The organism is Providencia sp. PROV076, from assembly GCF_028483405.1.
Taxonomy (GTDB): domain Bacteria; phylum Pseudomonadota; class Gammaproteobacteria; order Enterobacterales; family Enterobacteriaceae; genus Providencia; species Providencia huaxiensis.
The window spans coordinates 1-57,671 of sequence record NZ_JAMPRR010000032.1 but is presented as its reverse complement, the minus strand read 5'-3'; the positions used below and the strand labels follow the sequence as shown (position 1 = coordinate 57,671).

The following is a 57,671-nucleotide window of genomic DNA, read 5'->3' as shown; positions in this document are numbered from 1 at the left end:
AATCCATCAATATCCTTTTCGAGCTCTTTATACATATTCACTAATGATGGGGGTGGCTTAATTCCAGGAAGTACGGAAAAAGAGAGACCATGGGCTTGCCCTGGTCCATGATAAGGGTCTTGTCCTAGGATAACCACTTTAATATCGGAAAGCTCGGTATACTTAAATGCATTAAAAACGTCGTCTTGAGCAGGGTAGATAACCTTACCATTTTTACGTTGCTCTGCGACATACGCCAATGTTTCTTTGAAATAAGATTTTGATTTTTCAGGGCCAATAACATCGTGCCACGTAATGGAGTTTGACATGAAATATTCCATAACAATGAATTTATGAAGGAACAATTATATGAACCAGTTGATAGCTATAAGCTTACTGGTTCATGAGGGAGAGATAAAGCCCTGATATTGACGATTAATTTAAAAAAAATTGAAATTTTATAAAAATAGTTAAAAAAACAAATTATGAATTTTGATTTAAATCATAAAGTTGAGCTGAGTAAATTAGTTGCTAAGTGGAATAATTGATAAATATCAAAGAAAAAAGGGGTTCTAGCTGGTATAAAATACCTATATACATTGGTTAGACCAAATATCCAATTGCAAGTTTTCATAAGATTAATGGTTAATGTAGCTTCGATTTATTAAGCAAATCGAATGCAATCTAGCTCGAACGTGGAGGTCGACATGATTACAGGTATTCAAATTACAAAAACTGATAATGCAGCATTGTTGAATTCGTTCTGGTTACTCGATGACGAAAAAAATGAAGCTCGTTGTGTTTGTGCGAAAGCCGATTATAACGAAGGGCAAATCGTTGCTAAAGACGAATTAGGTGCTTTTGAGTATCGTGAAGTTCCTTTAGAAATGAAACCAACTGTACGCGTTGAAGGTGGTCAGCACTTAAATGTTAACGTATTGAGCCGTGAAACATTAGAAGATGCAGTCAAAAATCCAGAAAAATATCCACAATTAACAATTCGTGTTTCTGGTTATGCTGTGCGTTTTAATTCATTAACACCAGAACAACAGCGTGATGTTATTACTCGTACTTTCACTGAAAGCTTGTAATAAATATTAAATATAATTACATCTAGTAATGTATATTAAATTCTAAAGCCATTGTTATCAATGGCTTTTTATTTGTTACTAATAAAGTTGATTATTTCCCTCCTTGGTTATTTGTATTTCAATATTCTTCCAACAAATACACTTGTTAGGGAGAATTCATGTTATTATCTACACAACAAACACTATCAAAAAAAGATGAATATGTTTTTGTTAGAGAAAATTTAAATATTTATTTACGGCAAGAACACCAAGAGATTAAACCTTGCATAACAGAACAATGGCCTAAAAATATATTAAGAGAGGATTTTTTAGGAGGGCATGCTCAACAAAACGATTATATTTTAGCTTTACTATCGCAGGGGGCCTATCATAAAGATTGGCGGAATATACAAGGAGTTGAAAGATTAAATAATAAAGAGATTTATGATCTTGGAATTAACGCTGAATTATTAAATGACGATCAAACAGGATTTCAAGCTAATATCTGTCGATTTAATGATTTATATATTCTTTGTTTTGCTGGTACTAATGATATTATCGATTTTTACAGTAATATTCGTCAAGGCCTTGGTTTTTATGAGTTTCAATATTATCAAGCTGTTAACTTGATGAATATTTTATTCAATGCAGTAAATGGAAATACGATTTGCACGGGACATTCATTAGGAGGAGGACTAGCTTCAATTGCGGCGTTAGCGAGTCAATCCCCCTGTATTGCATTCAGTCCTGCAGGGTTGGCAAAAAACACTATTAATAATATTGGGATTGATTATCACATTGCTGAAAAAATGGCACAAGAAGGGTTGATACGCTATTACACGGTGCAATATGACTGGCTCGATAGATTACAAAACTCTTTACCGATCCCTTCTGCGTTGGGAAATTGTATTAAAATGGCTTATAGCGAACATAGTTCTTGGAAAGATTGGTTACCGACCCGTTTATTGACAAGAAGTTTTATTGCTCATTCAATGCTTAAAATTATTAGGGTTATGTGCAAGTATAAACCATGGAATAATTGGAATGCAATTACAGGTGAATATAATAAGGTAAAAGAAATACCATTAGAAACGTTTCCAATTAAAGAAGAAAAACAGGAAATGAGTTGGCAAGAGTGTTGTGAAAGTGCAATAAGAAAAGGGAATATAACTGAGTTTTCAGCACTTTTATCATTAGGCCATAAACCTTGTGACATTAATTTTCTGGCTCAACACTCAGTTAGAACGGCTAATGGGCAATTTATGAAAATTTTAATTGAATCCCGATATGGTCAAACAATTAAAATGTTTCAATCAAGAGAACAAAAAAGTATTCTACATTTAGCGGCGCAAAATGGCTGTTTTGTACAATCACAACTTTTATTAAAAAATGGGTTAGCAGTTAATATTAGAGATAATTTTGGGAATACTCCTTTACATGATGCCTTAAATAGCCATGCTCTCGATGTTGCTGCATTATTATTAGAGAATGGGGCTGATTGGCGAATCAAAAATAATAAAGGGTTAGACTGTAAGGATATACTTGGTAACCACATTATTAAATATGATTTATTAACGCCTGAAGGTAAACAAATGCGAGATAAAGCTTTTCAAATGATGAGCTAAATAAAAAACGGGCCTAAACCCGTTTTTAGTGACTAGCTTTTGTCGTTATCTGTTGATACGGAAGGGCTAGCAGGAGTACGACGTTTCCCAATATTTTTCTTGTCGCGATGGCGTACTTTTTCTTTTTTCTTGGCTTGTTCTTCTTTTTTCTTTTCTTTACGCTTAGCAAGTACTTTCTTCGATGGTTTTGGTTTATTTAACATCGCTTCTGAAGGGGCTTTAGTTGTTGGACGTAAAGAATCCACAACACGGATCTTGATAGGCTCTTCAATATAACGAGTAATTTTACCAAATAAAGGGAAATCATGCGCTTCGACTAAGGAAATTGCCGTTCCTTTACGGCCCGCTCGACCAGTACGACCAATACGGTGCAAGTACACATCAGCAGTTCTCGGTAAGTCAAAGTTAAATACATGGCTAACGTTTTCGATATCTAAACCACGAGAAGCCACATCTGTTGCAACGAGTACCTTAACTTGGCCATCAACTAGGCGGCGTACAGCTTCATTGCGTTTAGCTTGTGGCATTTCACCTTCGAGATAGCAAGGCTCGATACCGGCCTCACGTAACCATTGAACTAATTCGCGTAAACGCTCACGCTTACGCACGAAAACGATGGCTTTGGTGACTTCGTCTTGTTTTAATAAATGGCACAGTAAGGCTGTTTTATGCTCTAGCGTGTCAGCTCGGTAATGAAATTGCTGAATTTTTTTACGTTCACGACGAGAAGGGTCTGCATCAATTTCAATTGGGTCTTCTAATAAGCGCTCAGCAAAATCACGAATCGCTTCGCCTTCAAGAGTGGCAGAAAACAGCATGGTTTGCTTACGCCAGCGTGTTTCACCTGCGATTGTTTCTATGTCATTTGCAAACCCCATGTCGAGCATGCGGTCAGCTTCATCAAGGATCAAAATTTCAACGGCACGGCAGTCAAAGTTTTCTTCCTTAATATATTGGAGTAGACGGCCTGTTGTTGCGACGACAATGTCTTGATTTTCGCTGAAAACTTCAGCGTGATTCATATAAGCAACACCACCCGTGATTGTAGCGATATCTAAGTGATTATGGGCGCATAATTCTTTTGCTTGGTCAGCAACCTGCATGGCTAATTCACGCGTTGGCGTGACAACTAGAACGCGAGGCGGACCTGATTTCTTTCTAGGGAAATCAAGTAAATGTTGGATCGCAGGCAGTAAAAACGCGGCGGTTTTACCTGTTCCTGTAGGGGCTGAACCTAATACATCGCGGCCATCCATTGCAGCAGGAATGGCTGCCGCTTGAATAGCGGTCGGACGTTGATAGCCTTTGTCTGAAAGCGCATCTATTAGGCTTTCATCAAGTTCAAGTTCAGTAAAAGTGGATGCAGTCATGATATACCTCTATTTGGGGCGCTGATTATAAACAGGTTAGCAAAATTGTTCACCTGAAAAAATCAGCTTTGCTCAAGTGTAACTGTTTTCATTACGGACAGGGAGCGATATATCGATACATATGAATGAAATACAGGGAAGATAAATAATTGAAGGAGGAGAAAGCTCCTCCTTCATCATGCTTAGCTAAGTATATTAATTAACCATGTATGATAAGGAATACCAACTAAGTCAATGAGCACCGCACCACTGAGTGGCACAATCATGAAAGCTTTCATTGATACTTGTTTGTAACGTTCACATACAGAGGACATATTTGCCATTGCATTTGGCGTTGCGCCTAAACCATGCCCCATTAAGCCAGCACACATTACCGCGGCATCGTAGTTTTTGCCTAATAAGCGGAAAATGACAAAGACAACTAATAGAATTAAAATAATGACTTGTGCCAATAATATGGTGAATAGTGGCAAAGCAACAGCTTTTAGTTCCCATATTTTCAGTGACATCATAGCCATAGTTAAAAATAGGCCAAGTGAAACTTCAGAGATAAGGTCAACCGATTTTTGGTTAATACGGAATAATTCTACTTGGTCATTAACATTGCGAATTACGATTGCAATGATCATCGCCCCAACATAGCTGGGTAATGAAAACCCGGTTGCTTTAGTAAATTGCGCTGAAGCGAATTGGCCGATGACCATAATCCCTAGGACGAGCGCCAGCATTTTTAGAAAAGCATGAGCATCGATAGATTCAATTTTCCCTGCGATAGTTTCAGGAACTTGAACTCGCTCAACGTTTTCATCTGCTTTAATCTGCACATTAAATTTCTTAATTAAGAATGTTGCAATAGGGCCACCGAGTAAACTTCCTGTAATTAGGCCAAAAGTTGCCGCGGCAATTGCTGCAACTGTTGCAGATTGCACACCAAGGCCTTCAGCCATTCCACCAAAGGCAGCCGCACCGCCATGGCCCCCAGTAAGTGAAACACCACCAGCCATGATACCAATAACAGGGTCAACACCGAGTAAATGCGCAAGGCCTGCACCAAAGGTGTCTTGGAAGATAACCACAAACCAGCAGATAAACAGGTAGATAAAGAGTAACCGGCCGCCACTTTTTAAGATGCGGAAGCTGCCATCAATACCAATAGTTGTAAAGAAGGCGACCATTAAGAAGGTTTGTAAACTGGTATCAAAGTTGATTTCGGCTAGGTTAAATGATTTAAGCCCCCAAATGATCAAACTAACGAGAAAACCACCAATGACGGGAGAAGGGATACAGAAGCGTTGTAGCCATTCGATGCGTTTTTTTAAGTGGATCCCCATGAGTAGGCAGATCACCGTTAGGAAGAGGGTGGAGAGTGTGTCGAGGTGTAGAATCATATTTTTCCCTTTTTAACTGTTGTCTTTCACGCTACAGCGTTGTTGGCCGCGCTCCGTTACCCTAGTCACATACTTTTGTATGCTCCTAGGGATAACGTCACTTGCCGCCTAGCTGTAACGCGAAATTCAATAGTTAAAAACCATTAAGTTATTGCGCTACGGCTAGTTTGATAATCAACTTCAAAGCTATTTTTATTGTGGTGTTTGAAAATTAATTATCTTAACAGCGTGAGAAACAGTGTATTTATCAGTCGAGTTGTTGTGTTGTTTTATTAGAATAAGTATTGGTAAATCAAATAAGCCGCGAGTTTGGCAGTATGGTTGTCAATATCAAATTCAGGGTTGCATTCTGCGATATCAAAAACAGCAATTTTTTGGCTGTGCTTGATAATGGCAAATAGTTCATCAAAAATTTCAGTGGAAATGCCTTTCGGTGCAGGCGCACTCACACCCGGTGCGATAGCTGCAGAAAATACATCTAAATCAACGGTGACATATAAATAGTCTACAGCGTCAATGAAGTTTTTAATTTTTTCAATAGCTTGAGGTAGCTTGGAATAAGCTAACTCTTTATCGCGGATATATTGGCAACCCAATTTATCTGCGGTATCGAATAGAACTTTTGTATTGCCATGATCAGCGATGCCTAAACATAAATACTGGAAAGGACGTTGGTGTTGCTGACACAGCATGGCGGACTGTAAAAATGGGGTGCCAGATGTGGCGACAGGGGCTTCGCGTAAATCAAAATGTGCATCAAAGTTGATAATGCCAATCGTTTTACCTGTTTGATACTGTTCAACATAGTCAAACAAACCTTGGAAGCTTGCAAATGCAACTTCATGACCACCGCCAAGGACAATCGGCTTTTGGTTATCAGCGAGGAGAGCAATAAGTTGGTCGGATAAGCAGCGCTGTGCTGCTTCTAAATTGCCATCATCACAGCGAATTGTACCAACGTCTTTGATCGCAAGTGGTTGATGAATAGGCAACCCTGCCAGCTGGTGACGAATTGCATCAGGGCCTGCTTTAGCGCCTTGGCGGCCTTTATTACGTCGGACGCCTTCATCAGAGGCAAAACCAATTAATGCAAATTTGGCGGGTGTGTGTTTGTTCATGACTTGGTGGATGCGCAAGTGTTCTTGTGTTTCACCATCTGTGCGCCCTTGCCATTGGAAAGGTTGTGTCATAGTTACTCCAAGTTAATTAGTTTAGTGATGTTATGCGCGGCTTGGCAGGTGTGCGTGATAAATTCATCCACACGATGTGTAGAACGAAATTCAGGTGCCATAACTGAAACGACCGCTAATACATCATTCCCTTTGAAAATGGGGGCAGAGACACCCAGTACGCCTTCATCGATTTCACTTACAGACATGCCGTAACCTTGTTGGCGTATTTGTTGTAAATCTTGTTGTAGCTTTATTTTTTGTTGTTCAGTGGTTAATTGCTTTGTATGAGCTTCAACCACTTGTTTTTGATAGAGTTCATGGCGAAAAGCTAACAATGTTTTCGCACTGGCGCCTTTAATTAAGGTATTACCACGACCAATAATAAAGGAACAGCGCAGTGCTTGTTCACTCTCAATCATGTCGACACAAATGGTTTCTCGTAGATTTGAGGTGATAATCGCCACGGTTTCTTGGGTTTTTTTCGCTAAAGTTTGTAGCTCTTGTTTAGAGGCGCTCATCAATAAACTGTGGTGATAGTATTTTTCTTGATTTTTGATACTCTGCGAACCGACGCAATATGTACCGTATTGTTTTGCGTGAGATACAAATTCCCAATCTATGAGAATTGTCAGTAACCGATAAACGGTTGATAATGGGATATCTAGCGCTGACGAAATAGACTGTGGTGTCACCGGAGAGGCGCAAGTTGTAATGTAAGACAAGATGTCTAAGGTTCTATTTATACTGTTCATGGCATCTCCTTTTTTTCGAACTTATCAGTAAATTTTTTCCGTCTCAAATATAATTCCCGTAATATGAGAATTATATTGTAGCAAATAGGTTAAATTATCACTTTTATTTGCTTAAAATGAGAATGATCGAATAAGTATTAACCAATTAGAGTGCCTGAATGTGTAAGCAACAAAAGAATTACCGCAAAGGCGGTTTTACGTTTAAACAGTTTTTTGTGGCTCATGACCGATGTGCGATGAAAGTGGGAACGGATGGTGTGCTATTGGGTGCTTGGGCCCCTGTAGAGGGTATCCTGTCTGCTTTAGATATTGGGAGTGGTAGTGGGTTAATCGCGTTGATGCTAGCACAGAGAAATACAATATTACGTGTTGATGCCGTTGAGTTAGATAGTGATGCAGCAGCGCAAGCGCAAGAAAACTTTATTGGGTCACCATGGGCTGAGCGTTTACAGGTTATCAACCAGGACATTGTAAGTTACAGCCAGTCGTCTCCCGCGCAATATGATTTAATTGTCAGTAACCCACCTTACTTCGAGCCTGCGGTTGCATGTCGAGATGAAAAACGAGACCAAGCAAGATATACATCAACGTTAACACATGATGTTTTACTTGAAAGTGCGAAAGCTTGCCTTGCTGCTCATGGACTATTTTGCTTAGTGCTACCACATGACGCAGGGGAAAAATTACAGAAGATGGCCGAAGATTCTGGCTGGTTTACTGCTTTTCGCATCAATGTGAGTGATAAAAGGGTAACACCTTATCATCGGATGTTGTTAGGTTTACGATTACAGAATATTGAAACTAAGGTGACATCATTAGCGCTCAAGGAAGAAAATGGGGAATATACCGATGAATTTCGTAAACTAATCCAACCATTTTATGTGAAATACTAAATTAGGTAAATACTAAAGCCGGCACTAAGGGCCGGCTAAAGTTTTGGTTATTCAGGCTGTAAAATAGTGGGGCCTGAATTAGGACGTGGCTCTGGGTAATCTAAGGTGTAATGTAACCCACGGCTCTCTTTGCGTTCTAATGCACAACGAACCATTAATTCAGCGACTTGAACTAAGTTACGTAATTCAAGTAAGTTATTTGAAATACGGAAATTTGCATAGTAGTCATGAATTTCTTGCTGCAATAGATGGATGCGACGCAGTGCGCGTTCAAGGCGCTTTGTGGTTCTTACAATCCCCATATAATCCCACATGAATAGACGTAATTCATGCCAGTTATGTTGAATAACAACCTGTTCATCTGAATTATGTACTCTGCTTTCATCCCATTCAGATAAATAGGGGATTTCATCGATCTGTTTGATCGTTTTATTAATGTTTTCTGCCGCAGCCCAGCCGTATACCAAGCATTCTAATAGCGAATTGGAAGCCATACGGTTTGCACCGTGCAAGCCTGTGTAGCTAACTTCGCCAATAGCATAGAGATTCGAGATATCAGTCATACCGGCTTCATCTACAATAACACCACCGCAGGTATAATGGGCTGCAGGAACGATAGGGATAGGCTCTTTGGTCAGGTCTAGCCCTAAAGTCATCAATTTCGCATAAATAGTTGGAAAATGATTTTTAACAAAATCGTTAGGCTTATGGCTGATGTCTAAATACATGCAATCAGCCCCAAGACGCTTCATTTCATGGTCAATAGCACGCGCAACAACATCACGAGGGGCAAGTTCACCACGATCGTCGTGATCAGGCATAAACCGGCTTCCATCAGGGCGCTTGAGGTAAGCCCCTTCACCACGTAATGCTTCAGTTAATAAAAAATTACGTGCTTGTGGGTGAAACAAACAAGTCGGATGGAATTGATTAAATTCAAGGTTAGCAACACGGCAGCCAGCTCGCCATGCCATTGCGATGCCATCACCAGAAGAAATATCTGGGTTTGTGGTATATTGATAAACTTTAGCCGCTCCACCTGTGGCGAGAACAATCGTTTTCGCTCGAATGGTTTCAACTTGTTCTTTTTGGCGGTTCCATACGTAAGCGCCTAGAATTCGTGGTGATTCAACCTCATTAGAAAGGATAAGGTCGACGGCATTATAACGTTCTTTAATATGAATATTTGGATGGGCAAAAGCGAGGTCGACTAAGGTGGTTTCAACTTCTTTTCCTGTCGCATCTGCATGATGTAGGATCCGACGATGGCTGTGACCACCTTCACGTGTTAAATGATACTGTGTTTCACCGTTCTCGGTAATTTCAGTATCGAATAAAACACCTTGGTCTATAAGCCATTGAACACAATGTTTCGCATTGGAGGCAATAAACTCAACCGCTTCTTTCTGGCAGATACCAGCACCCGCAATTAGCGTGTCTTCTACATGAGATTCGATGCTGTCAGTGTCATCAAAAACAGCGGCAATACCGCCTTGTGCGTAATAAGATGCCCCTTCACTGAGGCTACTTTTACTGAGAATGGTCACTTGATGAAAAGGGGCGAGCCGTAAGGCAGCTGAAAGTCCTGCGACACCACTCCCAATGATTAAAATATCAGTGTAATGCTGTGTGGATCCGTTCATAAGTGTTTGCATGTATATAATAGTATGTATTGAGTTTTTTATGTTAGCCTATCGAGTGCCCTATTGCTATTAGTGGATGGCTGTTAAGACACAGTATATTGACCTAGCGCTATTTACGTATTCAAATGGTTTTACTGTGATAGCTATCGCATTCGTATTTAAAATCTGTATGCTGTCATATGAGTCTGCAAGATTATTATAGGCAGTTGTTTTAATAAGGATCTTTAAGATCATCTAAGTAATTTTTTTATCAGTTTTGTAAATTTTTGACTATTTTTTTAGATTAAATTGAACTTCAACGAATTCTACTACTCAAAGTAGTGCTTGCTTTAGGAAGGGAGAACATGATCAAGTTAACATATTATCGGCCTGAATTCGGGAGATATTTCCTGGAATGAGCGAGCAACTGACCGACCAGATTTTGGTTGAAAAGGTACAGAAAGGCGATCAACAAGCTTTCAACTTATTGGTGATAAAATATCAGCATAAAGTCGCGAGCCTAGTATCCCGCTATGTACCGCAAGCAGATGTGCCTGACGTTGCGCAGGAGTCATTTATAAAAGCCTATCGTGCCATTGGTTCGTTTCGTGGTGACAGCGCGTTTTATACTTGGCTTTATCGGATTGCGGTAAATACAGCTAAAAATTATTTAGTTGCCCAAGATAGACGCCCACCTGCGTCGGACTTGGAAGCGAGTGATGCAGAAAACTTTGAAACCGCAGGTGCCTTAAAAGAAATTTCGAACCCAGAGAACTTAATGTTGTCTGATGAATTAAAGAAAGTTGTTTTCCGAACCATCGAATCGCTGCCTGAAGATCTTAGAATGGCAATTACGCTTCGCGAGTTAGATGGATTGAGCTACGAAGAAATCGCAGAAATAATGGATTGCCCAGTTGGCACCGTACGTTCTCGAATTTTTAGGGCAAGGGAAGCAATTGACAATAAAGTTCAGCCACTGATTCAACAATATTGATATGTTAAATCAGTCAATTAAATATAATTGTGATGCAATTAACTGAAGGTAATTGGGCATGCAAAGAGAGAAACTTTCCGCAATGATGGATGGCGAAGTACTAGACTTAGAACTGGTCAACGCTATTTCACGTGATTCAACGTTAAAACAACGTTGGGAGAGCTATCATCTTATTCGTGATACTCTGCGTAACGATACTAGTGAAGTCATGCACTTTGATATTGCAAGTAAAGTTGCGGCAGCATTAGAGAATGAAGCTGTGCGTATTAATCCTCAGGTAGTTGTCGAATCGCAGCCAGAACCTGCGACTTGGGGGGCTTTCCCATTCTGGGGCAAAATTCGTCCTTGGGCGAGCCAGTTAACTCAAATTGGTGTTGCAGCTTGTGTATCTTTGGCCGTGATTGTTGGTGTTCAACAATATAACCAAAGTAGTGCTGTTGACTCTCCTGTTGACGAGCCAATGTTCAACACGATCCCTGTTGGTAGTGGGGCGCCAGTTAGCTTGAATATCTCAGATAACCAATTATTTGGTAATGAGCAGCAAATTCAACAAGTTGAACAACAAAATCAACGTATTAATGCGATGCTTCAACAATATGAAATTGAAAGACGCTCGATGCTTAACCAGCAATATCAAGAGTCTGCACAACCTGCGTCTTCAGCAGGAGTTAAATTGCAATAATGAACAAATGGTTATCCGTCATCTGCCTGACGGGCAGCCTGATTATTTCTAATCAAGCTTCGGCATCTGAACTAGATGCCGATGTTCTTTTTAAAGAAATGGGAAATGCTGCCCAGAACCTTTCTTACGAAATGTCTTATATGACATTCAGTCCGCAATCAATAACACCAGTACGTTACCGCCACGCAATCATTAATGGTGAGCCTGTTTCACAAATGATCCAAATGGACTCATCGCGTCGTGAAATTGTTCAAAAAGGCAATAGTATCAGTTACTTTGAACCTGGTTTTGATGCATTTAGCTTAAGTGGTAAATATATAGTTGATAATTTACCATCAGTAGTTTTTGCCAATTATCAACAGATTAAACCTTATTATAATTTTATTGATGCTGGGCGTACCCACATTGGCGATAGGCCAGCATTAGTAATTCGCATAATATCGAAAGACAATTCTCGGTTTAACTATGTAGTATTGATCGACGAAGAAACGAAATTGCCATTACGTATCGACCTTCTCGATAATAATAGCCAAACATTAGAACAATTTCGTGTGATCTCGACGGTGCTAGATAGCCAAACAGTTAAGGATTCATTACTTGCGTTAAGTAAGGTAAATATGCCGCCATTATTGATTTCCCCTAAAAATGGAAATCCTTCCTTTAAGTGGCAAGTTGGCATGTTACCACCTGGTTTTGAAGAAATATCCCGCTCTTCGCGAAAATTAGCTGAAGATGACGTGGTAGAAACCGCAATGTTTAGTGATGGTTTATTTACCTTTTCTGTAAATGTGACAAAATCGACTAAAGGCCCGTTACTTGACCAACCGCTTCAAAATGGGCGTCGGACTATTTACACCATGACGCAAAAGCAAAATGTCATCACTATCATCGGTGAATTACCGTTAGCAACAGCACAAGTGGTCGCAGGTAGTATTCAGTTTCGGGAGTAAATTATGGTAAAAGAGTGGGCAACAGTAGTCCGTTGGCAAAACGGTAGGGCTTTATTGCGCTATGGTTCTTCGTCCGGGTGTGGCAGTTGTGGTGCTCGTAAAACCTGTGGTTCTTATGCTTTAAGCAAAATAGGGCCAAATACGGAACATGAATTAGAAATTGCGATTGAACAACCGTTAGTTGAAGGACAAAAAATTGAAGTCGGTATTCCTGAAGGAAGTTTGATTCGTTCAGCGCTATTAGTTTATCTAACGCCTATTTTGGGGTTATTTATTTTTGCTGGCTTAGCGCAGGCGTTTGATTTTGAACAGTTCTGGATAGCGATTTCAGGTGTAATTGGTGGTATTATTGGTTTTTATGTCGCGCGTAGGCTTGCATCAAATTGGCGTGATGATGAAGCTTTTCAACCCGTCGTTTTACAGATTGGGTTACCTCCAAACGAGCTTTCAGTGCAAATTAATTGCTAAATTTCAATATGTTGAGTTAGAAGGTTAATTTGATATTATCAATAGAAGGGGAACATATGTTTCCCTTTTTTGTGGATGAGAGTTAGTTAGCAGGCAAATAGTATTATGACAGATATAGTATTATGACAAATCAAGTCATTAACATATTTTGTCAGTTTTGAGTTAGAAATTACAATAGATTGATTATGGCTATAAAAGTGGTTGATGTGGGTCGTATCAATGATGAATTACGGCAACTAACCTATTAACCTGATGCAGGTTTACAGTTGTTTTACATTGAATCTTTGTGTTAGCGGGTTCTTATATGTAAAATGCAGCTAATTAACAATCTTGTGATAATCATAGCATTTTAGTTTTGTTGCGATATTTGCACAAAACTGATTTTGTAAGGCAATTTAAAAGAAGATATTACCTTGAAAATCAATAATATAAGAAACTTTTCCATCATTGCTCATATCGACCACGGTAAGTCGACCTTGTCAGACCGCATTATTCAAATTTGTGGTGGTTTAACCGACCGCGAAATGGCGGCACAAGTTTTAGACTCGATGGACTTAGAGCGTGAGCGTGGGATCACCATTAAAGCACAGAGCGTGACGCTTGATTATAAAGCTTCAGATGGTGAAACTTACCAATTAAACTTCATTGATACACCGGGTCACGTTGACTTCTCTTATGAAGTATCTCGTTCATTAGCAGCCTGTGAAGGTGCTTTGCTGGTGGTTGATGCAGGGCAAGGTGTTGAAGCTCAAACCTTGGCAAACTGCTATACCGCTATCGAAATGGACTTAGAAGTTGTTCCGGTTTTAAATAAAATTGATTTACCCGCTGCCGATCCTGAGCGTGTTGCCGATGAGATAGAAGATATTGTTGGTCTTGACGCACATGATGCAGTTCGCTGCTCTGCAAAAACAGGTATTGGTGTTCAAGATGTGATTGAGCGCCTCGTTAAAGAGATCCCACCGCCTATTGGGGATGTGGATGCACCTTTACAAGCACTGATTATTGACTCATGGTTTGATAACTATTTAGGCGTTGTTTCATTGATCCGTATTAAGAACGGAACATTGAAAAAAGGCGACAAAATTAAAGTCATGAGCACAGGGCAAGTGTATAACGCAGACCGTCTTGGTATTTTCACACCGAAGCAAATTGACCGTGATGCTTTGAGTTGCGGTGAGGTGGGCTGGTTAGTTTGTGCGATTAAAGATATCACCGGCGCCCCAGTTGGGGATACGTTAACTGGCGCTCGTAATCCAGCAGATAAAGCATTACCTGGTTTTAAAAAGGTTAAACCACAGGTTTATGCGGGTTTATTCCCCGTAAGTTCTGATGATTATGAATCATTTCGTGATGCATTAGGTAAGTTAAGTCTAAATGACGCCTCTTTATTCTATGAACCGGAAACCTCGACAGCGCTAGGCTTCGGTTTCCGTTGTGGTTTCCTTGGCTTACTGCACATGGAAATCATTCAAGAGCGTTTAGAACGTGAATATGACCTTGATTTGATTACCACTGCACCGACTGTAGTATATGAAGTGCAGCAGACCAACGGTGATATTGTGTATGTTGATAGCCCATCTAAGCTACCAGCATTGAACAATATTGAAGAATTACGCGAACCAATCGCAGAGTGCCACATGCTGATGCCTAAAGAATATTTAGGTAACGTTATTACACTTTGTATTGAGAAACGTGGCGTTCAGACCAATATGGTCTATCATGGTAATCAAGTATCGCTGACTTACGAAATCCCAATGGCAGAAGTGGTATTGGATTTCTTTGATCGCTTAAAATCAACATCTCGTGGGTATGCATCTTTAGATTATGCATTTAAACGCTTCCAGACATCAGACATGGTGCGTGTTGATGTTCTTATTAACAATGAGCGTGTAGATGCTTTGGCCTTGATCACTCACCGTGCGAATTCTCAATATCGCGGCCGTGAACTGGTTGAAAAAATGAAAGAGTTGATCCCGCGTCAGCAGTTCGATATTGCGATCCAAGCAGCGATTGGTAACCACATTATTGCTCGTTCTACAGTTAAACAATTGCGTAAAAACGTACTCGCCAAGTGTTATGGTGGTGACGTTAGCCGTAAGAAAAAACTGTTGCAGAAGCAAAAGGATGGTAAGAAACGTATGAAGCAAGTTGGTAACGTTGAGCTACCACAAGAAGCGTTCCTTGCTATATTGCACGTTGGTAAAGACTAAGTTTACAAGGAGCCTCAATGGCGAACACCTTTGCCTTGATCCTAACACTGGCAACATTAATCACAGGGATTATATGGTGTTTAGACAAGTTTAAATTTGCACCTGCGCGTAAAGCAAAACTCAAGCAGTTACAGGATGCAGCGAATGGCGCAGTGAGTGAAGCGGATGTGGCAAATGCTGTCCGCCGTCCATCTTGGCTTGAAACAGGGTCGTCTATTTTCCCTGTGTTAGCGATTGTATTGATTGTGCGCTCATTTATTTATGAGCCATTTCAAATACCTTCAGGGTCAATGATGCCAACATTGCTAGTTGGTGACTTTATGTTGGTTGAGAAATTTGCTTATGGGCTAAAAGATCCAATTACCCAAACGACACTAGTCGAAACGGGTAAGCCAAAGCGTGGTGATATCGCGGTATTTAAATATCCGAAAGATACTAACGTGGATTTCGTGAAGCGTGTTATTGGTCTACCGGGAGATAAAATTGTTTATAACCCGGATGCTAAAGAGCTAACAATTTACCCTAATTGTGCTGACAACAAGTGCACAGAGAAACTGCCAATTGTTTATGGCCCTCTAGCCCCGAGTGAGTGGACAATGTTCCTTGATATCGGTTCTGTTGTTGATAACCAAAAAGGGAATTATGAAGTTCCGTTAGATCAAGCATTGCCAAGAAATGCACTACGTCAGTATGAGCGCAGCGAAAAATTAGATACCGTAGAGCATCAAATTCTTATTATTCGCCAAGCGATTACTGAAGCAAAATATTTGCAACCAGGCATGCCGAAGAATGAATGGATTGTTCCTGAAAAGCACTACTTTATGATGGGTGATAACAGAGATAATAGCTCTGACAGCCGCATGTGGGGCTTTGTACCGGAAGAAAATTTAGTTGGTCGTGCGGTATTTATTTGGTTAAGTTTAGATAAGCAAGAAAACGAATGGCCGACGGGTGTACGCTTTAGTCGAATTGGTCCACTATAATTTGATTAGTCGGTTAGCTAAATATTGAAAATGCGGGTTTTCGTTTGAAAATCCGCATTATCCGAAGCATTATTGTTTTACCCAGTGTACAATATAAATTAATTAATATTATTGGCTCCTCAATTATTAACTCACCTATTTTAATTTATTGTAACTAATGGTTTTTTATAATTAGTTCCACTGAGCTGCAAAAAATGTGGGAAAATAAGGTGTCAGTGCAAACGCAACAGTTTTGTAAAATGGGACATTTTACAGGTCTGTTGCGTGTGCTTTTTTATCAAATAAAAATGGTTGGGCGCACATGAACCCCTCTTTATTAGAAAGATTACAGCGTAAGCTTGGTTATCAATTCAAACAGAACGAATTATTAATCCAAGCATTGACACATAGAAGTGCAAGCAGCAAACATAATGAGCGTCTAGAATTTTTAGGTGACTCGATTTTAAGTTTTGTGATTGCAAATGACTTATACCATCGTTTTCCAAAGGTAGACGAGGGGGATATGAGTCGTATGCGAGCAACGCTTGTACGCGGAAATACATTAGCAGAAATCGCACGTGAATTTGAACTCGGTGAATGTTTACGTTTAGGGCCGGGGGAATTAAAAAGCGGTGGTTTTCGTCGCGAATCTATCCTTGCTGATACTGTTGAAGCACTGATCGGTGGTATTTTTTTAGATAGTGATATCCAAACGATCGAAAGAATTATTTTAGATTGGTATCAAAGTAGACTGGTTGAGATCAGTCCGGGTGATAAACAAAAAGACCCGAAAACAAGGTTACAAGAATATCTGCAAGGGCGCCATTTACCACTACCTAATTATTTGGTTGTTCAGGTTAAGGGTGAAGCTCACGATCAAGAATTTACGATCCACTGTCAAGTCAGTGGTATTGACCAACCGATTAATGGCGTTGGCTCAAGCCGTCGTAAAGCGGAGCAAGCAGCAGCAGAACAAGCATTGAAAATTTTGGAGCTTGAATGAGTGAATTACAATCCCACTGTGGTTTCGTCGCCATAGTTGGACGGCCAAATGTCGGTAAATCGACATTATTGAATCAATTACTGGGGCAAAAAGTTTCGATTACATCGAGAAAGCCACAGACGACTCGCCATCGTATTATGGGGATCCATACAGAAGATAATTACCAAATTATTTATGTTGATACCCCAGGACTTCATATTGAAGAAAAACGTGCAATTAACCGTTTAATGAACCGCGCTGCATCCAGTTCAATCGGCGATGTTGAGTTAGTTATTTTTGTTGTTGAAGGGACTAATTGGACCGCTGATGATGAGATGGTACTGACCAAGCTATCTAGCTTACGCTGCCCTGTGATCTTAGCGATTAATAAGATTGACAACGTCACTGATAAAACGGTTTTACTTCCTCATATTGGTATGATCAGCCAGAAAATGAATTTCTTGGATGTTGTTCCTATCAGTGCAGAAAAAGGTGTAGGTGTTGATACCATTGCTAAGATTGTAAAACAGCATATCCCTGAAGCAGTGCACCATTTTCCAGAAGACTATATTACTGACCGTTCGCAGCGTTTTATGGCATCAGAAATTATCCGAGAAAAGCTCATGCGTTTCTTAGGTGACGAACTGCCATACTCAGTTACAGTTGAAATTGAACAATTTAAAGTAACAGATGCCGGTATTTACCATATCAATGGCTTAATTCTTGTTGAGCGTGAAGGCCAAAAGAAAATGGTTATTGGTAACAAAGGTAGCAAACTGAAAACTATTGGTACCGAAGCGCGTATCGATATGGAAAGAATGTTTGATAACAAGGTTCACCTTGAGCTTTGGGTTAAGGTTAAATCTGGTTGGGCTGATGACGAAAGAGCATTACGCAGCCTAGGTTATGTTGACGACCTAAAATAGTAGGTGGCAAAGTGAGTGGTTGGCAGCGTGCGTTTGTACTCCATTCAAGGCCTTACAGTGAGACGAGTTTACTGCTCGATTTTTTTACTGAAGGTGAAGGAAAAATACGTTTACTTGCAAAAGGCGCTCGCCGTAATCGCTCACCATTGAGGGGCTGTTTACAGCCCTTTACACCTTTGCTTATCCGTTGGGGTGGCAAAGGTGAAATCAAAACCTTAATTAATGCTGATCCCGTATCTTTAGCCCTCCCTTTAACAGGTACCGTTCTATATAGCGGTTTATACCTTAATGAATTAACCGCGCGTGTATTAGAGTTTGGTACACCATATTCCGCACTATTTTTTGATTACCTCTCCTGCTTACAAATTCTGGCTGCAAGTGAGCACACTCCCGAGTTTGCATTGCGTCGATTTGAACTAGCTTTGCTTTCTTACCTTGGTTATGGTGTTGATTTTTTACATTGTGCTGGTAGCGGGGAACCTGTTTCTGACACAATGACTTACCGGTATAGAGAAGAAAAGGGGTTTATTGGCAGTCTAGTTGTTGACCAACTTAGTTTTACGGGGAAACAACTGAAAGCATTGGCGAGTCGAGAATTCCCTGACACAGATACGCTTAAAGCAGCAAAACGTTTTACCCGGTTGGCATTAAAACCCTATCTTGGTGGTAAGCCATTAAAAAGCCGAGAATTATTTCGTCAGTTTACTTATTCACCCGTTGAACATAACAAACAGAGTTAAAACTGTTTTTAATTTTATTTTTATCTAATTTGTCACGCCGTTATTACTACCATACATCCTTTTCTCATGTGTCTTTTTAGCTGAATTAGCGTAATCAGACAACGCAAATTTTTTGCCGATATAAAATCTTACGAAGCGCTTCGCAAAAATAAAGTTCAAATACTGAAACAGAGCGTGCGGATTGGAATTTGCTTCGAATGGTGAGAGATTTATTCCCTCAACAGAGAAAATTACAGTAGGATAGTGGGTAGATAAGTTTATTAGCGTTTATTAATGGGGAATAAAAAATGGCAGAGCTTTTGTTAGGCGTAAATATCGACCATATTGCAACGGTTAGAAATGCAAGAGGAACTCAATATCCAGACCCTGTACAAGCTGCATTTGTTGCGGAGCAAGCCGGAGCTGACGGTATTACAGTGCACTTACGCGAGGACCGTCGCCATATTACAGATAGAGACATCGCTTTGTTGAATGAAACTATTCAAACGCGTATGAATCTTGAAATGGCAGTAACTGAGGAAATGGTTGAAATTGCATGCCGTATCAAACCAACTTTTTGCTGTTTAGTGCCAGAAAAGCGTGAAGAAGTCACTACTGAAGGTGGTTTAGATGTTGCGGGCCAAAAGCAAAAAGTGGCTGATGCTGTAAAACGTCTAACTGATGCGGGTATTCTTGTTTCATTATTCATTGATGCGGATCATCAACAAATTGATGCTGCTCAAGCGTGTGGCGCACCATTTATTGAAATTCACACTGGAGCTTATGCTGATGCGAAGTCAGAACAAGAGCAAGAGTTAGAATTTCGTCGTATTCGTGATGGCGTCGTGTACGCAGCAAGTAAAGGCATTAAAGTCAATGCAGGTCACGGCTTAACATACCATAACGTTCAACGCATTGCGCAGTTGCCTGAAATTTATGAGCTTAATATTGGCCATGCAATTATTGGTCGAGCTTTATTTAGTGGGTTGGCTCAAGCCGTTGCTGACATGAAAAAAATCTTATTAGAAGCACGCAAATAATGGCAATTGTTGGATTGGGAACGGATATTGTTGAAATTGCACGTATTGAGTCTGTTCTTGAACGAACGGGTGATAGCTTAGCAAAAAGGATCTTAACGGAGACTGAGTTAGTTCAATATCAACAACAGTCAAAGCCAGCTCGCTTTTTAGCCAAACGGTTTGCAGTGAAAGAAGCAGCAGCTAAAGCATTAGGCACTGGGATCCGTAATGGCTTAGCATTTAACCAATTTGAAGTCAGCAATGATAAATTGGGGAAACCATTACTAAGCCTAACAGGAGAAGCATTGGCACTAGCAAATCGGTTAAGAGTCACGCATTGCCATGTTTCTATTACCGATGAGCGGCACTATGCATCTGCGACAGTTATCATAGAAAGTAATTCTTAAACCGATGTCATATTGAGCTGCCAGTAAGAGTTACTGGCAGCATTTAGGGGCAACTAGGCGAATAATTGAAAACAAAGTGAAGTTAAGCCTAAATTTTATCCGCATGGTGAATGGCGACAAACTTATCCCAAAGCTGTTCTTCAGTTTCGATATGTTGCGGATCAGTGATGATCGTATTAGTAATTGGGCATACGGACTGGCAAGTAGGTTTGTCGTAATGGCCTACACATTCAGTACATAGAGTTGAGTCAATTTCATAAATTTCATCGCCCATAAAAATTGCATCATTTGGGCACTCAGGTTCGCACATATCGCAATTGATACAGCGTTTTGTAATTAATAAAGACATATCAGTGATTTACATTGTATTAAGTTAAAAACTAGTAACTTATACCTTGCACCTATTCGTTACTTTCGTTTGGTTTTTATATTTTTATGCCGTGTATTTTACCTTTAAAGTTCGAAAAAAGTAACAACAAATCATAATGTAGATGCTTTATATCATTTAAACGATAAATTTATGTTTTTTGCGTTCAATTTTTGTTACATCAAGATGTTGGCAGTCTTTTCTGTTATTTGAGTGATATCTGGATAGTTACCTTCTGATTTTACAATAATCAGTAAATTAGAATATAATAATAATGTAAGCTTAGATGAGGATATAACTAGACTTGTACTAAAAAATTGAATTTAGATGTGTGAAATAAAATTTATTATTTTAAATTAATTACTCATGATAGAGTTTTTTACGCTGATAAATTTATATTGTTATGATTAATATTTTTATTTATTTTTTATAAAAACATAATTTAAAATTAGTTATTTTAAATAAGGGGCATAGTGCCCCTTGGAAACTAATTTAAATTTTCATAAAATATAAGGCTGATATTATATGATACTATAGCTATGAGTTCTCCAGCTTTTATCTTTTTCAGCTTGACTAAATATATGAATAAGCCCATTAGCGATAAACAGAGTTGCTGATTGAATCGTACTTCCAACAGTAAATTCATCAACATAGAGTAGTTTTATACCTGCTTTATCGTCGATTTCATATAACTCGACAATTTTTTCACTTAAATTATATCCATATAAATATTGTTTATTCTCTACCGTATCATAGAATGCTTGAATGTTACCAAGGTAGGATCTTAATTTTCCTTTTTGTGCTGGAGCATTTGGGTCAATTTTACCATTTTCAGCCATAGAATATACAACGTAAGTTTTATCTTTTGAGTGACCTAAAAAATAATTACGCTTTGCAGCACTGAACGTCATTGTTGTTGGGTAAAATTCTTCAAATGAACCATCTTGTACTAATCGTCTAATGATAGCCATATATTTATTCCTTCTAATGTTAATAATGAATAATAATGTGATTGCCTAGTTATCATAAATAAATAAGTTATATTTAAAATAATCTTTATTATTAGTTCATTTCATATATCTAATTAATAGAATAAACATTCACAAAGATTGAAAGTTATGATAGAAATAATAAAAAAGATAAAGGGTTAAAAATATGTTCGAAAATCTTGGCGTTCTTAACTTCTGGACTTATTTGGCAGGGCTTGTACTAATCATTATCGTACCAGGGCCTAATTCATTATATGTATTAAAAACAAGTACATCGAGCGGCACACGGTTTGGTTATCGGGCTGCGCTAGGGGTATTTACTGGAGATGCGATATTAATTTTCCTATCATTTATCGGTGTCGCGTCAGTGATAAAAGCATCTCCAACGCTATTTATGATAGTGCGCTATTTAGGTGCGGCTTATCTGCTATATTTAGGCGGTAAGATTTTATATAGCACCTTTATGCGTAAAAAATCGAGTCAAGACGGCATTGACGTTATCTCAATTAAAACAGAAAAACATTTTACTCGTGCCCTTGTACTTAGCTTAACAAATCCGAAAGCTATTTTATTTTATATCTCTTTCTTCATTCAATTTGTCGATTTTAATTACTCTCATGCATGGGTGCCTTACCTTGTACTCGCGACGATCTTAGAATTAGTTAGTTTTTTGTACTTAAGCTTATTAATCTTTAGTGGTTACTTGATAGCGCGTTTTTTACGTGAAAAACAACTCCTTGCAAAGCTTGGAAATTGTACGGTAGGTGCTTTCTTTATGGGTTTTGCCGCTAAATTAGCGATTTTTAGTAATTAAAATTAGGCTGTTATTATAGAGGCAAAAGCATTTTAATTGCGGTCACTCTAACATTTAAGGATAATTACGTGTAAACGCATTGGCCAGAGGTAAGAGTGACGCAAATAGAAATTGATGAATATTGGATGCAACAAGCCATTGAACTTGCGCTAAAAGCACAAGATCTCGGAGAAATTCCTGTTGGTGCGGTTTTAGTTAAAGATAACCACTTAATTGCTTCGGGTTGGAACCGCTCTATTATTGATCACAATCCGACAGCACATGCTGAGATCATAGCTTTGCAACATGCAGGGCAAGCGCTATCAAATTATCGGCTATTAGATACCACGCTATATGTCACGTTAGAGCCTTGTATTATGTGTGCAGGTGCAATGATCCACAGCCGCATTAGCCGTGTAGTTTATGGCGCGAAGGACTTTAAAACAGGAGCTTGTGGTTCTTACCTAAATATCATGGGGCAAGCTGGGCTAAATCATTATGTTGATGTTACTGGTGGTGTTCTAGAAAAAGAGTGTTCTTCAATGCTGAGTGCTTTTTTTAAACTGCGTAGAGCCCAAAAAAAAGAACAAAAGCGCTAACACAATAAAATTTAGCGCTTTTATTTTTTATTTCAACACAACTTATAGTGGGTTTTCAGGTGCTTTTGGTGGAGAGACAGCGGTATCACCATCGGCCTCATCGGTATTTTGCGATGGGTGCAGTGAAAGCAAATATTTTCCTAATGGCAGTCTTTTTTCTTCAAGAGTTTTAGGAGGTTGCGTCGTAGAGCGCATTTTCTCTAAGTGCGAAATACTCACTTTTTCAGGAACAGGGGACTGGTTTTGAATCGTTTGAGCCCCTGCTGGGGTAAGATCTTCTGGAGAAATTAAATAAATAAGTGATTTTTGCGCAATATCAAGCGCATGTTGCTTTCTTTCTTGGCTTTGTAGGTAACCAACTAGGCTTTGATGATAACGACGAATGTTTTCAACGTAACGATAAGCTTCATGGCCACGAGCATAGCCATAAGTGAGTTGTGAGTAATATTTTTTCTGCGTTAATAAGGGTAAACGGGCTTTTACGTCTAACCACCTGTTAGGGTCTCCACCTAACATTTCAGTTAATTTACGCACATCCTGCATATGCCCATATCCCATATTATAGGCAGAGAGGGCGAACCAGATACGGTCATCCTCTTCGATGGTTTCAGGTAAACGTTCCATAATATAAGCAATATACGCAGCCCCACCCTTGATACTTTCTTCAGGGTCTAACCTGTCCACAATACCCATTGTTGTTGCTGTTGGCTTGGTTAGCATCATCAAACCGCGTACCCCTGTAGGCGAAGTTGCTAAAGGATCCCAATGGGACTCTTGCCATGCGATAGCCGCTAACAGTTTCCAGTCAATGACTTGAGCGTATTTTTCAAAAAGTGGTTGATATTCAGGGAGTTTGCTATCAATTGCTTTTATAAATGCCATTGTGTCGAAATAATCGAAAGACTCTACATGGCTAAAATATTTTTCATTAAGACGTGCGAGTAATTCGGTTTCATGGCTGAGATTGAAGAAATCAAGCAATGCAGCGTCTAAACTGTTTTCTTTGCTACGACGCATGTACCAAGTGACAGCATGTTCATCCAAGAGATCAAAAGCAACGGCAATTTGAGGGTGAATGCGTTGCTGTAGTGCAACAGCGATAGAGTCTTCTAATGTGTAGTCAACCTCACCATCGGCAACCATTTCAAGGATTTGATTGGTATTGTATTTTGAGGTTTCTTCCCATTTTAGGTTTGGGTATTCTTTGGCCAGTTCTTTCAGTGTACTTGCATGAGCCGTACCTGCTGTAACTAACAATTTACCATTAATTTCATTGAAATTTTTAGGTCGATTGGTCCCTTTGCGATAGACAAGCTGTTGAGTGACATTAAGATAACTTGGACCTGTTTTCGTTTTGGCTAAACGATCTTTGTTATACAGCAAACCCGCGACTGCGATATCAGCATCACCATTTTCAAGGTCATCGAATATTTGCTCGAATGTTGGGCGGATGGTTATTTTAAGCTTAACTCCTAGGTATGAGGCAAAGCCTTGAGCCAGCTCGTAGTCAAACCCACGCAGCTGTTTTTGCTCATCAATATAGATAAGTGGTGAGCTAACGGCACTAATACGTAATTCACCTTGAGAAATAATTTTATTAATTTGTGAATCTTGCGTATTGGGCCAACGGACGTTAAAACCGATGACCATAGTAGCCAGTAGCGCGATGACCACGACAATTAAATAGTTAACTTTTAAGTTATTCAAATAATAGTTTCTCGTGCATTGACTGGTGTTGTATGTCCATAAAAGAGTATGGCTAAGTAATGGTTATAATTCCAGTGGTCGGCTATTTTGCTCAACATTTAGGAACGGTGCAACCTATATTATCGTATTTAGCACAGAATAATATTTAACTAATCGCTTTATTTTTAATCACGCAAACGGTTTCGTATTGATGAACATTGCTCTATAATGTGTTCCGGTTTCCCTGCTTTCATGTTCAGGGCTGGCGTTTAAAAGAGAGAAATTAAGACGATGGAAATTTTGCGTGGTTCACCTGCTCTATCAGCATTTCGTATTACCCGCCTTTTGGCGCTGTTTGCAGAAAAACAGCTTCCTGTCACGGATATCTATGCTGAATATATGCACTTTGCTGAATTATCAGCGCCGTTGAGTGATAGCGAGCAAGGCAAACTAAGCAGTTTGTTAAAGTATGGTCCTTCTCTAGCAGAGCACGACCCATTCGGTAAGCTTATTTTAGTCACCCCTCGTCCGGGTACTATCTCTCCATGGTCTTCAAAAGCAACGGATATTGCCCATAACTGTGGCCTTAGCCAAGTAAAGCGTATTGAGCGTGGGATTGCTTATTATATTCAAGGTGATGAACTGACCCAAGAACAGTGGCATGAAGTGATCGCGGCTTTACACGATCGCATGATGGAAAGCATTTTCTCTTCTTTTGAACAAGCGAGCGCATTATTTGTGCAGCAGCAGCCGGCACCAATGAAATCCATAGATGTGATTACGGGCGGCCGCCTTGCATTGGAAACAGCAAATAGGGAAATGGGTCTAGCGTTAGCTGATGACGAAATTGATTACTTGCTAGATGCATTTATTGGGTTAGAACGTAACCCAACGGATGTTGAGCTTTACATGTTTGCTCAAGCAAACTCAGAACATTGCCGCCACAAAATCTTTAATGCAGATTGGGTTATTGATGGTGAAGAACAGCCTAAGTCGCTGTTTAAAATGATTAAAAACACCTTTGAAAAAACACCTGACCATGTTTTATCTGCTTATAAAGATAATGCTGCGGTGATGGAAGGTTCATCTGTTGGGCGTTTCTTCCCTGAGCCTGAAGGGCGTACATACCGTTATCATCAAGAAGATGCTCATATCTTAATGAAGGTCGAAACTCATAACCACCCAACAGCGATTTCCCCTTGGCCAGGCGCAGCAACGGGCTCTGGCGGTGAAATTCGTGACGAAGGCGCAACGGGCCGTGGTGCTAAGCCAAAAGCCGGTTTAGTGGGTTTTTCTGTTTCTAACTTACGCATTCCCGGCTTTGAACAGCCTTGGGAAGAGGATTTCGGTAAGCCAGAGCGCATTGTGACCGCTTTAGATATTATGATGGAAGGGCCATTAGGCGGCGCGGCATTTAATAATGAATTTGGCCGTCCTGCGTTATTAGGTTATTTCCGTACTTATGAAGAAAAGGTCAATAGCCACAATGGTGAAGAGTTACGTGGTTATCATAAACCTATCATGTTAGCGGGTGGCATCGGCAATATCCGTGCTGATCACGTACAAAAAGGTGAAATTACGGTTGGTGCCAAACTCATTGTACTGGGTGGCCCTTCGATGAATATTGGGTTAGGTGGTGGAGCTGCTTCATCCATGGCATCCGGCCAATCAGATGCAGACCTCGATTTTGCTTCGGTACAGCGTGATAACGCAGAGATGGAACGCCGTTGCCAAGAAGTCATCGATAGCTGCTGGCAACTGGGTGATGATAACCCAATTTTATTTATCCATGACGTAGGCGCAGGTGGTTTGTCGAACGCAATGCCTGAACTGGTCAGTGATGGTGGCCGTGGTGGGCGCTTTGAGCTACGTAAAATTCTCAATGATGAACCAGGAATGAGCCCGCTAGAGGTTTGGTGTAATGAATCTCAAGAACGTTATGTAATGGCAGTTTCACCTGAGCAACTCCCTGTGTTCACCGCGATTTGTGAACGTGAACGTGCTCCGTTCGCAGTGATTGGGGAAGCCACTGAAGAGCGTCATTTAACGCTTAATGATGAACACTTTGCTAACCAACCAATAGACATGCCACTGGATGTTTTATTAGGCAAAACGCCAAAAATGTTGCGTGACGTGAAAACATTAAAGGCAGAGCCGGATTCATTAGACAGAACGGCGATTAATTTAAATGAAGCGGTAAAACGTGTCCTGCATTTACCCGCTGTAGCTGAAAAAACATTCTTAATTACCATTGGCGACCGCACAGTTACAGGTATGGTTGCTCGTGACCAGATGGTTGGCCCATGGCAAATTCCTGTCGCTGACTGCGCGGTAACCACTGCTAGCTTAGATAGCTACTATGGGGAATCCATGTCAATTGGCGAAAGAACGCCAGTAGCTTTAGTGGATTTCGCTGCGTCAGCGCGTATGGCGGTAGGTGAAGCATTAACTAACTTAGCGTGTTCTTATGTGCAAGATCTTAAACGTGTAAAACTTTCTGCAAACTGGATGGCAGCAGCTGGGCACCCGGGGGAAGACGCAGGTTTATATGAAGCGGTTAAAGCGGTTGGGGAAGAACTTTGCCCTGCGTTAGGGTTAACGATCCCAGTTGGTAAAGACTCCATGTCAATGAAAACCCGTTGGCAGCAAGATGGCGAAGAGCGTGAAATGACATCGCCACTGTCCTTGGTGATCAGCGCATTTGGCCGTGTTGAAGATGTCCGCTTAACAGTGACACCTGAGCTAAAAACAGGCCATGATAACGCCTTGTTATTGATTGACCTTGGACAAGGCAATAACGCACTGGGCGGTTCTGCACTTGCACAGGTATATCGTCAATTAGGTAATAAAGCCCCTGATGTACGCAGCCCGGAAGTCTTACTCGGCTTCTTTAATACCATTCAGAAGTTATTATCAGAGCAAAAACTATTAGCCTACCATGACCGCTCAGATGGTGGTTTATTCGTCACGTTAGTGGAAATGGCCTTTGCGGGTCATTGCGGCATTAATGTTGATATCAGCTCTTTTGATGAAGACACGCTGGCAGCGTTATTTAACGAAGAGTTAGGTGCGGTCATTCAAATTCATGAAGCTGATAGAGCGTATGTGGCAGAATGCTTTGAGCAAGCAGGGCTTGCAGGTTGTGTTCATCATCTAGGTTCTGCAATAAAGGATGATGCCGTGATCATCAATAGCCGAGATACCGTTGTTTATCGTGAGTCTCGCAGCTTACTGCGTCAATGGTGGGCTGAAACGACTTGGCAAATGCAGCGTTTGCGCGATAACGAAGTGTGCGCAGATGAAGAACACGCATTAAAACAGGATAACCAAGACCCTGGTTTGAATGTGAAACTGACTTATGACATTGAAGAAGACATTGCAGCACCGTTTATTTTGTCTGGTGTGCGTCCTAAAGTGGCCGTTTTACGTGAACAAGGCGTGAACTCCCATGTGGAAATGGCTGCCGCTTTCGACCGTGCTGGTTTCGACGCAGTTGATGTGCATATGAGTGATTTACTTGCAGGTAACTTGTCTTTGGAACAGTTCCAAACATTAGTGGCTTGCGGCGGTTTCTCTTATGGGGACGTATTAGGTGCAGGCGAGGGTTGGGCAAAATCTATTCTGTTCAACAATAAAGTCCGCGATGAATTTGCTGCGTTCTTTAACCGTGCAGACACCTTATCACTGGGGGTATGTAATGGCTGCCAGATGATGTCGAATTTACATACGCTTATTCCAGGTGCAGAGTTCTGGCCGCGTTTTGTGCGTAACCGTTCTGAACGCTTTGAAGCGCGTTTTAGCTTAGTTGAAATAGCAAAAAGCCCATCGCTGTTGCTGCAAGACATGGCGGGCTCTCGTATGCCAATAGCGGTTTCTCATGGGGAAGGGCAAGTGGAAACCCGTGCGGCTGCACATTTACAGCAGTTAGAAGATAATGGGCTGGTGGCAATGCGCTTCGTAAATAACTACGGCCAAGTGACAGAACAATATCCAGCTAATCCGAATGGGTCAGTTAATGGTATTACTTCGGTGACCTCGAAAGATGGCCGAGCAACGATCATGATGCCGCACCCAGAGCGTGTTTTCCGTACCGTGAGCAATTCATGGCACCCTGAAAATTGGGGAGAAGATAGCCCATGGATGCGTATTTTCCGTAACGCACGTAAGCAATTAGGTTAATTAGCATTTAAGCAAATTAGTCTCTAAGCAAATTTTGAATACAAGCACTCTATCACTAGGTATAAAGCCAACGTGATAGAGTGCTTTTTTATTATTTAAATATTAATTAATTTCTAATTTATTTCATGAATAAATTTATTGATATATCAGATTAACTTTTTAATTAAAAAATAAATTAAGTGCTAAATTGTTGAATGTTAAATAGTGCTAAGGCAGTGAATGACTTAGTTATTTATATTCACAGTAAAATTCTAGAGAGTTAATATGGATGCTATAAATAAATTAAAAATGATGATGTCTTATGATAAGGAAATTGAAGGTTTGGATTATATTGATAAGAAATCAATATACATTAATTTAATGAGAGATGGCCTTAATTTAAATGAGGAGGAAGGGCATGAAGTTAAACTGAAAAATACTAGAAATGTTGTTTTTTCAGGGGAGGTAAAATCAAATTTATTTATAAAAGGGAATAAAGAAAACAATGTATTAGATGCAGGTAAAATGAAAGCTTCGATTAATGGGTATGATGGAAACGATCATCTTATTTTTCGGTCGGGTGTTGCACGAGGTGGAGATGGCGATGATAATTATTATTTACGCCGTTATCAATGGGAGAATGTTAAAAATAAAAAAACAATTAAATTAAATGCGAGAATTGTTGAAAAAACTGAAAGCCAGAGTGAAGTTAACTTAGGTTACACGCTAAATGAGATAACTAATGTAAAACTCATTGATAATGACCTGATGTTAACAATTAAGACAAAGTCGCCTTATAAAACGACGGATACTTTAGAGTTGAATTTAACATTAAAAAATGCGTATCAAAATTCAGCAGATGGAAAAGTATTAAAACATCATTATCAACTTTATACCCATGATGGTTTCTGTTTAACACCTATTCTAAAAAATTATAGAAATAAGGAAAGTTTTGATAAGATTTATGAGATTAGCTATTTTCAAGATAAAGATTATCTTAAGAGGCGTGCTGAGAATGACAAAGTTATCATCAATCAAGAAAAGAAAAATATTATTATCAATAATCAGGGGTATTCATCTCCGTCATGGGGGGATTTTAATCCTAATGGGAATGTTAAAAACCTAACGTACACAGGTAGTCATAATGATGATAACTTAACTATGGTAAATAGAGATAGCTATATTATAGCAACAAAAGGGAATGATATTTATCAATTGAAAATAGGTGCTCTTGCACAGTCAGAATTGACCGTTGATCTTAGTAATATGAAAGGAAGGGATGGTCGCGATAATAGCATTATTATAAAGCTGTTTGATGAATATGGAGAGCAGTTACGTGCAGAGGGTCAGTCAATATATTTTTCCAATATGTTTAATGATAAAAAACTGAATATCAAATTCGTAGGTTATGAAAATAAAGAATTCCAACATATATATATAAAGGATGCGAATGATAATCTATTTAAGATTAACCTAAAGGTAGATGGACATGAAATAGTTACTGAAAAAAGACCCGATTTATTTACTCAGCAATCTGATGAACTTTACCATAGAAGAGGAGAGATTTATCAAAATGCGATTATTGATGCATTAGATGGAGATGATAAAATTTATAATTATAGTTATTTTGGCATGGTTGTTAATGGTGGAAAGGGTAACGACAGAATCGCTGCACATGAAGGAATGAATGTTTTATATGGTGGTGCTGGGAATGATTTTTTAGAGGGCAGTGTGCAAGGGGACTTATTATTATCAGATTTAGGTAATGATACCTTAAATGGCAATGATGGTAATGATCACTATATTGTTGATGGTTCTATAGGCCGCGGAATAACAGTTATCAATGATAACAATGGAATTAATAATATCCATTTAATGCATTTTAATAATAAATATAAAGATATAGAAGAAAATGGGGTGACGTATCAAGTTTTTACGTCAAATTCAAAGTTACGCGAGGTGAAAATAAAAAGAATATCCTCTGATGAAATAAATAAAAATCATATTCACCATTATGATAGGCTTCCTGATAATATCTCAAATGCTGTAAAGGAAAGTATGAGTCATATGGTAAGGTACTTGGCAGAACATAAACAATATTGGAAAAGAGAATCTCCATTATTACCATGGCAGCCGATGTTTGCTTTTAAAGGTTTTTTCGAAAACTCGGATCACGCAATAATCGATTTATCTTTACCAGAGGTCCATATTACAAAGGATTCCAAACCTTCTCAGTTAGTTATGCAATTTACTGGTAATCAACATAAAGTAATAGATGAAAGTAAACACGGACGAGTATTTAAAGCCAATATGGGCACTGGAAGTATATCTATGGCACACAATAATACTGGCCATAATGTCTTGTATGCAGAAGAAGGAAATATTGATTTATACGGTGGTGCAGGAAATGACGTACTAATTGCTAATGGCCATAGTGGGTTGTTAAGTGACCAAGAAGGAGAAAATATATTTATTGTTAATGGGGAGTTCAGAGGGGAGAGTATTATTCACCACTATAATGATAAAGACAAAATACACCTAATTAGCTTTAATCGAATACCTGAACTAATAGAGCCTGATAACCAAAATGAAATAGTTCACTATATTTATAGCTCTGAGTCTGGTTATAAAGTCACGATTATCCAACACAAAAATAGTCAAGAGCCAATCGTTATTCATCATAATTCATTATCAGGGGCTCGAAAGTATACAACAGCCCAAAAACTTGAGTATTTAGTGAATACTTTAGCAGAAATGCGGTTGCAAGATGAATATAATAGCGGTGGAATTAATGATTTTGAAAGAATAAATAACCATTGGCAACCAGCTCAACTTGTTAATAATTTTTTGTCAAAAAGGTAAGTACAAAAAAATATTAAGTACATGAGCGATTTATTTTTAACGTTATAGAGCGAATAAAATATGAAGCCCTAACCTATTGATAGTATTAGGGCTAGCTGTATTATAACAGACTGTATTCGAGCGAATATAGCAGTTTAATTAAAGCTCATTATTTCCAAAAACGGTCAATTTGTTCCCTTAATGCTTCCGCCGTTTTTTTGCCTTTTTCGCCAACTAATGCACGGCCAGCAATAAAGGCTTTTGCTTTGATACCGTTAAATAGATGAAGGTCTTCAGGGACTATTCCGCCTGTAATCGAGAGTTCTAACCCTAAATCAGACAGTTTACGCATTTTTTCGATATCTTCATTTGTCCAGCCAATACCAGCAAGTTCGGCATCGCGGGAACGATGGTAAATTGCTTGCGTAATACCAAGTTCGACCCAATTTTTGGCATCTTCAAATGTCCAATTACCATAGATTTCAATTTGGATCTCACGATTAAACTCATCGGCAACTTTTTTACAGGCAGCAATAGTGGCAATATGCGCTGCGGCTGAAACCGTGATCCAGTCTGCTCCCGCTTCAAATGCCATTCTCGATAAAATGGCTCCCCCGTCGGTGGTTTTCATATCGCAAACCAGAATGTGGTTGGGGTACTTTTGACGTAAAGTCGAGACCGCATTCATGCCATCAGCGAAAGCCAAAATGGTACCCACTTCAATAATATCAACAAAAGTGTGTACATTTTCAGCCACTTCGAGAGCAGCGGGTAAGTTGGTTTGGTCTAAAGCAATTTGGATCAAAGGCTTTGTCATTGTGATTGTCCTAAAATATTTTCATGTATTAGACGCGCAAGGCCATCACCATTGTTATCTGTCGCACAAACAAAATCCGCGTGGGACTTCACGGTGTCATCGGCATTTTTCATTGCAACTCCTAAGCCTGCTAGCTCAATCATGGAGATATCGTTGTGATTATCACCAACAGCAATAACTTGGTTTGAGTCATAACCCAGAGAGTTAAGATACTCAGCTAAACGCGTTCCTTTGTTATTGCCTTTAGCAGCAAAATCGAAACGGTTTGACCATGATTTTTCTGCATTAAAAGTTTGTTTTATCCAAGGCAAGTTTAAGAAACGCGCTAACGTAGCGGGTTCACCTTCGACGACAAATTTCCAAATATAGTCAGCGTGCTGGACTTGTTCTTCAAATGAATCAATGCGATAAATTTTTGGCGGATGTGCCATGGTTGGGTTGTTAGCCCATTGCTCCATCGCGCTCATGTAATCGATAGGGTCGATTTTTGAATACACCATGGCGTCGGTGATATACATCACCATTTTTAGTTTGTCCTGTTGCGCTAATTCAATAAAAGTAAGCGCATTCTCTTTGGTGAGAGCATTGTGTGTGAGAACTTTTTCATTTTGGTAATCATAGATATAAGTACCATTGCAACAAATAATTGGCGTGGTTAAACCAAGCTCATCATAATAGGGACGGGCTGCGGTGTGGTGGCGCCCTGTGACTATCATGACATGGCATTGCTTTGCTGCGTTGTTAATAGCTTGTTTGACAGCGGGATGGATAGTGTGTTCTTGGGTTAAAACTGTGCCATCTAAGTCAAGCGCTAATACGTTATACATAGTTGATTACCTCTATCGCTAATTAATGATTCTTTTATTATCATTAAATTAGCATAATGCTTGATCAATAACCTGATAAACATCATCAATGGTGCGGCAGCGACGTAATTTATCAAGGTCGACACCGGTTTCGCTGTCTTCATCATCGAGGACGCGAGTCACCTCCATCAAGCCCTCCATATGTTCATCGGATGAACTGCCTGCTAAAGTGATCAGCACATCAACCGGTTCATCTTCACCCTCAAAAATAATCGGTTTTTTCAGTGTGACTAAAGCAAAGGCGGTTTTTAGCACACCATCTTCAGGTCTAGCATGGGGCAGGGCCAAGCTAGGCGCGATGCAAATATAAGGTCCGAGTTTTTCGACGCTGCTGATGATTGCCTCATGATAACTGGGTTTTATTGCACCTGAAGCGATGAGCAGGTCTGTACCTATCTTAATGGCATCACGCCAGTTATCAGCGGATGCTTGAAGCTGTATCGAATTATTGTCGATTAGTGATTGTTTAAATCCCATCATTGCGTTCCTATTTTTTAATGTTAAGGAAATCGATACCGCCATGAGCGATATCTATTCCTATGACTTAGGCTATTTATTTACGATAAAATTGGTATGTATGATATCGAGTAGTTCATCACCGAATGAGTTGGGGTTGAGCATATTTTGTACGCCAAGCACAAATTTTCCATCACCGGGATCCATCTCTGAGCTTAAATGCTTAGAAGAGACAATAATGTCTGTCGCTGTTAATTTCGATTTATAGTCAGATACTGCGCAGGAATCCATGATGTGTGGGATCCCCTTTTTCTCAAGATACTGGCCAATTTTCATTTTCATCATCATGGACGAGCCTTGCCCATTACCACAAACGGCTAAGATACGTACAGGTTTAGCTCCACTATGTTCAATAGGCGCTGATTCGGCTTCTTCACTAATACTAACGACGGGTTCGCTTGTACTCTGTGCATCTTCTTCGGCACGCAATTTCTTTGCCGCAAAATACATATAGACAACGGCTAAGGCGACAATGACAAAGAAGAACATTTTAGTGAACGACAAACCTTGCATAATGACAGGGAAGGCGAGTGCCCAGTCGGCCATGCCCATCCAACCACTGAATTCAGTTCCGTGGTTGTTAATTAAGCTGATTGCCCAAGCTGAACCCAATACTTCGATGATGCCCATCACGAAACACACTTTCATGACCGCTTTCCAGCCGCCAAAATGGTTTGCAAAGATACCAATAGTGGCATTGGAGAAAAACATTGGGATAAAACCAGGGATAATCATAATTGGCGAATTAAATGCCAACATACCCAGAACGGCAACAAATTGCCCGATAGCACCCCACATAAAACCAAATACCATAGCATTAGGGGAGAATGCATAGATTGCCGCACAATCGATGGCGAGCACTGCATTAGGAATGACACGCTCGGAAATCCCTTTAAAGGCCTCAGAAAGCTCGGCAACAAACATTCGCACGCCAGTGACAATGATTTGGATAGCGACGGCAAATTTTAGGCCGGTTTCAATAATATAAATGGTCCAGTGGGTGGTTCCTGCCATGGTTTGTAGGTTGGGGATACCAAAGGAAATTAAGATCACACCAAAGAATAAGGTCATTACAATGGCAGTGGCGGAGATACTGTCGTGGAAGATATGCAGCCATTTGGGCAGTTTTAAATTATCAACACTGTCATTTTTATCGCCCAATTTCGGGGAAACTTTGGTTGCTATCCATGAAGCAAACTGTTGTTGGTGGCCGATAGAAAAACCTGCACCACCCGTAACTTCTTGTGTTGGCTTGAACATAATATTGGAGGAAATACCCCAATACAGCGCCATTAAAACCGAGGAGTATAAAATGGTTTCCCACATGCTTGAGCCGAGAACAAAATAGAAAACTGCGATCAAGCCAGCTTGTTGAAACATAATATGCCCCGTCAACATAATGGTACGAATACCCGTCACGCGGCGAAAAAGGACTAAAAGAATGTTAAGGGCGAGGGCTAATAAGACGGTATAGCCCACCCAAGAGTAGTTATCCCCCATCGCTTCCATCGTGGCCATCATGGAAGTGTAAGGGTCAATAACTGAGCCTGTCAGTCCGTGGTATTCAGACATTTTTTCTATGACGGGTTTAAAGCTGGAAACTAAGGTACTAGCACCCACGCCAACTAGCATAAACCCAACAATTGTTTTGATTGTACCCTTGAGGATCGTCGTACCATCGCGCTTTAATAGCCAATAACCAATAAATGTGACTAAGCCTAATAATAGAGGCGCTTTTGTCATTACTTGGCTGTAAAAAATATAGAAAGCGTCGTATAAAAAATCCATATTTTTACCTCTAATCAAATTGTATTTGTAATTTATCTGGGTCAGAGATGATTCATATTGATCGTATCTGGTGTTATTGCGATATAATCATTTAAAGCGGTCAAACAGTCTCGCAAAAATCAAAGGTGATCATATGTAATCACGAATTGCTCTTTTATGATTGTTTGCATTTGTCTGTTTTTTTACCAGTAAAAAAATGAATAAATGGCGACTTGATCACGTAAAATTTAAATTATCAATATATATCAATATGTTAATTTTTACTTATGTCAAATGTTGTATTTTTGCATGAGCAAAGGTTGACAACATTAGATGAGATAAATAGAATCAAAACTAATCACAGATAATCATTTTGAATCATTTGTCATCATGGTGGTGATTATTAACAAATAAGGCGATGATTATGAATGAAGTGCAAAGACACAATGAAATATTGTCGTTATTGGAATCACATCGAGTGATCAATGTTTCTCATATAACCGAACAATTTAGTGTGTCTCCTGCAACTGCTCGTCGTGATATTTCAAAGTTAGATGGGCAAGGTAAATTACGAAAAGTCCGTAATGGTGCTGAACGCATTGAAAATAAAAAGCGTAAGTGGTCACCGTTAAACATCAATAGCACTGAGCACTATGAAGAAAAATCAGAAATCGCGATTAAAGCCGCGGAGCTGTGTCTTCCTGGGGAAAGTGCTGTCATTAACTGTGGTTCAACAGCTTTTATGTTAGGACAGCAATTGTGCGGGAAAAACGTACAAATTGTGACTAATTATTTTCCATTAGCGAGCTATTTGATTGACCAAGACCATGATGACGTTATTTTAATCGGTGGGCAGTATAATAAGGCTCAGAATATCTTTCTAAACCCCGCATTGAACACGTTAATGGGTTACGCAGGTAACTGGATGTTCACTTCAGGTAAAGGATTAACCGAAGCTGGCTTATACAAAGCTGACATGCTAACCGCGGTAGCTGAGCAGCAAATGCTTGACCAAATTGATAAATTAGTCGTTGTTGTAGACAGTTCCAAGGTGGGTCATCGAACCGGAATGTTATTTTGCCCAGCTAAGAAGATAGATGTTCTTATCACTGGGAGGAATGCCAACTCTGAAGTTATCAAAGCGATTGCTGCACAGGGCACGCGAGTGATACTGGTTTAATTCCGTCGAATACCTGATTTTTTAATATAGACAAATTCAGCCGCCATGCCTTAATTTCTCGATTAAGGCATCAGGCTCCCTACATCTAAAATTCTAGAAAAGGTATTGTTACTATGAGCAAAGTAAATGAAATCACACGTGAATCTTGGATTTTAAGTACGTTTCCTGAGTGGGGAACGTGGCTAAATGAAGAAATTGAAAAAACGGTTATTGAACCCAATACCTTTTCAATGTGGTGGCTTGGGTGCACAGGAATTTGGTTAAAAAGTGAGGGAAATACCAATATTTGCATCGATTTTTGGTGTGGAACTGGGAAAAAAACGCAAAAAAATCCACTGATGAATAAACAGCATCAAATGATGCGTATGGGGGGGGTAGAAGCGCTGCAACCTAATTTACGTACTGCAATTTTTCCTCTCGACCCGTTTGCCATTAAAGAGGTTGATGCGATTTTAGCGTCTCATGACCATGCTGACCATATAGATGTCAATGTTGCTGCTGCGGTAATGCAAAACTGCGGTGACCACGTTAAATTTATTGGCCCTCAAGCCTGTGTGGATTTATGGACGAAGTGGGGCGTACCCGTAGAGCGCTGTGTGGTCGCCAAAGTGGGGGATGTGATTGATATCGGTGATATGAAAATCCGTGTATTAGATTCATTCGACCGTACTGCGTTAGTGACATTGCCACAGGGCGTTTCTTCCTATGATAAGCAAATTTTAGATGGTATGGATTCACGTGCAGTGAATTACCTGATTGAAACGACAGGTGGCTCGATTTACCATTCAGGCGATTCACATTATTCAAACTATTATGCGGCTCACGGTAACCGTTATCAAATTGATGTGGCATTGCTTTCCTATGGCGAGAACCCGCGTGGTGTGACCGATAAAATGACTTCATCAGATATTTTACGTGCAGCAGAGTCATTGGATTGCGAACGTGTTATTCCATTCCACCATGATATTTGGGCGAATTTCCAAAACGACCCACGTGAAATTGAAGTTTTATGGAATATGAAAAAAGAGCGTCTTCAATATAAATTTGCGCCGTTCTTCTGGCAAGTAGGTGGAAAATACACTTATCCAACGGATAAAGACCGTATGCATTATCAACATTTCCGCGGTTTTAACGATATATTTAAAAATGAACCTGAATTGCCATATAAAGCATTTTTGTAATTAATTGGTTTGTTAAGAAAAGCAGAAGGGGAAACTCTTCTGTTTTTATTTGGGCTTAATAACGAAAAAACCGCCACGATGAAGTGACGGTTTAAGCTATTACATTTGAGATTATTCTTTTTCGTTTAAGATAAACATGCCGTATGGGTGGATCTGCAAATAGAGGTTTTCCCCAACAGAAGGTTGTAATTGAGTGGCATTGATTTGCAGCAACATTGATTGACCATGCCAATCAACAGTAACCTCATATTGAGGCCCCATATAAGCAACGTGAGTCACCGTACAGCGTTGGCTATCGTCGCCTTGTAAACTCAGTGTGATGGCTTCAGGACGAACCCCCACAGTCACCGCAGTTTTATCAGTCACAAACTGTTCTGGGCGTGGTAAGCGATAATTGAAAATATCCACAGAATCCGCACTGAGTGTTGCAGGGAAAATATTCGCATCACCCATAAAGCTCGCCATAAATTTTGAGGCTGGCTGGCGGTAGAGTTCTTGCGGTGAGCCTAGCTGCATGATTTTCCCTTTATTCATCACTAAAACCATATCCGATACCGCAAAGGCCTCGCTTTGGTCATGAGTGACATATAAAGAGGTGATATTAAACTGCTGCTGTAACTCACGAATTTTTTCACGCATGCTTCGACGTAAATTTGCATCCAAGTTACTTAATGGCTCATCGAATAACAGGACTTTTGGTTTAAGGATCAATGCACGAGCCAAGGCCACGCGCTGTTGTTGGCCACCTGATATCTGGTCAACGAAACGGTCAGCAAAACCGGCTAAATCCACTAATTCTAATGCTTCCTCAACCCGTTTTTTAATTTCAGCTTTGGATAATCCTAACATTTTCAAGCCGTAACCGACGTTGTCACCCAAGGACATATGCGGAAACAGGGCGTAGGATTGGAAAACCATACAGATATCGCGTTGTTGAATGGAACGGTCTGTCACATCTTCACCGTCAATAAACATACGGCCTTCAGAGGGTTTCTCTAAGCCAGCCACTAAGCGTAATACGGTAGTTTTACCGCAGCCTGATGGGCCGAGTAGGGTCACCATGCTACCTTGCGGAATTGAAAGACTTAAATCATCGATGACGGTATTGTTGCCAAAGCGTTTAGTCACATTTTTTAGTTCAACAAAATGATGTTGTGTCATGTCAGTTACTCCATGATTACTGTGCATTTTTGGCTTTGGAACGTGAAACACGGGCTTCGCCAATCAAATAGTCAAATAAGAAAATAATTGCCAACATTACGACAATCAGGATTGAGCCGTAGGCAATGGCAACGCCATATTCACCGTCTTCGACACGGTTCAATATATAGGCCGTTGCGACGCGCGTATCTGGGGTAACCAAGAACACAATCGCACTGACAGTAGTGATCGCGCGGACAAAGCTATAAATCAACGCGGAGAGAATGGCTGGGCGCAACAGTGGCAACAGGATAAAGAAGATGGTGCGCATTGAACCCGCTCGTAAGCTGAGTGATGCTTCATCCAATGATTTATCAATTTGGCCTAAACCTGCGATACCGGCACGGATCCCCACAGGGACGTTACGCATGGTCATTGAAATAATTACGATGGCAGCCGTTCCTGTTAAATAAAACGGTGAGTCGTTAAAGGCTAAAATGTATGACACACCTGCCACGGTACCCGGTACCGCAAAGCACAGCATCGTCGTGAATTCGATGGTCTTTTTACCACGGAAGTCTTGGCGAACCACGATATAGGCAATCAGTAAACCAAGGATCGCGGTAATAGGTGCGGCAATACCTGCGTACAGAAGGGTATCCAACAATGACGGCCATGCCCCATCACTCATGCCTTGACCAAATAATTTAATAAAGTTATCAAAGGTTAAGGTGTAATCAACTCCCCAGTTAACAGTGAAACTGCCGTAGAAAATACTGCCGTATAACAAGACGTTAAATGCAACCCAAATGGCTAAGAAAGTTGTTACGGTGGCAATTAACGATGTCGGTAATGGTTGAACATCACCACGGTAAGATTTCCCTGACACAGTGACATAGGAGCGCTTGCCTATCCACATATACTGAACGCAGAATACTAATAGTGAGAACACCAATAGTGACGCACCTAAGGTACTGGCGGCTTGATAGTCCAGCTGTGACCCGGTGATATAGAAGTAAATTTGTGTTGCGAGTACGTCGAAGTTTCCGCCTAAAACTAATGGGTTACTAAAGTCAGCCAATGATTGCACGATAACGATTAAAAATGCGTTTGCCAAAGCAGGTTTCAGTAATGGCATAAATACATTAAAGAAAGTTTGGTAACGGTTGGCTCGTAAAGTATAAGACGCTTCTTCTAAAGATGGGTGAATGGTTTTAATCGCACCATCTAAGATCATGAATGACATTGGCGTGAAGGCGAGAACTTGCGCTAACCAAATCCCTGTAAAGCCATACAGCCAGTTGGTATTTTCAAGGCCCATATAGGTCGCAAGGAATTCAGTAATATACCCTGAGCGTCCCATCATCAAGGTAACTCCGAGACCGACGACAAATGGTGGAGTGACGATAGGCAAAATAGAAAAAACACGGCCAATAATGGCAGAGCGTTTAGCAATACGCGTGGTATAAATGGCTAAAATTAAGCCAAAGAAGGTACAGCCAGCTCCTACTGCTAACGATAAAAATACTGAGTTAATAATAACTTGGACAATATGAGATTGTGTCAAAATTGCCACAAAGGCGAATGGCGCAAAGTCGCCATTTCCATCCGTAAACATTGGGATAAAAATGGCAACACTTGGGAACACAATAAATAGTGTTATCAACGCAACAACGGTGATCAGCGAGCCAATAACAAACTGGTCTCCACCGAGCCATTCAAGGCGGGTTAACGCCAATGTCATCACCATTCCCAAGGCGATAAATAGCACAATAGCGGAGTAACCTAACCCTTTCCCTTCAAAGTAGGAGGTTAAGATCACCACCGCAGCGGTGACAACAGCCACGCCAATATCGAAATAATGGCGTGTTTTGTGATAACGGTCCGCTGGTGTTAACGGGCGAATAAATAAAATGGAAGGTAATAAATACCAAAGCCAGCTAATGTTTAGGCTACTCCAACCGTAAGCCGCTATGATTTCGTCTTGTGTTGAGTCAAGAACGCCATAATCTAGGCTCCAAGAAGGTAGTAATGCGAAACCTAGCCAAGCAATCAGCAGCCAAAAAAAGATGCTATCTTTTTTGGTTGGGGTCGATAAGGTTAGGGTTTGAGACATAGTTCCCCCTAAGCTCGTCATATTTTGCATTGTCACGGTGTTGGCTTATTTCGCTAACCCTAGTCACATACTTTTGTATGTTCTTAGGGATAACGTCACTTGCCGCCTAGTGACAACGCTCATAACTCGAAGCTTAATTAAATTAATTTTTTATTTTAGTTTAGTAAGTGCTCAAGTGCGGCGTGCGAACGCCGCACTTAACAACTATTTGCTCATTTTGACTTCGGTGACCCATTTGTTGATAAGGTTTTTACGGACGTCAGCATCGCCGTATTTATCCATATCGTAATTAATTAGGTTCAACTCATTGAGTTTCAATGAGATAGGTGAGGATTCAGCCGTCGTATTGGTCAGGATTTGATAAGATTTCCCTTCTTTCCAGCTCAGCTCTTGAGCTTCTTTCGATAAGACGAAATCGACAAACAGTTTCGCGTTGTCCATATTACGTGCATTTTTCAGGATACTGATCCCACCGATTTCATAGCCTGTTCCTTCACAAGGGGCGATAAGTTCTAATGGCGCACCGTTTTCCACTTCTAATGAATAATCATGTAAGAAGCCAATACCAATTGCCGACTCACCACGAGCGGCATTACGTGCCGGGGCAATACCAGACTTAGTATATTGAGAGATATTTGAGTTTAGTTTTTTCAGGTAATCAAAGGCTTGCTCATTTCCCCATAATTGGTCGAAAGTGGCTAATGCGGTATAAGCAGTTCCTGAGCTTTGTGGATCTGCAATTTGAATTTCGCCTTTATATTCAGGTTTAGTTAAATCTTTCCAGCAAGTTGGGATTGGTAAACCTTTCTCTTTTAAGCGGTCTTTATTGACACCGAAACCTAAAATACCGATGTAAACAGCGGAAGAGTAGTTGCCTTTACGTTTTGCAGGGTCTTGGAACTGCGGCATGATCTCAGACAGATTCGGCGATTTATATGGCTCAAGTAAATCCATTTCCCCAGCTTGTGAATGTGGGTCTAATGTACCGCCATACCACACGTCAGCTTGTGGGTTACGTTTTTCTGCTTCAATTTTGGCTAAAGTACTGCCAGAACCATTACGTACAAAGGTGGTTTTGACATCGTATTTCTTAGCAAAAGCTTGCGTTTCAGTTTCGCACATGGCGTTAGTGGCGCTACAGTAAACAACCAAACGGCCCGCAGCATTTGCAGTGGTAGAAATAGCCGCTAGTGATAAACCAGCAGCGATAAGCGTAGAGAGAGTTTTCAGTTTCATTTTCAGTCCTTTATTCAGGTTTTATTATCAGAGGGTGAAACAGTGCCTGCTAAATGCTCTCGTTTGCTGACATTGGCAATCAAAAGAGGCATTAGCAGTAATCCCATCAAAGCCGCGGCACTGGCTAGTAAAGAAAACATCCCTGACCAACCATAGTGTGCAATGACTTGAGAGAGTGGCCATCCAGCGATTGCAGCCCCTAAATAGGCATACAAACCCAGATAGCCCGTTACCGCTCCAGCTGCTTTTTTATGACAATATTCTGTTGCAGCTAGACCGATTAACATTTGGGGCCCAAAAACAAAAAATCCGATAGCAAAAAAACATACAGCCAATAAAGCGTAGTGATGAATTGGTGTTAACCATAAGGCGCTCACGGAGACACAAAGCCCCAATGAAAACAGTAGGATCATAGGTGCACGTTGGCCACGAAATAGGATATCAGAGCCCCAGCCCGAGCAGAGCGCACCTAATAATCCCCCTAATTCAAATAACGACAGTGTGGCATTTGCACTGAGTAAGTTAGTGCCATGCTTTTCTGTTAACCATAAATTCCCCCAATCGTTTATCGCCATGCGAATCAGATAAACCAAAATATAGGAGAAGCCTAGTAACCAAATCATTCGGTTAAAAATAATGGCATCTTTTAAAATCGTTAACATCGGCATGGGAGGGGACAAACGCTCTTGGCGTAACTCCAAAACATCTTGTCGCCATTGCCCCACGCTTGGTAGCTGTTCTTCTTGTGGTGTGCCACGTAATTGGCGGCACAGCCATAACCCAATGATGACACCAATAATCCCGGGGACAATTAACGCCATTTGCCAGCTGTACTGGGTTGCCAATAGTGCTGTTAGCAGAGGCAGTAACATTCCCCCTAGGTTGATGGAAATATTCCACAGCCCCCACCAAAACCCACGCTCATTGCGTGAATACCAGTGCGTTAGAATGCGTGCGCAAGGTGGCCAACCCCAGCCTTGAAAAAAGCCATTTAGTGTCCAGACAATTAATAACGCGGGAAACGATAAACAATAGGCAAAAATAATATTCAGTAGCCCAGTCATCACTAAACCGACGCCCATAAACCAACGGTATCCGGTAATATCGTGGAAAATTCCCGATAAAAACTTAGAAATACCGTAGGTTAAATAAAAGGCAGTCGCTATCCAGCCAATATCGCTTTTATCGAGAAACAGCTCGTTTTGCATGACAGGCATCACGAAGTTAAAACTCTTTCGCGTAAGGTAAAAAGTGGCATAACCAATAATCATTGATAGCATTAAGCGGCGACGCCAAAAACGATACGTGTTATCCAGACTCAAGGTGTCTTTACCTGTCATAGGGCGGTTTCTCTTGTTAGGCAGAATGTAATCAAGTTTTTAACAAAAAGGATGAGAGAAGGTATTAGAGGACTAGGAATTATTCCTAGTTTTGCGAGGTTTTATCTCAAAATGTGGGCAAGTTAACACTTATTTGTGTTCCATTTTGGGTGGTCAGTGTCCAGTCACCGCCTAAGGCTCGAACTCTCTCCTCAATACCGCGCAAACCAAAGCCACTCGTGCGTTTGCTAAATGGAATACCAACGCCATTATCATCAACAACTAGCTGGATCGAGTCACCTATTTGCTTAAGAGATATGTGGATTTGTGTGGCTTTTGCATGTTTACTGATATTGTTTAGTAACTCTTGGACGAGACGATAAAGTGTAAACAAAACCGTTTCATTGATCGGTGTTTCTTGTAAGCCATAATGAAATTGGCACTGGATATTATTTTGTGGGAAAGAAAATTCAGCAATTAAGTGCTTAAGTGCATTTTCAAGGGACATTTCATCTAATACGGGAGGGCGCAATTGGCGTAACATTTGCCGCGTAGATTGGTGAATTTGCTGGGCTAATTCATTTATTTGGCTTGCAGCTTGGTGGCTGATATCATCTGGCGCCGTTTTTTTCACTAGCATCGACTGAATTTGGATGGCAGTAATATTTTGCCCAATCTCATCATGCAGCTCACGGGCAATCGCTTTTTTGATATCCTCCTCTGTGTGCACGAGCTGCCGCATTAAGTCGCGGCGTGCTTTTAACTCCTCTTCTAGGCGTTGGCGATAACGCTGTAAATTACTGGCTAATTGTTTCTGCCGGCTAATTGCTATCCCAAGCCCAATGCCAATTAAGGCCTGGGTGCTGAGAAACATTTCTAACTCTTCTAAATCGGCAAATGCCCCGTGAAATTGCCGTGCAAAAGTAATAATTAAACTGCCTAATAATGCAGAAAGTACGCCACCTTGCCAGCCATAGCGGTAGGCCATAAAAACGTTAGGAATAAATACCAGAAGGACAATTAACCGTTCGATTTCGGGGGCGAAAAAAACTTGGACACTGAGCCCGACAACACAAAATAGAAAACACCAAACAATTAAGGATGTGCGCAATTGTTTATCTGGCGTTCCATAATCCAGTAACATCTGGTAGTGCTGTTCGTGGAGATACTCATAAATAAGGTAAACAAAAGGAGAAAGGAGTATTCCCCCTGTGAATGTTGTTAGAAATAACTGGCTAATGGAATAGGGTGATAACCCACTGAATAATAAGGCATGTAATACACTATTTGCGGCAACACCTGCGAGCAATAATAATAATCGTTGCCAATATAACGTATAGCGCCACCAGATGTTTTGAATAACAAAAGCAACACCGAGACTTAATAATGGAGACAACAGCAAAACAGGTTGAAAGAGAAGTTGCTCCGATGATAACCAAAAATTCAATATTCCTTCGCTAAGCAGCAGTGTTGGCCAGTAGCGCCGCCAAAGGATAATCATCAATGCTAGGCGCAAGCCTTGTGGAAGAAACAACGTTGCCTGAAAACTGTTTTGACTTAAATAAAAGCCGATGATCCACAACCCAATCCATAACAGGGAATAGGTAAAAAATAAAAAGATGGATTGCAGCGTTAACCGTAAGCTTTTATTCATGCCTGAATTACCTTGAAATTAGGTTATGTTCTAACGCGTAATGAACAAGGTCGATGGTATTTTCACATTGTAGTTTGCCTAAAATATTTGCGCGGTGCACATGCACAGTTTTATGGCTTAGTTCAAGTTGCTCTGCGATCACTTTTACACTCAAGCCAGCCACTAATAAATCAAACACTTCCCGTTCTCGGGGCGTCAGTTCTTGTAGGCTTTTTTGCTGTTGTGGTGAATGGCGTAGCGCTCGCATAGCATCAGAGCATAGGTAGCAACCGCCTTGGTGTACAGAGCGAACCGCTTGGACTAGCTCTTCAGGGCCACAACGTTTTGTTAAGTAAGCACTGGCACCTGCATCCAATGCGCTTTGTACAAAGGCTGGGGTATCATAAATGCTCAAGATAATAGTGCGAAAATCAGGCTTTTTTTGGCGTAACCGTGATAAAAGTTGTAAACCGTTTTCATCTGGCATCGAAATATCCATGATGGCAACATCAATATCTAAATTAAGCAAATTAAGCCAAGCCTCTTGAGCATTGGCATATTGCCCGACAACCGAAATATCAGGTTCAAGTGTCAAAAGTTGTGCGAAACCAGAACGCACAACGATGTGGTCATCAACTAACGCGATTTTTATCATATTTTTTATCAATTTGATGAGTAGGGTATTGGGAAATCTTATATCAATATAGGAAAAGATAAGCTAGAAGCAGAATGTAAAATTCTGCTGTTCATCCATAATGACGAGCAATTTTTTTATTGGGGTAAAATTTTCACGCAAACTTATTTATATTGAATAATAAATAACCAAAAAACAAGGTGTATAAAAATAGCGACAAACCCCTCATAGGAGTGTCTCCAAAAGGAGACATTTATCTTATTGATAAATATAGACTTATAAGATTGGTGTTTAGGGTGTCTTAAATTAGCGACAATACTGAGAAAGAGATAAACCGTTTCAGTGTATCCAGAATCACTGAATAGACTGTAAAAAATAAATTGTCTTATTTTTTAATATTTTAAAAAATAAATTGAAAAGTTGGCACGGCATGTGCATAATAATATTCAGTTGCTCATTCAACTTCTTATGTAGGTCCAAAATTAGTTGGGTACATACCACATAAACCAAGAATGACGCCAAAGTAAGGTGCCTACCGTCCAACAGCACAGATATTCGCCTTAGGGCCTTATCAAACACAGGGCGACACGTGGAGTGAGGCACCACCTATATAATTATCTTTAATGTAAAGACATAATTATATAAAAGCAGTAACCATCAGAGTAGTTGTTATCGCTGGCGGGGTAAAGGTGAGTCCTTTACTCCGCCTTCCTGTTTTATGCCCATCATAATGCCCGTCATACTTCGAACCGCAGCGTTGTTACCTGCGTTCAGCTACTCTAGTCACATACTTTTGTATGCTTCATAGAGATATCTTCTCTTGTCGCCTAGCTGCAATCCGAATTATTTAGGGCATAGCTGAAGATATTTTAGGCGAGTCAGATATTAAACAATTCGCTTTATAGAATATACCTACCTGAAAACTATTGTCTTTTACCAATTAACTTGGCACGTTCATTGCTATTTCACTCTTATACTTAGTCTGATTTTAACGCTATGGGACACAGAATTTGGATTGTGCTTTTCGCATTACAGGGAGTTCTGCTACCATTGCAATACGTTTAATGGGTATGAGATGAATGTATTGAGTAAATGGCGTTTTTTCCCTCGCTCCTTGCGTCAACTAGTTGTGATGGCATTTTGGCTTGTACTGCTTCCTTTATTAGTATTAGCCTATCAAGCATATCAAAGCCTTGAGCAACTGAGTAACCAAGCAGCCAATATCAATAAAACCACGTTACTTGACGCACGGCGTAGTGAAGTGATGAGTAGCCTCGCATTAGAAATGGAGCGGAGCTATCGTCAATATTGTGTTTTGCAAGATGCCACATTGAAAACCCAATATCAGAAACAGTTTGCTGACTACCAGCAAATGTTTGAACGCCAGAGTACTATCTTACCCGCCTCGTCAGATACTTCCGCGTTGACTAAAACATTGGATGCGCTTAAGACGGTCACATGTGAAAACAATGAACCAACAGAAAAAATCACACGGGCTTTAGAACAATTTTCTACTGAGAATGCCTTATTAGTGCAAGAAACTCGAGATGTGATTTTTAGCCGTGGGGAACAGTTGCAAAAAGCGATTGCGAATAAAGGCCAACTATTTGGTTGGCAAAGTTTAATTTTATTCTTATTAAGCGCATTGCTAGTGGCACTATTCACTCGGATGATTATTGGCCCCGTTAAAGCTATCGAGCGAATGATTAACCGTCTCGGTACTGGGCGTACGATAGCCAATAATATTGATCGCTTTAAAGGCCCTAGGGAGCTACGGACAATCGCACAGCGCATTATTTGGTTAAGTGAACGACTCGCATGGCTTGAATCACAGCGCCACGAATTTCTCCGCCATATTTCACATGAATTAAAAACGCCTCTTGCAAGCATGCGTGAAGGGACGGAGTTACTCGCGGACGAGGTTGCTGGGCCATTAACCGTGTCTCAAAAAGAGGTTGTAGAAATTCTTGATCACAGCAGTAAGCATCTTCAGCAACTTATTGAGCAATTACTTGATTATAATCGTAAGCTTGTAGATGACCCTCCAGAAGCACAGATCGTTGATTTACAAAAACTCATTGAAGATATCGTCAAAGCACATAACTTACCTGCACGGGCTAAGAACATCAAAACAGAAGTGCGTTTAAAAGTGGATAGCTGTTTAGCTGAACCCTCACTTCTTGGGCGAGTTATTGATAATATCTATTCCAATGCGGTGCACTATGGTGGCGAATCAGGTAATATTTGGATCTCTAGTCGCCAAACAGGTAATAAGCTTCTGATTGAAGTTGCGAATACAGGAACGCCAATTCCTGAATCTGAGCAAAGCATGATTTTTGAGCCGTTCTATCAAGGCTCATTACAAAGAAAAGGTGCTGTTAAAGGAAGTGGGCTAGGGCTAAGTATTGCGCAAGATTGTATTAAACAAATGGGAGGAGAACTTTCTCTCGTTCCCAATAAATCAGCAGATGTCTGTTTTAGAATTGAACTGCCTCTAACCGCAGAGAATGAATAATGGTAAATCGGTCTACAGGTGTTTGGGCGGTACTTTACCGTAACGCATCGTTAAATAAACATAATCAAAGAGTACCTTATGTGATGAGACGTACGGGGCTCAATTTTGGGGCGGTTTTATTTTCCCTAATTTTAAGTGGTTGTGTAGTCAAGAATGGTCAGTCACCACTCGAAACTCTGGCCCAAGTCGTTGTGCCAGAAGTTAAAGTTACAGACTACCGTTATACATCATGTGAAACGATTTGGAATAATGACCAGCCAACTGCACGGGAAAATGCACTATTTTGGTTGCGAATGATGGACTGTGCTGATCGCACTGAAACCAGTCAAGCACGTGAAGACGCAAGCAAAATAGAAGTAACAAACTGGTCGAGCGCATTTCAACATAATATTTTGTTGAATTCTGCGGATCCGTCCATTGCAGAGCGCCGTAAAATGCTTGATAGCATAAATACGTATAGTTTGAATTTTCCAACAGCCGTAAGGCCATTATTACAATTATGGCGTGAGCAACAAGTGCAAATTATCAACTTGTCAGACTCAGGGGCCCGCTATAAACGCTTACAGCAAGAAATGGATAGCAAACTCGACCGTTTAAAGGAAGATAATGCTAAATTGGCTTTCGAGCTGAATACGACCTCCCGTAAGCTTGAAAATTTAACGGATATTGAACGTCAGCTTTCTTCTCGCAAAAAAAGCACGAACGAAACCGAAAAAGATGTGGAAAATGGGGGGGAAGGAGATAAACCTATTTCCTCAGAAGAGCCAAAGCCGGGTAACAGCGTATCTTCTCCAGTAGAACAAAATTCATCGGAGAATGAACAAAAATGACGAATCGCAAGTCAGCAAGTTTATTGTTAGTTGACGATGACCCAAGCCTTCTTAAACTGTTAGGTATGCGCTTGAGTAGTGAAGGTTTTAAAGTCACTACAGCAGAAAGTGGTCCAGAAGCACTAAAAATCTTACAAAAAGAAAAATTAGATTTAGTGATCAGCGATTTACGCATGGACGAAATGGACGGCATGGCGCTATTTGATGAAATTCAAAAAGCGCATCCAAATATGCCTGTCATTATATTAACGGCACATGGCTCTATCCCTGATGCAGTAGCAGCAACGCAGCGGGGCGTATTTAGTTTTTTAACTAAACCTGTCGATAAAGACGCGTTGTATAAAGCGATTGATGAGGCACTCGCGCTCTCCTCGACACCGATTAGCGATGAAGAGTGGAGCTCTGGCATTGTCACGCGTAGTCCCTTAATGATACGGCTATTAGAACAAGCACATATGGTGGCGCAATCTGATGTTAGCGTATTGATTAATGGGCAAAGTGGTACAGGTAAAGAGGTATTAGCTCAGGCTATTCATAAAGCTAGTCCTAGGGCTCGTAAGCCATTTATTGCCATTAACTGCGGTGCACTGCCTGAACAATTATTAGAGTCTGAATTATTTGGCCATGCGAAAGGGGCTTTTACCGGTGCAGTCAGTAACCGCGAAGGGTTATTCTTTGCAGCCAGTGGTGGTACGTTATTTTTAGATGAAATTGGCGATATGCCAATGCCATTGCAGGTTAAATTATTGCGGGTATTGCAAGAGCGCAAAGTTCGTCCTTTAGGCAGTAACCGCGATTTAGACATTGACGTGCGTATTTTGTCTGCAACTCACCGTAATCTTCCTAAAGCGATGGAAAAAAATGAGTTTCGTGAAGACCTCTACTATCGCCTGAATGTGGTTAATTTACGTATTCCTGCGTTAAATGAGCGTTCAGAAGATATTCCTTTATTAGCTAATCACTTATTACGTGAATCTGCATCACGACATAAACCTTTCGTACGCAGTTTTTCCAGTGATGCAATGAAATGCTTAATAACAGCAAGCTGGCCGGGTAATGTCCGCCAATTAGTGAATGTTATTGAACAGTGTGTTGCATTAACTACGTCCCCAGTTATCAGTGAAGCGTTGGTTAGCCAAGCCCTGCAAGGTGAAAATACGGCCTTGCCGACATTCGTTGAAGCACGTAATCAATTTGAATTGAATTATTTACGTAAGTTATTACAAATGACGAAGGGAAATGTCACCCAAGCAGCTCGAATGGCAGGACGAAACCGTACAGAATTTTATAAATTACTTGGCCGCCATGATTTAGAAGCCAATGATTTCAAAGAATAAATAAGAATTATTTACCACATGGTTGTTATCGATTACATTATGTGGAATAAGGCAATTCATATTCACGCTCCGGGAGAAAAAACACCTTATGAGCCGTAAGCTTAATATTTCACTAGCACAACTTAATTGGTTAGTCGGTGACATCGAAGGCAACTGCGAACGCATGTTGCAAGTTGTGAGTGAACAAGCACCAAACACAGATATTGTCATGTTTTCAGAGCTGTCTTTGACAGGCTACCCACCAGAAGATTTGATTTTTCGTGGCGATTTTGAAGATCGTTGCGTCGCACAATTAGAACGTTTACAAAAAGCAAGCTCAGAGACAGCGATTATCGTTGGTCACCCATGGTATGAAGGGGATGATATCTATAATGCATTATCATTTTTCTACCAAGGTAAACTGCACGCACGTTATTTTAAACAAGAGCTACCCAATTATGGCGTGTTTGATGAGCCTCGTTATTTTACCGCAGATGAAAAAACCTGTGTCGTTGAATTTAAAGGCTATCAGCTTGGCTTATTGATTTGTGAAGATATTTGGTATGACGAGCCGGTAGATGCAGCCAAAGGGGCTGGCGCTGAAATATTATTGACAATCAATGCATCTCCTTATGACATTAATAAAGAACATATTCGAACCGATTTATTAGTCGAACATTGTAAACGTACTCATATGCCAATTGTGTATCTCAACCAAGTGGGTGGGCAAGATGAATTGGTGTTTGATGGTGGCTCAAAAATCATTGCAAACAAAGGCAAGCAAACCTTTAAATTGGAAGAGTTTAAAGAGCAGGTTATTACAGTGCAATTTGATGAACTTGCACTGGTGAGCGATGGTAGTGTATTTATTGAAAATGACCCTGTTGCACAGGTATACCAAGCCTTAGTCATGTCAACTCGTGACTACATCAATAAAAATGGTTTTAATGGGGCTATTTTAGGGCTATCAGGGGGTATTGACTCGGGGCTGACAGTGGCTATTGCTGTTGATGCAATAGGGAAAGAGCATGTGCAAGCAGTGATGATGCCATTCCGTTATACTTCTGAAATGAGTATTCACGACGCTAAAGAACAAGCTGATTTGCTTGGTGTTGAGTTTGATATCGTATCTATCGAGCCGATGTTTGATGCATTTATGGCGCAGTTAACGCCTATGTTTGAAGGGACTGCGGTTGATACAACTGAAGAAAACTTACAAGCGCGGTGCCGAGCGGTTATTTTAATGGCGATGTCGAATAAACGCCGTCGCTTAGTGCTGACTACCAGTAATAAGAGTGAGTCAGCAGTCGGTTACTCAACGCTTTATGGTGATATGGCGGGTGGGTTTGATGTGTTAAAAGATGTGCCTAAAACCCTTGTCTTTGAGTTGGCTAAATACCGTAATACATTATCTCCTGCAATCCCACAACGTGTGATTGATAGGCCGCCATCAGCAGAACTTGCGCCAGGCCAATTAGATCAAGACAGTTTACCGCCTTATGATGTGCTAGACGCCTTATTAGAAGGTTATGTGGAAAAAGACTTGTCAGTGAATGACCTAATCAAACTTGGTTTCGATAAAGACGTAGTACGCAAAGTTGTGCGTCTTGTCGATATTAATGAATATAAACGTCGTCAGGCTCCGGTTGGGCCACGTATTACGATGCGTAATTTTGGCAAAGATCGCCGCTATCCGATCACCTCAGGTTTTGGCCGTAAAAACTGGTCATAACAGGAATTATTTATGAAAAAAATTGATGCAATTATAAAGCCATTCAAACTTGATGATGTCCGTGAAGCGTTGGCAGAAGTCGGTATTACAGGAATGACCGTAACTGAAGTGAAAGGTTTTGGTCGTCAAAAAGGGCATACTGAACTTTACCGCGGTGCAGAGTATATGGTCGACTTTTTACCTAAGGTAAAAATTGAAATTGTTGTCCCTGATGACATTGTTGAAAACTGTGTCGAAACCATTATGCAAACGGCACAAACAGGTAAAATCGGTGATGGGAAGATCTTTGTTTATGATGTCGCTCGCGTGATCCGTATTCGTACTGGTGAGCAAGACGAAGAAGCGATTTAGTCAATTTAAGTTGATATGAAAATGCGGTAACGGAAAATACACAGGAATGGGATTAGAATTGCGTATTTATTATGCGAGCCCGTTACCGCTAAATTAGAAAACTACGAACATTCCACTAGTTAACCAATTTCCTTCAGTTAATATGTTTCATAGAATGCTCTCCTAAACAGAAGAGCATTTTTTGTGCATTAATTGAGGGGCAATACCTTGTGTGGCCCAAAACATTCATAGTGAATTGCATCGGCATTGACACCCATTGCAATTAACTGCTTACCTACGTGCTGCATAAAACCAACAGGGCCACAGAAATAGAACTGCATATTCGGTTGCTCAATCCATTCACGTACCAATTCTAAATTCATTAAACCTTCATATTGGTAATCAAACCCGAGGCGATCTTCCTCTCTTGGTTGATTAAACCAAATCGCAGATTGGCTAATTTGCTGTTTTGCTAGTAGTTGTTGAATCTCGTGCCTGAAGGCATGAACTGCACCATTCTCAGCGGCATGGAACCAATTTACTTGTGCGCTGTGAGCTTGTTCCGTTAGATGATTTAACATACTTAACATTGGGGTTAAGCCAACCCCTGCCGAAATTAGCGTAACAGGCGTTGTATTATCAACATCGATAAAGAAATCCCCACATGGAGGTGCGAGATGCACGCTGTCACCTTCATTTAATTGTTGATGTAAGAAATTAGAAACGGCGCCTTGGTCTTCACGTTTTACCGCAATACGGTAGCTACGACCATTAGGGGCAGTAGTCAGTGAGTATTGGCGGATTTCTTGGTTTTCAAATCCCGGGTTGTTGACATAAATCGTGATATATTGGCCTGGGCGGTAATCAGCGACAGGTTGCCCATCGACAGGAACAAATTCAAAACTTGTGATCACATCACTTTGTGACTGTTTTTGCGCTAATTTAAATTCACGTAAGCCTTCCCAACCCCCATTTTTATCTGCATTTTCTTGGTAAATCGCAGCTTCTCTACCAATAAAAATATCGGCTAAAACACCGTAAGCTCTTCCCCATGCATCAAGCACCTCTTGGCCTGGGTTAAGGAGTTCATCAATAGCCGCGAGTAAGTTTTCCCCAACAATGGGATAGTGCTCAGGTTTAATATTTAAGCTTACATGCTTTTGGGCGATTTTTTCGACAGCTGAAATGAGAGCTTCAGGAGTTTCAATATGCACAGCATATGCGCAGATAGCATTGAAAAGGGCTTCACGTTGGTCCCCATTCATTTGGTGAGTCATGTTAAAAATATCTTTTAACTCAGGATGCTGTTTAAACATCCTATCATAAAAATGTGCGGTCAGTTTTGGCCCTGTTTCAGCAATGGCAGGAATGGTGGATTTAACAATGGCGATGGTTTGGCTATCTAGCATACAGGTGCTCCTGAATTATTTTCATGTTCTCGTTATCGTTAAGGTAAAAAGCTATTTTTTGTAATATCAAAAATATCTCTTTGTACATCAGTGAGATAATATTATTTCATCTCAGTTAACCTCTATTTTTTGAGATCCATGAAGGCGATTTATAAAGATGTATTTTAAATACAACTTATAATATTTAAGGGTTTATGTAAAGACTCAAACCGGGAAAATAGGGTGAATTTAGGCACATAATGAGAAGGGGATTACAAATCTGGAGGTTTGTCCGTCAAAAATTAAAATTTGGGCTATTTTATAATGAAGCCTTCAGAAGCAAATGAAGTGAAAAAAATTAATGCAATCGTTTGCGTATATTTTTTCTTTAGGGCTATCTCAAGAGTGAAAAAGAGTTTACACTGTGTGTCATTGCGATGAATCGATTTTCAACCTATTGAATTGCTGAGGCAGGAGAAGCGAATGTTAAAGCGTGAAATGAATATTGCTGACTACGATCCAAAATTATGGGAAGCAATGGAGCAAGAAGTACAACGTCAAGAAGAACATATTGAATTAATTGCTTCTGAAAACTATACCAGTCCACGAGTCATGCAGGCTCAAGGTTCTCAGCTAACCAATAAATATGCAGAAGGTTACCCAGGCAAACGCTACTATGGCGGTTGTGAGCATGTTGATGTGGTCGAGCAATTAGCAATTGACCGTGCAAAAGAGCTATTTGGTGCTGACTACGCAAACGTACAACCACACTCAGGTTCACAAGCTAACGCTGCAGTTTATATGGCGTTATTACAACCAGGCGACACCGTTCTGGGGATGAACCTTGCACATGGTGGCCACTTAACCCACGGTTCACCAGTTAACTTCTCTGGTAAACTGTATAACATCGTACCTTATGGTATCGATGAAAGCGGTAAAATTGACTACGACGATATCAAAGCGCAAGCGGAAAAACACAAACCAAAAATGATTATCGGTGGTTTCTCTGCGTACTCAGGTGTGGTTGATTGGGCAAAAATGCGTGAAATCGCAGACAGCATTGGTGCTTACCTGTTTGTTGATATGGCTCACGTTGCAGGTTTGATTGCTGCGGGTGTTTATCCAAACCCAGTGCCTCACGCACATGTTGTGACGACAACGACACATAAAACTTTAGCGGGTCCACGTGGTGGATTAATTTTAGCTAAAGGTGGTGACGAAGAATTATACAAAAAAATCAATTCAGCAGTGTTCCCTGGTTCTCAAGGTGGCCCTTTAATGCATGTTATTGCAGGTAAAGCGGTTGCTCTGAAAGAAGCGATGGAACCTGAGTTTAAAGTTTATCAACAGCAAGTTGCTAAGAATGCGAAGGCGATGGTCGATGTTTTCCAAAAACGTGGCTATAAAGTGGTATCTGGCGGCACTGAAAACCACTTATTCTTAGTTGATTTAGTTGATAAAGACATCACTGGTAAAGATGCAGATGCAGCACTTGGCCGTGCGAATATCACTGTTAACAAAAACAGTGTACCGAACGACCCTAAGAGCCCATTTGTAACGTCTGGTGTACGAATTGGTTCTCCTGCGATTACGCGCCGTGGCTTCAAAGAAGCAGAAGCGGGTGAGCTAGCTGGCTGGATGTGTGATATTCTAGACAACCTCAATGACGAAGCGACCATTGAGAGCGTGAAGCAAAAAGTATTAGCAATTTGCAAAAAACACCCAGTTTACGCATAACATAACGTAATATTAATTACCTAAACCCGCTTCTACATGCATGTATGAGCGGGTTTTTTGCATTGAAAAAACGGAGGAGTGATGGTCATTCCATCAACGCGTTGGCTAGCTATTGATTATTTTACCTACTTTTTTGCCTACAGTATTTTCTTACCATTTTGGTCAGTTTGGCTACAAGGTGAGGGAATTGATGCAGAAATGATTGGCGTTTTGTTAGGGGTTGGGCTAGCAGCCCGTTTCCTTGGCGCGATGTTTATTACTCCTTTAGTTAAAGAGCCCTCGAAGTTGATCACGGCTCTACGCTTACTTGCTGGGCTTTCGCTCATTTTCTCTGTTGGCTTTGCTCTGGGGTCTCACTGGGCATGGCTATTATTTGTGATGATTGGGTTTAACCTATTCTTTGCGCCGATGGTTCCACTGGGAGACTCTCTGGCGGGGGCATGGCAAAAACAATTTACCTTTGACTACGGCAAAATTCGCGTCTGGGGGTCGATAGCCTTCATTATTGGCTCCTCATTGATGGGGTATTTAGCTGGTGTTTGGGGTAATAAAGCCATCATGATGGCCTTGATAGTAAGCTGTTTAGCATTATTACTAGGCGCAATGCTGAAGCCAGCAATTATGCCAATGGGGGCGGCGAAAGCGGATGGCGGTAATAAGGTTACATTTAAACAATTGATAGCAGACAAAAACGTCGTTAGGTTTCTCATCTGTGTCACGTTACTGCAAGGGGCTCACGCGGCTTATTATGGCTTTGCTTCCCTATTTTGGAAAGAAGCTGGCTATTCAGACTTAGTGATTGGTAATTTATGGTCGCTCGGTGTCGTTGCTGAAGTCATTGTATTTATGTTAAGCCACCGTTTATTTAGGCGTTGGAGTGCTCGCAATTTACTGCTGTTATCAGCCTTTTGTGGAATTATTCGCTGGGGCTTGATGGGCGCGTTTACGGCATTACCGGTGTTAATTGTGGTGCAAATCCTGCACAGTGGTACTTTTACGGTTTGCCACTTAGCGGCAATGCGTTTTATAAGTGCAAGAAAAGAAAATGAAATTATCCCATTACAAGGTGTTTACTCTGCACTTGCAACTGGTGGTGGGTTAGCTGTACTGACTATTATTGTCGGATACATTTATGAACGAGTACCTGCTCATCATGGCGTAGTTTTTTATTTAATGGCGCTTCTTGCTGTTCCTGCATTATTTATTCGGCCTAAAGTTGCCGCTCAATCCTAAAATCACCAACCAAGCTATGAAAGGTGTTAAACCTATTTTATAGCTTGGTTTGGTATTGAATTTGTTTTCCAGTATCGTCAATATAAATTATTGTTATATTTTCTCCGTGATTAATATCAGCGGTTGAAAAGTAAGTTTGTGATGAAAATGGCTCTACCATCGAGCTTTTTGCAATAGAACGACTTTTATTATTAGCCAGATAGATATTGGCAATATTTAAAAAATAAGGGGTCGGGTTGTTGACGACAATACCGTCTTTAGCTAAATGAAATTGGATGTTTTTGATGACATTGTTTGGCTTTTCTGTGAGGTTTGTAGGGCGATAAAAAACTTTAATTCGTGTTTGAATGGCAAACTGTAGCATATTGGCACTATTTATTTGTTTTGGCTTTGGCGCAATGTCTAATACATTTAAATAAAATACAGACTCTTTATTCGTAGGGAGTTTGTCACCAATAAAACGTATTTGTAATTGAACTCCGTCATTTGCTGCGATTTTAGTGACGGGGGGCGTTACAATAAATAGTGCGTTCGTCGTTTCTGGTGTCGAGTCCGGATT

General features: G+C 40.5%; 48 protein-coding genes (1 of these 48 running past the window's edge). 27 read left to right on the top strand and 21 right to left on the bottom strand.

Annotated features, from left to right (window positions below):
- Window positions 1-308 carry the 5' portion of a uracil-DNA glycosylase gene (gene ung, locus PSF67_RS18395; RefSeq protein WP_102137496.1) on the bottom strand. 373 nt of this gene lie to the left of the window's left edge, so the window shows 308 of its 681 coding nt (coding positions 1-308); the start codon lies at window positions 306-308; its stop codon lies beyond the left edge, outside the window.
- Between the two features lie 378 nt (window positions 309-686).
- Here ung and grcA point away from each other — a divergent pair, with 378 nt between their 5' ends.
- On the top strand, window positions 687-1,070 hold the full coding sequence (gene grcA, locus PSF67_RS18390; protein WP_004912835.1) for an autonomous glycyl radical cofactor GrcA: 384 nt from the start codon (window positions 687-689) through the stop codon (window positions 1,068-1,070).
- A gap of 158 nt (window positions 1,071-1,228) precedes the next feature.
- A complete protein-coding gene (locus PSF67_RS18385) occupies window positions 1,229-2,674 on the top strand; it encodes an ankyrin repeat domain-containing protein (RefSeq protein WP_231068388.1) in 1,446 nt (481 codons plus the stop codon).
- A gap of 32 nt (window positions 2,675-2,706) precedes the next feature.
- On the opposite strand, the gene srmB is transcribed toward PSF67_RS18385, so the two are convergent.
- The 4 genes from srmB to PSF67_RS18365 all read right to left on the bottom strand — a co-directional run bounded on the left by srmB (window position 2,707) and on the right by PSF67_RS18365 (window position 7,356).
- Window positions 2,707-4,044: an ATP-dependent RNA helicase SrmB gene (srmB, locus tag PSF67_RS18380; protein ID WP_102137498.1), complete on the bottom strand. Its 1,338-nt coding sequence runs from the start codon at window positions 4,042-4,044 to the stop codon at window positions 2,707-2,709.
- A gap of 182 nt (window positions 4,045-4,226) precedes the next feature.
- Window positions 4,227-5,432 (bottom strand): sodium/glutamate symporter, encoded by a 1,206-nt coding sequence (gene gltS / locus PSF67_RS18375; protein WP_166267584.1) that lies wholly within the window; start codon window positions 5,430-5,432, stop codon window positions 4,227-4,229.
- 272 nt (window positions 5,433-5,704) lie between these two features.
- A complete protein-coding gene (hutG, locus tag PSF67_RS18370; RefSeq protein WP_272530640.1) occupies window positions 5,705-6,622 on the bottom strand; it encodes a formimidoylglutamase in 918 nt (305 codons plus the stop codon).
- A gap of 2 nt (window positions 6,623-6,624) precedes the next feature.
- Window positions 6,625-7,356, bottom strand: coding sequence for an IclR family transcriptional regulator (locus PSF67_RS18365; protein WP_102137501.1), 732 nt, complete (start codon window positions 7,354-7,356; stop codon window positions 6,625-6,627).
- 158 nt (window positions 7,357-7,514) lie between these two features.
- Here PSF67_RS18365 and trmN point away from each other — a divergent pair, with 158 nt between their 5' ends.
- A complete protein-coding gene (gene trmN, locus PSF67_RS18360) occupies window positions 7,515-8,249 on the top strand; it encodes a tRNA(1)(Val) (adenine(37)-N(6))-methyltransferase TrmN (protein WP_206276823.1) in 735 nt (244 codons plus the stop codon).
- Between the two features lie 47 nt (window positions 8,250-8,296).
- Here the strand turns inward: trmN and nadB are convergent, their stop codons facing one another.
- Window positions 8,297-9,892, bottom strand: a complete 1,596-nt coding sequence (nadB, locus tag PSF67_RS18355) for an L-aspartate oxidase (RefSeq protein WP_272677428.1) — start codon at window positions 9,890-9,892, stop codon at window positions 8,297-8,299.
- A 394-nt stretch (window positions 9,893-10,286) separates the two neighbouring features.
- On the opposite strand from nadB, the gene rpoE reads away from it, so the two are divergent.
- The 11 genes from rpoE to acpS all read left to right on the top strand — a co-directional run bounded on the left by rpoE (window position 10,287) and on the right by acpS (window position 20,193).
- Entirely contained in the window at window positions 10,287-10,865 is a 579-nt protein-coding gene (rpoE, locus tag PSF67_RS18350) for an RNA polymerase sigma factor RpoE (RefSeq protein WP_004264984.1), read from the top strand.
- A gap of 58 nt (window positions 10,866-10,923) precedes the next feature.
- Window positions 10,924-11,547 carry an anti-sigma-E factor RseA gene (rseA, locus tag PSF67_RS18345; protein ID WP_102137504.1) on the top strand — a complete coding sequence of 208 codons (624 nt, stop codon included), beginning with the start codon at window positions 10,924-10,926 and terminating at the stop codon, window positions 11,545-11,547.
- Window positions 11,547-12,497 carry a sigma-E factor regulatory protein RseB gene (gene rseB / locus PSF67_RS18340; protein WP_102137505.1) on the top strand — a complete coding sequence of 317 codons (951 nt, stop codon included), beginning with the start codon at window positions 11,547-11,549 and terminating at the stop codon, window positions 12,495-12,497. The genes rseA and rseB overlap by 1 nt, the downstream gene beginning before the upstream one ends.
- Window positions 12,498-12,500: 3 nt before the next feature.
- Entirely contained in the window at window positions 12,501-12,965 is a 465-nt protein-coding gene (rseC, locus tag PSF67_RS18335; RefSeq protein ID WP_102137506.1) for a SoxR-reducing system protein RseC, read from the top strand.
- 419 nt (window positions 12,966-13,384) lie between these two features.
- The gene (gene lepA, locus PSF67_RS18330) at window positions 13,385-15,178 is read left to right on the top strand and encodes a translation elongation factor 4 (RefSeq protein WP_102137794.1); all 1,794 of its coding nucleotides are present in this window, start codon (window positions 13,385-13,387) and stop codon (window positions 15,176-15,178) included.
- A 17-nt stretch (window positions 15,179-15,195) separates the two neighbouring features.
- Complete coding sequence (gene lepB, locus PSF67_RS18325; protein WP_102137507.1) at window positions 15,196-16,161, top strand: signal peptidase I; 966 nt, start codon at window positions 15,196-15,198, stop codon at window positions 16,159-16,161.
- Between the two features lie 301 nt (window positions 16,162-16,462).
- Complete coding sequence (gene rnc / locus PSF67_RS18320) at window positions 16,463-17,143, top strand: ribonuclease III (RefSeq protein ID WP_102137508.1); 681 nt, start codon at window positions 16,463-16,465, stop codon at window positions 17,141-17,143.
- On the top strand, window positions 17,140-18,048 hold the full coding sequence (era, locus tag PSF67_RS18315; RefSeq protein WP_166267572.1) for a GTPase Era: 909 nt from the start codon (window positions 17,140-17,142) through the stop codon (window positions 18,046-18,048). The genes rnc and era overlap by 4 nt, the downstream gene beginning before the upstream one ends.
- 11 nt (window positions 18,049-18,059) lie before the next feature.
- Window positions 18,060-18,788, top strand: a complete 729-nt coding sequence (gene recO / locus PSF67_RS18310; RefSeq protein ID WP_102137510.1) for a DNA repair protein RecO — start codon at window positions 18,060-18,062, stop codon at window positions 18,786-18,788.
- Between the two features lie 287 nt (window positions 18,789-19,075).
- Window positions 19,076-19,807, top strand: coding sequence for a pyridoxine 5'-phosphate synthase (gene pdxJ / locus PSF67_RS18305; protein ID WP_102137511.1), 732 nt, complete (start codon window positions 19,076-19,078; stop codon window positions 19,805-19,807).
- The gene (acpS, locus tag PSF67_RS18300; RefSeq protein WP_102137512.1) at window positions 19,807-20,193 is read left to right on the top strand and encodes a holo-ACP synthase; all 387 of its coding nucleotides are present in this window, start codon (window positions 19,807-19,809) and stop codon (window positions 20,191-20,193) included. Before pdxJ ends, acpS begins: the two co-directional genes overlap by 1 nt.
- A gap of 88 nt (window positions 20,194-20,281) precedes the next feature.
- On the opposite strand, the gene PSF67_RS18295 is transcribed toward acpS, so the two are convergent.
- Window positions 20,282-20,542 carry a YfhL family 4Fe-4S dicluster ferredoxin gene (locus PSF67_RS18295; protein WP_036959019.1) on the bottom strand — a complete coding sequence of 87 codons (261 nt, stop codon included), beginning with the start codon at window positions 20,540-20,542 and terminating at the stop codon, window positions 20,282-20,284.
- A gap of 539 nt (window positions 20,543-21,081) precedes the next feature.
- Window positions 21,082-21,531 (bottom strand): XRE family transcriptional regulator, encoded by a 450-nt coding sequence (locus PSF67_RS18290; RefSeq protein ID WP_102137513.1) that lies wholly within the window; start codon window positions 21,529-21,531, stop codon window positions 21,082-21,084.
- A gap of 184 nt (window positions 21,532-21,715) precedes the next feature.
- Here PSF67_RS18290 and leuE point away from each other — a divergent pair, with 184 nt between their 5' ends.
- Together leuE and tadA are read left to right on the top strand one after the other, a co-directional pair.
- Window positions 21,716-22,363 carry a leucine efflux protein LeuE gene (gene leuE / locus PSF67_RS18285; protein ID WP_166267570.1) on the top strand — a complete coding sequence of 216 codons (648 nt, stop codon included), beginning with the start codon at window positions 21,716-21,718 and terminating at the stop codon, window positions 22,361-22,363.
- Window positions 22,364-22,458: 95 nt separating this feature from the next.
- Complete coding sequence (gene tadA, locus PSF67_RS18280; RefSeq protein ID WP_166267568.1) at window positions 22,459-22,941, top strand: tRNA adenosine(34) deaminase TadA; 483 nt, start codon at window positions 22,459-22,461, stop codon at window positions 22,939-22,941.
- Between the two features lie 42 nt (window positions 22,942-22,983).
- Here the strand turns inward: tadA and mltF are convergent, their stop codons facing one another.
- A complete protein-coding gene (gene mltF / locus PSF67_RS18275; RefSeq protein ID WP_210847945.1) occupies window positions 22,984-24,648 on the bottom strand; it encodes a membrane-bound lytic murein transglycosylase MltF in 1,665 nt (554 codons plus the stop codon).
- A gap of 270 nt (window positions 24,649-24,918) precedes the next feature.
- Here mltF and purL point away from each other — a divergent pair, with 270 nt between their 5' ends.
- Together purL and PSF67_RS18265 are read left to right on the top strand one after the other, a co-directional pair.
- Window positions 24,919-28,806: a phosphoribosylformylglycinamidine synthase gene (gene purL / locus PSF67_RS18270; protein ID WP_166267564.1), complete on the top strand. Its 3,888-nt coding sequence runs from the start codon at window positions 24,919-24,921 to the stop codon at window positions 28,804-28,806.
- 264 nt (window positions 28,807-29,070) lie between these two features.
- Window positions 29,071-31,647 (top strand): calcium-binding protein, encoded by a 2,577-nt coding sequence (locus PSF67_RS18265; RefSeq protein WP_272677426.1) that lies wholly within the window; start codon window positions 29,071-29,073, stop codon window positions 31,645-31,647.
- Between the two features lie 148 nt (window positions 31,648-31,795).
- On the opposite strand, the gene PSF67_RS18260 is transcribed toward PSF67_RS18265, so the two are convergent.
- The 4 genes from PSF67_RS18260 to PSF67_RS18245 all read right to left on the bottom strand — a co-directional run bounded on the left by PSF67_RS18260 (window position 31,796) and on the right by PSF67_RS18245 (window position 35,613).
- A complete protein-coding gene (locus PSF67_RS18260; protein ID WP_102137519.1) occupies window positions 31,796-32,443 on the bottom strand; it encodes a 3-keto-L-gulonate-6-phosphate decarboxylase UlaD in 648 nt (215 codons plus the stop codon).
- Window positions 32,440-33,270: a Cof-type HAD-IIB family hydrolase gene (locus PSF67_RS18255; protein ID WP_102137520.1), complete on the bottom strand. Its 831-nt coding sequence runs from the start codon at window positions 33,268-33,270 to the stop codon at window positions 32,440-32,442. Before PSF67_RS18255 ends, PSF67_RS18260 begins: the two co-directional genes overlap by 4 nt.
- A gap of 48 nt (window positions 33,271-33,318) precedes the next feature.
- Window positions 33,319-33,786, bottom strand: coding sequence for a PTS sugar transporter subunit IIA (locus PSF67_RS18250; RefSeq protein WP_166267610.1), 468 nt, complete (start codon window positions 33,784-33,786; stop codon window positions 33,319-33,321).
- Between the two features lie 72 nt (window positions 33,787-33,858).
- A complete protein-coding gene (locus PSF67_RS18245) occupies window positions 33,859-35,613 on the bottom strand; it encodes a PTS ascorbate-specific subunit IIBC (RefSeq protein WP_102137522.1) in 1,755 nt (584 codons plus the stop codon).
- 403 nt (window positions 35,614-36,016) lie between these two features.
- Between PSF67_RS18245 and ulaR the strand changes: the two genes are divergently transcribed.
- The gene (ulaR, locus tag PSF67_RS18240; RefSeq protein ID WP_102137523.1) at window positions 36,017-36,772 is read left to right on the top strand and encodes an HTH-type transcriptional regulator UlaR; all 756 of its coding nucleotides are present in this window, start codon (window positions 36,017-36,019) and stop codon (window positions 36,770-36,772) included.
- A gap of 113 nt (window positions 36,773-36,885) precedes the next feature.
- Entirely contained in the window at window positions 36,886-37,953 is a 1,068-nt protein-coding gene (gene ulaG, locus PSF67_RS18235) for an L-ascorbate 6-phosphate lactonase (protein ID WP_102137524.1), read from the top strand.
- Window positions 37,954-38,064: 111 nt separating this feature from the next.
- Here ulaG and fbpC read toward each other — a convergent pair whose 3' ends face one another.
- The 6 genes from fbpC to PSF67_RS18205 form a co-directional block, all read right to left on the bottom strand.
- Window positions 38,065-39,114 (bottom strand): ferric ABC transporter ATP-binding protein, encoded by a 1,050-nt coding sequence (fbpC, locus tag PSF67_RS18230; protein ID WP_206276247.1) that lies wholly within the window; start codon window positions 39,112-39,114, stop codon window positions 38,065-38,067.
- A gap of 16 nt (window positions 39,115-39,130) precedes the next feature.
- Window positions 39,131-41,209: an ABC transporter permease gene (locus PSF67_RS18225; protein ID WP_210847948.1), complete on the bottom strand. Its 2,079-nt coding sequence runs from the start codon at window positions 41,207-41,209 to the stop codon at window positions 39,131-39,133.
- Window positions 41,210-41,413: 204 nt separating this feature from the next.
- Window positions 41,414-42,445, bottom strand: coding sequence for an ABC transporter substrate-binding protein (locus PSF67_RS18220; protein WP_272677425.1), 1,032 nt, complete (start codon window positions 42,443-42,445; stop codon window positions 41,414-41,416).
- 14 nt (window positions 42,446-42,459) lie between these two features.
- The gene (gene uhpC / locus PSF67_RS18215) at window positions 42,460-43,785 is read right to left on the bottom strand and encodes an MFS transporter family glucose-6-phosphate receptor UhpC (RefSeq protein ID WP_102137527.1); all 1,326 of its coding nucleotides are present in this window, start codon (window positions 43,783-43,785) and stop codon (window positions 42,460-42,462) included.
- 106 nt (window positions 43,786-43,891) lie between these two features.
- The gene (locus tag PSF67_RS18210; RefSeq protein WP_102137528.1) at window positions 43,892-45,418 is read right to left on the bottom strand and encodes an MASE1 domain-containing sensor histidine kinase; all 1,527 of its coding nucleotides are present in this window, start codon (window positions 45,416-45,418) and stop codon (window positions 43,892-43,894) included.
- Between the two features lie 7 nt (window positions 45,419-45,425).
- Window positions 45,426-46,052, bottom strand: coding sequence for a response regulator transcription factor (locus PSF67_RS18205; protein ID WP_272677424.1), 627 nt, complete (start codon window positions 46,050-46,052; stop codon window positions 45,426-45,428).
- A 1,054-nt stretch (window positions 46,053-47,106) separates the two neighbouring features.
- Between PSF67_RS18205 and PSF67_RS18200 the strand changes: the two genes are divergently transcribed.
- The 5 genes from PSF67_RS18200 to glnB all read left to right on the top strand — a co-directional run bounded on the left by PSF67_RS18200 (window position 47,107) and on the right by glnB (window position 52,775).
- Entirely contained in the window at window positions 47,107-48,546 is a 1,440-nt protein-coding gene (locus tag PSF67_RS18200; protein ID WP_272677423.1) for a sensor histidine kinase, read from the top strand.
- Window positions 48,546-49,376 carry a two-component system QseEF-associated lipoprotein QseG gene (gene qseG, locus PSF67_RS18195; RefSeq protein ID WP_102137531.1) on the top strand — a complete coding sequence of 277 codons (831 nt, stop codon included), beginning with the start codon at window positions 48,546-48,548 and terminating at the stop codon, window positions 49,374-49,376. The genes PSF67_RS18200 and qseG overlap by 1 nt, the downstream gene beginning before the upstream one ends.
- Window positions 49,373-50,713, top strand: a complete 1,341-nt coding sequence (glrR, locus tag PSF67_RS18190; RefSeq protein WP_102137532.1) for a two-component system response regulator GlrR — start codon at window positions 49,373-49,375, stop codon at window positions 50,711-50,713. Before qseG ends, glrR begins: the two co-directional genes overlap by 4 nt.
- An 88-nt stretch (window positions 50,714-50,801) precedes the next feature.
- Entirely contained in the window at window positions 50,802-52,424 is a 1,623-nt protein-coding gene (locus tag PSF67_RS18185; RefSeq protein WP_272677422.1) for an NAD+ synthase, read from the top strand.
- A gap of 12 nt (window positions 52,425-52,436) precedes the next feature.
- Window positions 52,437-52,775 (top strand): nitrogen regulatory protein P-II, encoded by a 339-nt coding sequence (glnB, locus tag PSF67_RS18180; protein WP_004912721.1) that lies wholly within the window; start codon window positions 52,437-52,439, stop codon window positions 52,773-52,775.
- A gap of 188 nt (window positions 52,776-52,963) precedes the next feature.
- Here glnB and hmpA read toward each other — a convergent pair whose 3' ends face one another.
- On the bottom strand, window positions 52,964-54,163 hold the full coding sequence (gene hmpA, locus PSF67_RS18175) for an NO-inducible flavohemoprotein (protein WP_206276251.1): 1,200 nt from the start codon (window positions 54,161-54,163) through the stop codon (window positions 52,964-52,966).
- 462 nt (window positions 54,164-54,625) lie between these two features.
- Between hmpA and glyA the strand changes: the two genes are divergently transcribed.
- Both glyA and PSF67_RS18165 read left to right on the top strand, forming a co-directional pair.
- The gene (gene glyA / locus PSF67_RS18170) at window positions 54,626-55,879 is read left to right on the top strand and encodes a serine hydroxymethyltransferase (RefSeq protein WP_102137535.1); all 1,254 of its coding nucleotides are present in this window, start codon (window positions 54,626-54,628) and stop codon (window positions 55,877-55,879) included.
- An 81-nt stretch (window positions 55,880-55,960) separates the two neighbouring features.
- Window positions 55,961-57,112 (top strand): 3-phenylpropionate MFS transporter, encoded by a 1,152-nt coding sequence (locus PSF67_RS18165; protein ID WP_195697447.1) that lies wholly within the window; start codon window positions 55,961-55,963, stop codon window positions 57,110-57,112.
- A 37-nt stretch (window positions 57,113-57,149) separates the two neighbouring features.
- Here the strand turns inward: PSF67_RS18165 and PSF67_RS18160 are convergent.
- Window positions 57,150-57,671, bottom strand: a 522-nt coding sequence (locus PSF67_RS18160) for a fimbrial biogenesis chaperone (protein ID WP_272677420.1), incomplete at its 5' end; no start/stop codon positions are given.

Coding starts and splice junctions, on each gene's coding strand:
- hmpA (WP_206276251.1), bottom strand. CDS start 54,163: ATGCTAGATAGCCAAACCATCGCCATTGTTAAATCCACCATTCCTGCC.
- PSF67_RS18290 (WP_102137513.1), bottom strand. CDS start 21,531: ATGGCTATCATTAGACGATTAGTACAAGATGGTTCATTTGAAGAATTT.
- rnc (WP_102137508.1), top strand. CDS start 16,463: ATGAACCCCTCTTTATTAGAAAGATTACAGCGTAAGCTTGGTTATCAA.
- pdxJ (WP_102137511.1), top strand. CDS start 19,076: ATGGCAGAGCTTTTGTTAGGCGTAAATATCGACCATATTGCAACGGTT.
- PSF67_RS18245 (WP_102137522.1), bottom strand. CDS start 35,613: ATGGATTTTTTATACGACGCTTTCTATATTTTTTACAGCCAAGTAATG.
- ulaR (WP_102137523.1), top strand. CDS start 36,017: ATGAATGAAGTGCAAAGACACAATGAAATATTGTCGTTATTGGAATCA.
- PSF67_RS18265 (WP_272677426.1), top strand. CDS start 29,071: ATGGATGCTATAAATAAATTAAAAATGATGATGTCTTATGATAAGGAA.
- glrR (WP_102137532.1), top strand. CDS start 49,373: ATGACGAATCGCAAGTCAGCAAGTTTATTGTTAGTTGACGATGACCCA.
- PSF67_RS18385 (WP_231068388.1), top strand. CDS start 1,229: ATGTTATTATCTACACAACAAACACTATCAAAAAAAGATGAATATGTT.
- PSF67_RS18365 (WP_102137501.1), bottom strand. CDS start 7,356: ATGAACAGTATAAATAGAACCTTAGACATCTTGTCTTACATTACAACT.
- PSF67_RS18200 (WP_272677423.1), top strand. CDS start 47,107: ATGAATGTATTGAGTAAATGGCGTTTTTTCCCTCGCTCCTTGCGTCAA.
- lepB (WP_102137507.1), top strand. CDS start 15,196: ATGGCGAACACCTTTGCCTTGATCCTAACACTGGCAACATTAATCACA.
- rpoE (WP_004264984.1), top strand. CDS start 10,287: ATGAGCGAGCAACTGACCGACCAGATTTTGGTTGAAAAGGTACAGAAA.
- PSF67_RS18205 (WP_272677424.1), bottom strand. CDS start 46,052: ATGATAAAAATCGCGTTAGTTGATGACCACATCGTTGTGCGTTCTGGT.
- rseB (WP_102137505.1), top strand. CDS start 11,547: ATGAACAAATGGTTATCCGTCATCTGCCTGACGGGCAGCCTGATTATT.
- grcA (WP_004912835.1), top strand. CDS start 687: ATGATTACAGGTATTCAAATTACAAAAACTGATAATGCAGCATTGTTG.
- hutG (WP_272530640.1), bottom strand. CDS start 6,622: ATGACACAACCTTTCCAATGGCAAGGGCGCACAGATGGTGAAACACAA.
- trmN (WP_206276823.1), top strand. CDS start 7,515: ATGTGTAAGCAACAAAAGAATTACCGCAAAGGCGGTTTTACGTTTAAA.
- purL (WP_166267564.1), top strand. CDS start 24,919: ATGGAAATTTTGCGTGGTTCACCTGCTCTATCAGCATTTCGTATTACC.
- uhpC (WP_102137527.1), bottom strand. CDS start 43,785: ATGACAGGTAAAGACACCTTGAGTCTGGATAACACGTATCGTTTTTGG.
- leuE (WP_166267570.1), top strand. CDS start 21,716: ATGTTCGAAAATCTTGGCGTTCTTAACTTCTGGACTTATTTGGCAGGG.
- ulaG (WP_102137524.1), top strand. CDS start 36,886: ATGAGCAAAGTAAATGAAATCACACGTGAATCTTGGATTTTAAGTACG.
- PSF67_RS18225 (WP_210847948.1), bottom strand. CDS start 41,209: ATGTCTCAAACCCTAACCTTATCGACCCCAACCAAAAAAGATAGCATC.
- fbpC (WP_206276247.1), bottom strand. CDS start 39,114: ATGACACAACATCATTTTGTTGAACTAAAAAATGTGACTAAACGCTTT.
- era (WP_166267572.1), top strand. CDS start 17,140: ATGAGTGAATTACAATCCCACTGTGGTTTCGTCGCCATAGTTGGACGG.
- PSF67_RS18220 (WP_272677425.1), bottom strand. CDS start 42,445: ATGAAACTGAAAACTCTCTCTACGCTTATCGCTGCTGGTTTATCACTA.
- gltS (WP_166267584.1), bottom strand. CDS start 5,432: ATGATTCTACACCTCGACACACTCTCCACCCTCTTCCTAACGGTGATC.
- PSF67_RS18255 (WP_102137520.1), bottom strand. CDS start 33,270: ATGTATAACGTATTAGCGCTTGACTTAGATGGCACAGTTTTAACCCAA.
- PSF67_RS18185 (WP_272677422.1), top strand. CDS start 50,802: ATGAGCCGTAAGCTTAATATTTCACTAGCACAACTTAATTGGTTAGTC.
- srmB (WP_102137498.1), bottom strand. CDS start 4,044: ATGACTGCATCCACTTTTACTGAACTTGAACTTGATGAAAGCCTAATA.
- PSF67_RS18250 (WP_166267610.1), bottom strand. CDS start 33,786: ATGGGATTTAAACAATCACTAATCGACAATAATTCGATACAGCTTCAA.
- qseG (WP_102137531.1), top strand. CDS start 48,546: ATGGTAAATCGGTCTACAGGTGTTTGGGCGGTACTTTACCGTAACGCA.
- PSF67_RS18165 (WP_195697447.1), top strand. CDS start 55,961: ATGGTCATTCCATCAACGCGTTGGCTAGCTATTGATTATTTTACCTAC.
- acpS (WP_102137512.1), top strand. CDS start 19,807: ATGGCAATTGTTGGATTGGGAACGGATATTGTTGAAATTGCACGTATT.
- rseA (WP_102137504.1), top strand. CDS start 10,924: ATGCAAAGAGAGAAACTTTCCGCAATGATGGATGGCGAAGTACTAGAC.
- PSF67_RS18260 (WP_102137519.1), bottom strand. CDS start 32,443: ATGACAAAGCCTTTGATCCAAATTGCTTTAGACCAAACCAACTTACCC.
- glyA (WP_102137535.1), top strand. CDS start 54,626: ATGTTAAAGCGTGAAATGAATATTGCTGACTACGATCCAAAATTATGG.
- PSF67_RS18295 (WP_036959019.1), bottom strand. CDS start 20,542: ATGTCTTTATTAATTACAAAACGCTGTATCAATTGCGATATGTGCGAA.
- PSF67_RS18210 (WP_102137528.1), bottom strand. CDS start 45,418: ATGAATAAAAGCTTACGGTTAACGCTGCAATCCATCTTTTTATTTTTT.
- nadB (WP_272677428.1), bottom strand. CDS start 9,892: ATGAACGGATCCACACAGCATTACACTGATATTTTAATCATTGGGAGT.
- glnB (WP_004912721.1), top strand. CDS start 52,437: ATGAAAAAAATTGATGCAATTATAAAGCCATTCAAACTTGATGATGTC.
- rseC (WP_102137506.1), top strand. CDS start 12,501: ATGGTAAAAGAGTGGGCAACAGTAGTCCGTTGGCAAAACGGTAGGGCT.